This window comes from Wenjunlia tyrosinilytica, assembly GCF_014646055.1.
In the GTDB taxonomy this organism is placed as follows: domain Bacteria; phylum Actinomycetota; class Actinomycetes; order Streptomycetales; family Streptomycetaceae; genus Wenjunlia; species Wenjunlia tyrosinilytica.
In genome coordinates, this window is record NZ_BMMS01000020.1 from 115,343 (window position 1) to 166,024 (window position 50,682).

Annotated in this window: 49 protein-coding genes (1 of these 49 running past the window's edge); 28 read left to right on the top strand and 21 right to left on the bottom strand. The window is 69.0% G+C overall.

All coding sequences use genetic code 11. The features are described 5' to 3' along the window. On the top strand, positions 1–315 hold the 3' portion of the coding sequence (locus IEY86_RS22615; RefSeq protein WP_229698670.1) for a hypothetical protein. 1,359 nt of this gene lie to the left of the window's left edge; the window shows 315 of its 1,674 coding nt (coding positions 1,360–1,674); its start codon lies beyond the left edge, outside the window; it ends in the stop codon at positions 313–315. Between the two features lie 296 nt (positions 316–611). On the opposite strand, the gene IEY86_RS22620 is transcribed toward IEY86_RS22615, so the two are convergent. Beyond that, positions 612–998: a hypothetical protein gene (locus IEY86_RS22620; protein ID WP_189133639.1), complete on the bottom strand. Its 387-nt coding sequence runs from the start codon at positions 996–998 to the stop codon at positions 612–614. Positions 999–1,158: 160 nt separating this feature from the next. Next, positions 1,159–3,225: an ATP-binding protein gene (locus tag IEY86_RS22625; RefSeq protein WP_189133640.1), complete on the bottom strand. Its 2,067-nt coding sequence runs from the start codon at positions 3,223–3,225 to the stop codon at positions 1,159–1,161. 519 nt (positions 3,226–3,744) lie between these two features. On the opposite strand from IEY86_RS22625, the gene IEY86_RS22630 reads away from it, so the two are divergent. The 10 genes from IEY86_RS22630 to IEY86_RS22675 all read left to right on the top strand — a co-directional run bounded on the left by IEY86_RS22630 (position 3,745) and on the right by IEY86_RS22675 (position 14,507). Continuing rightward, positions 3,745–4,311 (top strand): hypothetical protein, encoded by a 567-nt coding sequence (locus IEY86_RS22630; protein ID WP_189133641.1) that lies wholly within the window; start codon positions 3,745–3,747, stop codon positions 4,309–4,311. Between the two features lie 129 nt (positions 4,312–4,440). Further along, complete coding sequence (locus tag IEY86_RS36640) at positions 4,441–5,055, top strand: hypothetical protein (protein ID WP_229698671.1); 615 nt, start codon at positions 4,441–4,443, stop codon at positions 5,053–5,055. 168 nt (positions 5,056–5,223) lie between these two features. After that, entirely contained in the window at positions 5,224–5,889 is a 666-nt protein-coding gene (locus tag IEY86_RS22640) for a hypothetical protein (protein WP_189133642.1), read from the top strand. A 1-nt stretch (position 5,890) separates the two neighbouring features. Beyond that, positions 5,891–7,597: a GH3 family acyl-acid amido synthetase gene (locus IEY86_RS22645; protein ID WP_189133689.1), complete on the top strand. Its 1,707-nt coding sequence runs from the start codon at positions 5,891–5,893 to the stop codon at positions 7,595–7,597. 18 nt (positions 7,598–7,615) lie between these two features. Then, complete coding sequence (locus IEY86_RS22650) at positions 7,616–8,488, top strand: SAM-dependent methyltransferase (protein ID WP_189133643.1); 873 nt, start codon at positions 7,616–7,618, stop codon at positions 8,486–8,488. Positions 8,489–8,567: 79 nt separating this feature from the next. Continuing rightward, the gene (locus IEY86_RS22655; RefSeq protein ID WP_189133644.1) at positions 8,568–9,698 is read left to right on the top strand and encodes a hypothetical protein; all 1,131 of its coding nucleotides are present in this window, start codon (positions 8,568–8,570) and stop codon (positions 9,696–9,698) included. Between the two features lie 18 nt (positions 9,699–9,716). Then, entirely contained in the window at positions 9,717–10,475 is a 759-nt protein-coding gene (locus tag IEY86_RS22660; RefSeq protein WP_189133645.1) for a DUF6182 family protein, read from the top strand. Between the two features lie 571 nt (positions 10,476–11,046). Further along, positions 11,047–12,414, top strand: coding sequence for a cytochrome P450 (locus tag IEY86_RS22665; protein WP_189133646.1), 1,368 nt, complete (start codon positions 11,047–11,049; stop codon positions 12,412–12,414). A gap of 9 nt (positions 12,415–12,423) precedes the next feature. Further along, complete coding sequence (locus IEY86_RS22670) at positions 12,424–13,551, top strand: hypothetical protein (protein ID WP_189133647.1); 1,128 nt, start codon at positions 12,424–12,426, stop codon at positions 13,549–13,551. Beyond that, positions 13,548–14,507 carry a terpene synthase family protein gene (locus IEY86_RS22675; protein WP_189133648.1) on the top strand — a complete coding sequence of 320 codons (960 nt, stop codon included), beginning with the start codon at positions 13,548–13,550 and terminating at the stop codon, positions 14,505–14,507. Before IEY86_RS22670 ends, IEY86_RS22675 begins: the two co-directional genes overlap by 4 nt. Positions 14,508–14,641: 134 nt before the next feature. Here IEY86_RS22675 and IEY86_RS22680 read toward each other — a convergent pair whose 3' ends face one another. Continuing rightward, positions 14,642–15,028: a hypothetical protein gene (locus tag IEY86_RS22680; RefSeq protein WP_189133649.1), complete on the bottom strand. Its 387-nt coding sequence runs from the start codon at positions 15,026–15,028 to the stop codon at positions 14,642–14,644. 489 nt (positions 15,029–15,517) lie between these two features. On the opposite strand from IEY86_RS22680, the gene IEY86_RS22685 reads away from it, so the two are divergent. Beyond that, entirely contained in the window at positions 15,518–15,907 is a 390-nt protein-coding gene (locus IEY86_RS22685) for a hypothetical protein (RefSeq protein WP_189133650.1), read from the top strand. Positions 15,908–16,265: 358 nt separating this feature from the next. On the opposite strand, the gene IEY86_RS22690 is transcribed toward IEY86_RS22685, so the two are convergent. Then, on the bottom strand, positions 16,266–18,929 hold the full coding sequence (locus IEY86_RS22690) for a helix-turn-helix transcriptional regulator (protein WP_189133651.1): 2,664 nt from the start codon (positions 18,927–18,929) through the stop codon (positions 16,266–16,268). A 135-nt stretch (positions 18,930–19,064) separates the two neighbouring features. On the opposite strand from IEY86_RS22690, the gene IEY86_RS22695 reads away from it, so the two are divergent. From IEY86_RS22695 to IEY86_RS22705, 3 genes are all read left to right on the top strand, one after another. After that, positions 19,065–20,357, top strand: a complete 1,293-nt coding sequence (locus tag IEY86_RS22695; protein ID WP_189133652.1) for an MFS transporter — start codon at positions 19,065–19,067, stop codon at positions 20,355–20,357. Beyond that, on the top strand, positions 20,354–21,697 hold the full coding sequence (locus IEY86_RS22700; protein WP_308425162.1) for a carotenoid oxygenase family protein: 1,344 nt from the start codon (positions 20,354–20,356) through the stop codon (positions 21,695–21,697). Before IEY86_RS22695 ends, IEY86_RS22700 begins: the two co-directional genes overlap by 4 nt. Positions 21,698–21,796: 99 nt before the next feature. Continuing rightward, complete coding sequence (locus IEY86_RS22705; protein WP_189133653.1) at positions 21,797–22,237, top strand: SRPBCC family protein; 441 nt, start codon at positions 21,797–21,799, stop codon at positions 22,235–22,237. Between the two features lie 343 nt (positions 22,238–22,580). Here IEY86_RS22705 and IEY86_RS22710 read toward each other — a convergent pair whose 3' ends face one another. From IEY86_RS22710 to IEY86_RS22730, 5 genes are all read right to left on the bottom strand, one after another. Beyond that, positions 22,581–23,933, bottom strand: coding sequence for an LLM class flavin-dependent oxidoreductase (locus tag IEY86_RS22710; protein WP_265805266.1), 1,353 nt, complete (start codon positions 23,931–23,933; stop codon positions 22,581–22,583). Positions 23,934–24,070: 137 nt separating this feature from the next. Continuing rightward, positions 24,071–25,129 (bottom strand): aliphatic sulfonate ABC transporter substrate-binding protein, encoded by a 1,059-nt coding sequence (locus tag IEY86_RS22715; RefSeq protein WP_189133654.1) that lies wholly within the window; start codon positions 25,127–25,129, stop codon positions 24,071–24,073. A gap of 55 nt (positions 25,130–25,184) precedes the next feature. Continuing rightward, positions 25,185–25,916 carry an ABC transporter ATP-binding protein gene (locus tag IEY86_RS22720; RefSeq protein WP_189133655.1) on the bottom strand — a complete coding sequence of 244 codons (732 nt, stop codon included), beginning with the start codon at positions 25,914–25,916 and terminating at the stop codon, positions 25,185–25,187. Further along, positions 25,913–26,803: an ABC transporter permease gene (locus IEY86_RS22725; RefSeq protein WP_189133656.1), complete on the bottom strand. Its 891-nt coding sequence runs from the start codon at positions 26,801–26,803 to the stop codon at positions 25,913–25,915. Before IEY86_RS22725 ends, IEY86_RS22720 begins: the two co-directional genes overlap by 4 nt. Continuing rightward, complete coding sequence (locus IEY86_RS22730) at positions 26,800–27,696, bottom strand: TauD/TfdA dioxygenase family protein (RefSeq protein ID WP_189133657.1); 897 nt, start codon at positions 27,694–27,696, stop codon at positions 26,800–26,802. Before IEY86_RS22730 ends, IEY86_RS22725 begins: the two co-directional genes overlap by 4 nt. Before the next feature lie 1,753 nt (positions 27,697–29,449). Here IEY86_RS22730 and IEY86_RS22735 point away from each other — a divergent pair. Beyond that, the gene (locus IEY86_RS22735; protein ID WP_229698672.1) at positions 29,450–30,067 is read left to right on the top strand and encodes a hypothetical protein; all 618 of its coding nucleotides are present in this window, start codon (positions 29,450–29,452) and stop codon (positions 30,065–30,067) included. Positions 30,068–30,143: 76 nt separating this feature from the next. Here the strand turns inward: IEY86_RS22735 and IEY86_RS22740 are convergent, their stop codons facing one another. Together IEY86_RS22740 and IEY86_RS22745 are read right to left on the bottom strand one after the other, a co-directional pair. Then, entirely contained in the window at positions 30,144–30,677 is a 534-nt protein-coding gene (locus tag IEY86_RS22740; RefSeq protein WP_229698673.1) for a glycine betaine ABC transporter substrate-binding protein, read from the bottom strand. A gap of 202 nt (positions 30,678–30,879) precedes the next feature. After that, complete coding sequence (locus IEY86_RS22745; protein WP_229698674.1) at positions 30,880–31,800, bottom strand: LysR family transcriptional regulator; 921 nt, start codon at positions 31,798–31,800, stop codon at positions 30,880–30,882. Positions 31,801–31,889: 89 nt separating this feature from the next. Between IEY86_RS22745 and IEY86_RS22750 the strand changes: the two genes are divergently transcribed. Then, on the top strand, positions 31,890–32,330 hold the full coding sequence (locus IEY86_RS22750; RefSeq protein WP_189133660.1) for a cupin domain-containing protein: 441 nt from the start codon (positions 31,890–31,892) through the stop codon (positions 32,328–32,330). Continuing rightward, the gene (locus IEY86_RS22755) at positions 32,327–33,223 is read left to right on the top strand and encodes a sugar phosphate isomerase/epimerase family protein (protein WP_189133661.1); all 897 of its coding nucleotides are present in this window, start codon (positions 32,327–32,329) and stop codon (positions 33,221–33,223) included. The genes IEY86_RS22750 and IEY86_RS22755 overlap by 4 nt, the downstream gene beginning before the upstream one ends. A gap of 207 nt (positions 33,224–33,430) precedes the next feature. Here the strand turns inward: IEY86_RS22755 and IEY86_RS22760 are convergent, their stop codons facing one another. Next, positions 33,431–33,712 (bottom strand): hypothetical protein, encoded by a 282-nt coding sequence (locus tag IEY86_RS22760; protein WP_189133662.1) that lies wholly within the window; start codon positions 33,710–33,712, stop codon positions 33,431–33,433. A gap of 221 nt (positions 33,713–33,933) precedes the next feature. Between IEY86_RS22760 and IEY86_RS22765 the strand changes: the two genes are divergently transcribed. Next, positions 33,934–34,320 (top strand): ATP-binding protein, encoded by a 387-nt coding sequence (locus IEY86_RS22765; RefSeq protein ID WP_265805272.1) that lies wholly within the window; start codon positions 33,934–33,936, stop codon positions 34,318–34,320. A 236-nt stretch (positions 34,321–34,556) separates the two neighbouring features. On the opposite strand, the gene IEY86_RS22770 is transcribed toward IEY86_RS22765, so the two are convergent. Beyond that, positions 34,557–35,459: an ABC transporter substrate-binding protein gene (locus tag IEY86_RS22770; protein ID WP_229698675.1), complete on the bottom strand. Its 903-nt coding sequence runs from the start codon at positions 35,457–35,459 to the stop codon at positions 34,557–34,559. Between the two features lie 32 nt (positions 35,460–35,491). Between IEY86_RS22770 and IEY86_RS22775 the strand changes: the two genes are divergently transcribed. Further along, positions 35,492–35,926, top strand: coding sequence for a PucR family transcriptional regulator (locus tag IEY86_RS22775; protein ID WP_229698676.1), 435 nt, complete (start codon positions 35,492–35,494; stop codon positions 35,924–35,926). Further along, complete coding sequence (locus tag IEY86_RS22780) at positions 35,923–36,588, top strand: TetR/AcrR family transcriptional regulator (RefSeq protein WP_229698677.1); 666 nt, start codon at positions 35,923–35,925, stop codon at positions 36,586–36,588. Before IEY86_RS22775 ends, IEY86_RS22780 begins: the two co-directional genes overlap by 4 nt. A gap of 320 nt (positions 36,589–36,908) precedes the next feature. On the opposite strand, the gene IEY86_RS22785 is transcribed toward IEY86_RS22780, so the two are convergent. Further along, on the bottom strand, positions 36,909–37,760 hold the full coding sequence (locus tag IEY86_RS22785; RefSeq protein ID WP_229698678.1) for a helix-turn-helix domain-containing protein: 852 nt from the start codon (positions 37,758–37,760) through the stop codon (positions 36,909–36,911). A 103-nt stretch (positions 37,761–37,863) separates the two neighbouring features. Between IEY86_RS22785 and IEY86_RS22790 the strand changes: the two genes are divergently transcribed. Both IEY86_RS22790 and IEY86_RS22795 read left to right on the top strand, forming a co-directional pair. Next, the gene (locus tag IEY86_RS22790; RefSeq protein ID WP_189133665.1) at positions 37,864–38,238 is read left to right on the top strand and encodes a hypothetical protein; all 375 of its coding nucleotides are present in this window, start codon (positions 37,864–37,866) and stop codon (positions 38,236–38,238) included. Positions 38,239–38,306: 68 nt separating this feature from the next. Next, positions 38,307–38,759 (top strand): nuclear transport factor 2 family protein, encoded by a 453-nt coding sequence (locus IEY86_RS22795; RefSeq protein ID WP_189133666.1) that lies wholly within the window; start codon positions 38,307–38,309, stop codon positions 38,757–38,759. A gap of 127 nt (positions 38,760–38,886) precedes the next feature. Here IEY86_RS22795 and IEY86_RS22800 read toward each other — a convergent pair whose 3' ends face one another. Further along, positions 38,887–39,348, bottom strand: a complete 462-nt coding sequence (locus IEY86_RS22800) for a MarR family winged helix-turn-helix transcriptional regulator (protein ID WP_189133667.1) — start codon at positions 39,346–39,348, stop codon at positions 38,887–38,889. Positions 39,349–39,442: 94 nt separating this feature from the next. On the opposite strand from IEY86_RS22800, the gene IEY86_RS22805 reads away from it, so the two are divergent. Together IEY86_RS22805 and IEY86_RS22810 are read left to right on the top strand one after the other, a co-directional pair. Continuing rightward, positions 39,443–39,814 carry a VOC family protein gene (locus IEY86_RS22805; protein WP_189133668.1) on the top strand — a complete coding sequence of 124 codons (372 nt, stop codon included), beginning with the start codon at positions 39,443–39,445 and terminating at the stop codon, positions 39,812–39,814. 2 nt (positions 39,815–39,816) lie between these two features. Then, positions 39,817–39,981, top strand: coding sequence for a hypothetical protein (locus IEY86_RS22810; RefSeq protein ID WP_189133669.1), 165 nt, complete (start codon positions 39,817–39,819; stop codon positions 39,979–39,981). A 74-nt stretch (positions 39,982–40,055) separates the two neighbouring features. Here IEY86_RS22810 and IEY86_RS22815 read toward each other — a convergent pair whose 3' ends face one another. From IEY86_RS22815 to IEY86_RS22835, 5 genes are all read right to left on the bottom strand, one after another. Beyond that, positions 40,056–40,781: a hypothetical protein gene (locus tag IEY86_RS22815; protein ID WP_189133670.1), complete on the bottom strand. Its 726-nt coding sequence runs from the start codon at positions 40,779–40,781 to the stop codon at positions 40,056–40,058. A 19-nt stretch (positions 40,782–40,800) separates the two neighbouring features. Beyond that, on the bottom strand, positions 40,801–41,445 hold the full coding sequence (locus IEY86_RS22820; RefSeq protein ID WP_189133671.1) for an ATP-binding protein: 645 nt from the start codon (positions 41,443–41,445) through the stop codon (positions 40,801–40,803). Positions 41,446–41,617: 172 nt separating this feature from the next. Continuing rightward, positions 41,618–42,715 carry an S-methyl thiohydantoin desulfurase family protein gene (locus tag IEY86_RS22825; RefSeq protein ID WP_189133672.1) on the bottom strand — a complete coding sequence of 366 codons (1,098 nt, stop codon included), beginning with the start codon at positions 42,713–42,715 and terminating at the stop codon, positions 41,618–41,620. Positions 42,716–42,740: 25 nt separating this feature from the next. Then, positions 42,741–44,294, bottom strand: a complete 1,554-nt coding sequence (locus IEY86_RS22830) for a hydantoinase/oxoprolinase N-terminal domain-containing protein (protein ID WP_189133673.1) — start codon at positions 44,292–44,294, stop codon at positions 42,741–42,743. 26 nt (positions 44,295–44,320) lie between these two features. Further along, on the bottom strand, positions 44,321–45,655 hold the full coding sequence (locus IEY86_RS22835; protein WP_189133674.1) for a purine-cytosine permease family protein: 1,335 nt from the start codon (positions 45,653–45,655) through the stop codon (positions 44,321–44,323). Between the two features lie 144 nt (positions 45,656–45,799). On the opposite strand from IEY86_RS22835, the gene IEY86_RS22840 reads away from it, so the two are divergent. Both IEY86_RS22840 and IEY86_RS22845 read left to right on the top strand, forming a co-directional pair. Beyond that, positions 45,800–46,816, top strand: a complete 1,017-nt coding sequence (locus IEY86_RS22840) for an S-methyl thiohydantoin desulfurase family protein (RefSeq protein ID WP_189133675.1) — start codon at positions 45,800–45,802, stop codon at positions 46,814–46,816. Beyond that, the gene (locus IEY86_RS22845; protein WP_189133676.1) at positions 46,813–48,336 is read left to right on the top strand and encodes a helix-turn-helix domain-containing protein; all 1,524 of its coding nucleotides are present in this window, start codon (positions 46,813–46,815) and stop codon (positions 48,334–48,336) included. The genes IEY86_RS22840 and IEY86_RS22845 overlap by 4 nt, the downstream gene beginning before the upstream one ends. A gap of 155 nt (positions 48,337–48,491) precedes the next feature. Here IEY86_RS22845 and IEY86_RS22850 read toward each other — a convergent pair whose 3' ends face one another. After that, positions 48,492–49,961, bottom strand: a complete 1,470-nt coding sequence (locus IEY86_RS22850; RefSeq protein ID WP_189133677.1) for an alpha/beta fold hydrolase — start codon at positions 49,959–49,961, stop codon at positions 48,492–48,494. A gap of 533 nt (positions 49,962–50,494) precedes the next feature. Here IEY86_RS22850 and IEY86_RS22855 point away from each other — a divergent pair. Beyond that, positions 50,495–50,682 (top strand): glycosyltransferase (locus IEY86_RS22855; protein ID WP_189133678.1); only part of this gene is annotated, 188 nt, incomplete at its 3' end.

Below are 50,682 nucleotides of genomic sequence, written 5' to 3' on the forward strand. Positions count from 1 at the left end.
CTTCTCGAGCTGAGTCCGCTCACCAAGTGCCGGATCGTGGCCGAGCACGACACCGATCTCCACAGCGTTCTCACCACCGCTATAGAGGCACTCCTCCTGGAGCGCGGAGGCACCAGAGGGCACCGCGCCCTGACGGCCCTGTACGTCCGGGGAGCTCCCACTCAGCAGGCGGCCGCCCTACGGCTCGGACTGCCTTTCAGCACGTACCGAAGGCACCTCACCGCGGCTGTCAGACATGTGCGCGCCTCGCTGTGGCAGCACGAACTCCACGGCACGCCCGTCACAGGACGGCTCCCTCCCACCCTGCGGCCATGACGGCGGGACTCCATCTTGCCCAGGTCCGCCTCGGGCAAGATGGAGTCCACATTGCGACGATCCAAGAGAGCGTCCGGTCACCGTGGGAGAACCGACTGTCCCCCTTGGCCCAAGCGGGTGCTGGTCGAGGACGGCACGCCGCCCCCCAGGGGTGTGCGGAGCACCCGTCCGCCCTCAGCAGGGCTGCCTCATGTGCCGAACAGGTCGAAGCGGCCGGGTGAGGGCACCCTTTCGTCCACGGACTTCCTGATGCCACGCCGCGCCGAGGGATGAGCCCCTCGGCGCCGGCAGGTGGTTCACCACTTAAGGCTCGGTGAGTTCCACGACTTGTTGACGGTAATGTCGGTGAGGCGGACGTGGCAACTGCCTTGATCGCCCACCGCGAAGACGTAGGTGTACTTGCGGTACGCCCCGACACTGAAGGCACCCAAGTCACCGGCCCATCGGCCGTTGTCGCATACGAGGTTGAAGTCCACTGTGTGCCCTCTGAGGTCCTCGTCCGCGAACAGATAGGCCTGGTAGCCGGTTGGATCGCGGTAGATGCACAGGTCAGACGCACTGGCAGGACCCGCGAAGTAGCAGTGGCTGCTACCGGCGTGGGCAGAGGATGCGAAGGTCAGCGACGCCGCCAGGAGGCCGATGCTTCCAGCTAGCACGGCGAACGTCCGCTTGATATTTGCCATGGGGACTCCGTCTTCGCTCATGGGTGGAGGGTGTGACGGGGATCAAGCTATGCACCGCGGCTACCCGGTCACCAGACCTGATCCATGCTCAAAACTGCTCAACTTGGGCACCGGACCAGATGCTGGGGTGAGTCTCCGCGCCCTGTGCACTCATGGCTGTTCACTCGTGCTCAGTGAGCCGGGGTGAGTCAACCCTGGTCGCGTCGGCGTCGAGGGGGTTGGGTGAGGTCTGTCGCCACCACATCAGTTCGCAGACACGCTCGGTTCCTTGCCTCAGGTGTCGTCGGTAGGTGCTGTAGGGCAGGCCGAGCCGTTTGGCCGCGGCCTCCTGGGTCCGTACGCGTGCGACGTAGGTGGTCGTTACGGCGGCGTGCATTTTCGTCTGGCGGGGGTTGTCGAGCAGCGAATTGAGCGTTTCGCAGATCAGATTCCGCAGGGCGGTCACGCAGTCGCCGTCCTGGGGGTGGGTGGGCTTGGGGAGCAGGCGGCTGGCCAGCAGCGGGTTCTTCTCGAGTGCGACCGGGTCGTGCAGGTGGCGCAGGGCTTCACGCACCGCGCTGTCGAACTCCGCACGGTTCAACGGGGTTTCGCCGTCGCTGGTCTCGTGCGTCACGGCTGGTTCGTGCAGCGGGCCCGGCTGGGTGCGGTCGAACCAGGTCTGCGCGGGTGTGGTGCGCCAGTCGCGCCCGAACAGGGTGAGCGTGCGCCCGCCGTCCCAGGGTGTCTGCGCCAGCGGCGGATGCCCGTGGTGGCGCAGGAGCGGACCCCACAGCTGAGCGTGCGGGGTGGCGACGAAGGACCAGGCCAGTCCCTGGGACCGTATCCAGTCCTTGCAGATCCGCAGACGCATCTGCAGTCCGACGGGCGAGACCTTTCCGTATGCCTGCGGGTGGACCATGAACCGTGCCATGCACATGTGCCGGCCCGCTCGCAGCCGTCCTCGGTGTTCGATGTGTTCCCAGGCGGCCGCCGCCATGGGGTCGGTGTCCGCTTCGTCGCCGGGTGCGGTCAGCCGGAGCAAGGCCATGAAGGCCACCAGCCGGCCCGACCCCGCACTGCGGTACGCCCAGAATGCCGTCGGCTGCCGACGGAGCCAGTACCGCACGATGTGCGCGGAGCGGGGGCCTTCTGTCTGCTCGGTCATCCGCAGCACGGCGTCGTGGTCGCGCGGGTGCAGCGCCTGCTCGGTTGTCTCTGCCTCGTGGGCGACGTCCTTGAAGTAGGGCTCCATGGGGCCGTACCGCTTGAGGTAGGCGAGCGCGCGCACGGCATGGATCGCATCGGGCTCGGCCACGGTGCGGGCCTGGTGCAGCAGGTGAAGGCCCGCCCGGTGGTGCATCTGCTCGTAGCCTTGCGGGTCTCGCCAGCGCAAATCACGGTCGAGCGCCTCGGCGACCAGTTGGTCCAGCACCAGCCCGTGGCCGCCGGAGTCGCAGAAGGGCAGTTGGCGCAGCCAGTCGAAGGTCTCGGCGGCGTGTTCCTCACCCACCACGGCACCGAGCAGACTCTCGGTCGTGGTCATCGTGTGCGCGGCGGTCTGCAGGGCCAGGCGGTGATGCCGTGAGGGGAGTTCACCGATCAAGGTGTCCAGCAGTTCGGCGATGACATCCGGGGTGGGAGTCCAGGCGGACCGCATCGCAGGGGTGCAAGCGCCGGCGGAGGCGGCCAGACTGAGTGCCAGGGGGTGCCCGCCCGCGAAGGCCAGCACGCCGTCACGCAGCTCGGGAGGCACGCCCCGCTCGGCGAGAAAGGCCGCCGCCGTCCCGCAGTCCAGCGGCCCCAGCTTGAGGACCTCGAGAGAGTCGCTCCATGCCAGGTCGCACGACCAGGCCATGCTGGCAGGCACACGTGCGGCCACCACGGTCAGGGTGCGCTCGTGCAAGGAGGGCAGGAAGCGCTCCCGCAGCCAGCCCTCCAATCCGTCGCAGTGCTCGAAGGAGTCGATCAGCAGCACGGCTTCCCGGCACGAGGCAGCCTTCGCCGCCTCGGTTTCGAGACCGGTCGGGGAGGGATCGATCTGCCGTCCGTCGACAGGCACGACCAACCGTCCGGCCTGCGCGGCCTCGTCGGCGAACCGGCGCAGCAACGTGGTCTTCCCCACGCCTCCAGGACCGTGCACATAGAACACCACGGGCGCTCCGGGCTCATGCCTGAGCGCGGCCCGGAACTTCTCCAACTCCTCCGACCGGCCCACGAAGGACCGATCCCGCGCCGATCTCAGACGCACAGCCAAACAGTCATCGACGGCATCCATGCTTGAACCCTTGTCTCAATGAGGCTGTTTCCCTGTCCGGCCGCAGCCGTCCACAAGCGCCGCAGCCGTTGGCCCGGCCCCCGCGGTGCGGCAGTCTGCATGCCGCCCATGCCGTGGGCCATCATCGTATGACTTGGGTTAGGCGCCGGTGAGCTCGAGGATGCGCCGCTCATCGCCTGGCCCTATGAGCGGGCACCCCAGCAGGCTCCAGCTCACGCCGGCTGTCTCGACGGGCTCGTCGTGCGGCTGGTTGTAAGCGGAAGCGAGCAGAGGTTGAGCACTTATTGGACTGGAAGGTGAACACGCGGTACTGGGAAGGTGCTGCTGGCAAAAGCACTGGGTTGCCAGACCAGCAACGGCCGATGTCGCGTGCTTCCAAGCATCCGGTAGGCGACGTCCTTGGCCGGCAGCGGGTAACTGGCTCGCAGCGGCCGCCCTTCGGGGACGGCGGCAACGCGTTCTTTGCACAACCTCCAGAGCCGAGGCTCAGTGATGAAACGTCACCAGACTCTCACAGCAATCGCTGCAACGCTCGCCGCAACGCTCCTTTCAGTCACGCACGCCAGTGCCGGCGGTGCCAACGCCGACTCGGGTACCGCGACTGCACCGCACTGCGTGGCCACCCCGGAAGCGGTCCAGGTCACCTGCTTCGACACGTTCCGGAAGGCGATTTCCTTCGCCAGTGGCGGGCGGATCAACAACGCTCCCACCAGCGCGCGGGCCGCAGCCGACGACCAGGGGCTCCAGCAGCGTTTGGCATCCACCAAGTCGGCCTCCGGATACGTCATCGCGGCAACGCTCTACGACTACGCCAACTACACCGGGCCTTCGCTCACCGTGTGGACGCCACGCCCCTGCAAGGACGGCAACGGCCTCGATTTCAGCCAAGACCTCAAAGGCATCGGCTGGGCGAACAGAGTCTCGTCTCTACAGCCCTGGGCGAACTGCTGGATCAAGCTGTTCAAGGAGTCGGGTGCGGTCGAAGGACCGTACAAGACGAACACCCCCGATGTCGGGAACTACATCAACAACCGCGCCGTCAGGATAGAGCTGGAGTAGGCATACAGAGGTCACGGGGACCTCATCCGAAGCCAATCTCCCACAGGCCAATCCGAAAGGTCGTACCCGATCATGAATCCGCATCCAAGGCTGCTGGCTCTGGCCGGCATGGTTCTCCTCGCAGGTCTAGTGGCTGCACCCAGCGCCAACGCCTCCGATTCCGCAGCCCGCAGCGCCGCGCGCGACGCCGGAGTGGTGTACGCGAACGGCGGACAGCACCAAAAGCAGGCACTCGCCGCTGAGTCCAGCCCCGGTGTACGGGCACTCCTGGAGGCGTGCGGCCACAAGACCGACGTGTGCGACTTCCATCCCGAAGGATCGCCAACCGTCTACACGGGTGCCAGGGAACTGGCCGGCAGCGCGACAAACTGCACCGACGACAAGATGACCCGCTGGATAGAGTGGTCCACCCTTCAGACCACCAAGAACAGTGTCGGCCTGGAGATGAGCGCCGAGGCCGGATTCGGGGAAGTCTTCAAGGTCGGCTTCAAGGTGGCGTACAACCGCGAGTGGGGTTGGGAGAAGGGCAAGACCGACAGGATGTTGCAGGAGCTCAGCCCGAAGCGCGCGGTCAACATTTTCGTTGCCCCGGTACGGCAGTCGGTCCGCGGCACCTACGAGCTGCACTTCGGCTACCGCTACTACGGCCACTACTACTGGTACGTCAGGAACGTCGAGGTCAACGGGCCGGCGGACAGCGGCGCCATCAACTTGATAACGGAGAAAACACCGGCCAACTGCTGAGAGCGGATCAGGGGTGCCCGTCCCTGGCGGGCACCCCTGGCTTGTCTGCGCACCCGCCCGAGCAGACGTGAGGATGAGCCCGAGAACGGCGGTAGACTTGGCGGGCGACTTCTCGAACTGTCGTGCGCGTCGGCTGCCCGGCCCCTTCCATTTCATGGAGAAATTTGCGTGTACATGAGCAACACAATCCTGTCTTGGCCCACACTCGCGCGCGCGGCGCCCTTCACGGTGCTGCTCGGCCCCGACTACTCGGGCAAGTCATCCGCGCTACGCATCCTGGCGGGCCGTCAGGATTTCACCGTTGTCTCCTACGACAAGGCGTTCACCGAACCGAACCATCGCCTAGTGGCAAAAGTTCAGCGAGAGTTCATGGCGGAGGGACTCTGTGCGCCGGCCGGAAGATACTCGTCCGACCTGTTGCTCACCCTGCTCCAGGTCGCCGTAGTGCATCTGCGTGACCAGCTGCTCGCCGCTCCGCGAGGTATGCCCTTGATCATGGACTCCTACTACTTCAAGATCCTCTCGAAGTGCGCTCTGCTGGGTCATGCCAATGAGGCGCTCTTCTCCTGGTGGCGCTCGTTTCCCCGCCCCGACAGGGTTGTCTACCTGGACGTCCCACCCGATGTGGCCTGGCAGCGCAGTGGCCACGGGGCCTCGGTGAACGCCATGGAGCACTACGGCGAGCGGCCGACCAAATCCGGATTCATGGATCTGCAGGAGGATCTGCGCCGCGCCATGCTCATGGAAGTGGCCGGTCTCGACCTACACATCCTCGACACATGCGAGGACGTCGAGTCGACGACCCGCCTGATAGAGAAGTCGGCGGTGAACTGAAATCGTCTCCGAATCAACCAAGGGCCCCGCGGCGCCTTCTGCGTTATCCCTTTACCGCGAGCGGGTCCACCAGGAGCGGGAACGGCTGTGGAACGCGCTCGATGACGCCCCCGCCCGTCAGCACGAGACCCTGCTGGGATTCCTGACGGAGAACGCGGACACCGCGTTCGGGCGGGCGCACGGCTTCTCCCGGATGAAGAACGTCGACCAGTACCGCGCCACCGTCCCCATCGCCGACTACGACGCCCTGGCCTCCTGGATCGAAGCCGCGGCCGCCGGAACACCGCGCGTGCTGTCGGCAGACGCGCCCGTCGTCTTCTTCAAGAGCAGCGGAAGCACCGGCGAGAGCAAGCGGATCCCCATCACCCGCCGGTTCATGGAGCGGTCGTTCTTCCCGTTCTACTACGCGGCCTGGGCGAACGTCGTCGACCACTTCCCGGACGCCGTCGCCCGCCCCGACGCCACGCTCAACCTCAAGCACGATCCGGCGCCGATCGCCGGGACCACTCGTTCCGGACAGCCCCACCTGGGGGCCAGTCAGGTCGACTTCGCCACCGCGTTCGGCGAGCCGCTGTCGGCCGAGCCGGGCAGCCGGGCCCCCTGGAGCGTCCTGCCCGCCGGAGTGGACGCCGGCGACCACCTCGAACGCTGCTACGTCCGGCTCCGGCACGCGATCGCACACGATGTCCGCTGTGTCATCGGCATCAACCCGGCCATGGTCGCCGCCCTGCCGTTCCAGTTGGAGCAGTGGTGGCCGCGGCTGATGAAGGACCTGCACAAAGGAACCGTCGACGGCCGTCGCGGCTCCACTCCAGACCCGGTGCGCTCCGCCGAGCTCGATCGCCTCGCCGAGCGCGCCGGTGGTCCCCTCCCCGCGCATGTGTGGCCCCGCATGCAGCTGCTGTTCTGCTGGACCACAGGGCTGGCCTCGCTGTATCTGCCCAGGCTCAGGGAATCCTTCGGGCCGCAGGTGAGCGCCCTGCCCGCCCCTGTCGCCGCCTCGGAAGGGTTCGTCGCCGTCCCTCTGGACCGGCATGCCACGGCCGGGCCGCTGGCGGTCACGGCGTGCCTGTACGAGTTCATCGACGCCGACGAGGAGATCCGTCCCAACAGCGCCACGCTGCTCCTGCCGGAGCTCGAGCCGGGACGCGAGTACCATGTGATCATCAGCCATGTGGGCGGCCTGTACCGCTATGCCCTGGGCGACGTGGTGCGCGTGGTCGACCGGGTCAGGGGCGTGCCGCGGGTCGAGTACGCCGGGCGGCGCACCGTCAGCGACGCCGCCGGGGAGCGGCTGCGCGAGTCCCATGTGGTGCGGGCACTGCGCTCGGCACTGGCCTCGACGGGACTCGAAGCGCGCAACGCCACCTGCCGAACCGTCACCCCCGACGCCCCCGGCGCCCCGGGCGCGGCCCCCGCGATCCCTGGATACGTCTTCGCCGTCGAGCCGTTCACACCCTGGTCGGACCGCGAGGCGCGCATGTTCGCCGATGCCCTGGACGTCTCCCTCGGCACGGTGTCCGCCCTCTACCGTGCGGCCCGGGCGGAGCAGCGGCTGCGTCCGCTCGTCGTCCACCGCACGGCCTCGGGCGCGTTCGCCCGGGAATGGCAGGACAGGGTCGCCTCCGGCATCCGCCCCGCCCAGGTCAAGGACCGCGTCTTCCAACACGACGATGCGGCATGGCAGCGCCTGCTCGGCAACCGCTGAGGGCCTGAGAGGAACACGATGGAAGCCTTTGACGCCGTGGCGAAGACGTCCCTGCTCACCTCGGCACTGCGTGCCCAGGAGAACCTGCGCGAGGACCGGCTCTACGAGGACCCGTACGCCGCGCACCTCGCCACCGCACTCGGCTGGGACCTGTTCGGCCAGGTCGCCGATGCCACCCGGCCCAGCAGCACCCAACCCGGTAGCCAGGTAACGAGCACCTTCGATTACAACGCCATCAGGACCCGGTTCTTCGACGAGTACCTGGTGAAGGCCACCGTCGATCAGGGAGGCGGCCCGGCCCAGGTCGTCCTCGCCGCCGCCGGTATGGACACACGGGCCTATCGGCTGGCGTGGCCGGGGCCGGTGAATCTGTACGAACTCGACCGCCCGGCCGTGCTCGCCGCCAAGGAGTCCGCCCTCGAGGTCGTTTCGGTGTCCCCCGGAGTCACCCGGCGGACCCTGGGCGTCGACCTGCTGGACGACGACTGGTCCGCCCGGTTGCGGGAGAGGGGCTACCGGCCCGACGAGCCGTCGGTGTGGCTGCTCGAAGGTCTGCTCTACTACATCACCGAACAGCAGGCCAGACGGGTACTGGACCAGGTGCGGAAGGCGTCCGCGCCCGGCAGCCTGGTGGCCGCCGACATCGTGAGCGCCACCGCCTTCACCTCCCCCGCGATGCAGCCGCTGCTCGATGCCTTCGACCGGTGGGGCTGCCCCTGGCTGTTCGGCCATGACGAGCCCGAGGCCTTCTTCGCCGAGCACGGGATCAAGGCTCAGGCCGTGCAGCCGGGAGAGGAGCACGCCGACTACGGGCGCTGGCGTGACGCCGTACACCCGCGCGACGTGCCGGACGTGGAGCGGGTGTTCCTCGTTCACGGGCGGCGCACATGACGGCTGCGACAGTGCCGGGCGGAAGCGGCGCCGGGTGCGCTCCCGCGCTTGTTGGCCACGGACCGGAGGACCTCTGTCGATGAAGGTGCTCATCGCCCCGGTCACCGTGACACCCACCAAGGCGCTCGGGCTCAGCCACGTCAAGGGGCTGCTGTGGGTGGACACGATGTACCGGGCGACCCGGCTGCTGACCGATGCGGACTACCTGTACAGCCACACCACGTACAACACCACCCGGCAGACCGCCGGATTCTGGGAGTACCTGGACCGGGCCTGCCCCGACGTCGACGCGTCCACCTGCACGGAGGACGACGTGGGCCGCCTCTACGTGGGCTACCAGGCAGAGGCCAGGGAACGGCCGACGCCGGAGCAGGCGCTTCGCCCGTACATCCAGGCTGTCGAAGACTCCGGCTGGGTACACCCGGTCAGCCGAAGGGTGCTCGACCTGTGGGTCGGCCACTACGCCTGGCTGGGCCTGCACGACCCGGGAATCACTCAGGTACGCCCCCCTGGCCTGCGGTTCGAAGAAGCCGTCGACCTGCTGGCCCGCCACGGGCTGTGCCTCGACATGCGCCGGGACGGCGGCCCGGTCTTCCTCGACGCCACCGCCCAGGGCCTGCCACTTCGCACCATCGCCACCCCGACGGGCCACCCCAACTACCTCGCCTGCGCGCTGCGCGAGCTGATCCCGCTGCTCCCCCGGTACGAGAGGGTCGTGCTCGTTCACGACAGGGAGCTGACCGAGGACTACATCCTGCTGGACAAGATCTGCACCACACTCGGCGCCACCGTGCACCGGGTCGCCCTCGATCGCGTGCCCGTCGACAACGTCGTACGCTCCAGCCGCCACGGCGTCGAGCGTCGGCACACGCTGGCCGGGCTGGCGGATGAGCTGGGCGACCACGCACCGGCCGAGGCGTTGAGGCTCGGCATGCGGCTGTATTTCATCGCCGGGCTCGGCAAGAGCGGACACCAGTCGTTCCGCATGGATCGGCTGCGCTGCACCGTGGACCGGGCGGCCAAGCTCCTCGCCGGAGCCGGAGCCGGCGACACCCAAGCCGACACGGACGCGGCAGAGGACGTCGCCGCGTTCCTGCGGCGGCACACCGGCGGCCGCGCCCATGTCGACCCCTACCGGCTCACGTCCGCGCTGCTCGCCCGCCACCGCCGGGTCCCCCTGCACCCGCTCGCCCACGCCGTCTACAGCTGACCCCGGACAAGGTTCTCGATGCTCACCCAGCAATACCTGCGCACCAAGGCCATCAGCAGGATCAAGAACGCCCACGCCGGACTCGGCCCAGGCGCCGACATCCCGGAGAAGGCCGGATGGCATGCCACGCTCCAGCAGGCACCGACGACAACCGTGACCGTCGTGATGCGCGAATTCGATCCGGCCGCGTTCGCACAATCAGCCCTCGACTATGCGACGAGCCTGCCGGGGAATCTGCGCGAGACATGGCTCCAGGCCTGCACCAGGACCGTGTTCCTGGCGGGAAGGCCCGCCAATCTCGTTTCCCGCTTCCGGTTCCACCACATCAGCGACAACAGCTCCATGGCCTGGACGGCACCGGCCCCGGCGAGCGAGCAGACCGCGCTGCGCCGCCTGCTCAAACTGTTCCCCGCCGCCGATCTGCCCGCCCTCCCACCGACCATGACCGCCCGCGTGCCCGGAACACCCTTGACCGCAGAAGCACAGCTCGACGTGGCCACGGCCCGCGTGTCCGGCGCCGACTATCTCGTCCATGTGCACCACCTGCTCGCGGAAGCGGTACTGACCGGCCGCATCAGGCCCGGCACCCGGCTGACGGCCCGCCACATCCCCACGCTCGACGGCGCCGCCCACCACTACGCGATGCTGCGGATCGCCCCGGATCCCACCGCCCGCGAGCGGTTGCGCGCGTACGCCGGGCTGGTCGTCCCGGGTTCACCGGCCGGGAGCACGCACCGTGGGCCTTGGGCCCAAAAGAGTCCATGCGCGACCGGTTGACCGCTTCTGCCCCCACTGCCCACTTCACAGGACCAATTCGCGCACCTGCCGGCACTCCACACGTACCGCGAGACCATCGACGATGGCGAGCCCCCGCCAGTGCTCACCCACGGCCTCACCGCATGCGGACGGGGGACGCTGTCCCGCTGTCCCGCTGTCCCGACGTCGGTGACCTCAATGCTCGGCTCCCGCTCGACCGGACTCAACAGAGAGTCATCTCGGCCCGCCCGTGCAGGGCCGCGTTGTTGATCGGCTCACCGATGATGAGGACTGCCGAGTCCCAGCCGTCGCCGACAATCCCCCGTGCTTCAGCAGACTGGAGGCGAACCAGATCGCGGACGGAGCCAGGTGCCGAAGTGAGCACATTCGAGCACCGTTCATACCTGTTGACTGAGCAACCACACCGCCTAGCCTCAGCGCCGTCACCCTCCATGCATCGGTCAGGATGAGGGCGGAGCCCTCATCTCTCGCCCAGGGCACACGACACGGCACCGGTCTGAACACCTGCCGCTGTGTCATCGAGCGCGCCCTCTCGCCCGGCAACACGGCACTCCACACCAAAGGACGCGTCATGATCGATCCGCCCTCGATTCCGACCGCCCCGGGTTCACGGCCTCTGCTCGGCCACGGTGGCGCGCTGTTGCGAGATCCGCTCCGCTTTCTGTCCTCCTTGCCCGAAATCGGTGACCTGGTCAGAGTGAATGTCGGCCCCTTCGAATGGATCGCAGTCTGCGACCCCGACCTCATGCTGCACGTCTTCCGGGACGACCGCACTTTCGACAAAGGAGGGCTGCTCTTTGACCGCATCAAGGAAGTGACCGGCCCCCGAGCGCTTGCTGTCATGGAGCACGCCGACCACCGGACGCGTCGGCGAATTGTCCAACCAGCCTTTCATCCGTCCCAGTTCACTGCCTATTCCCAGGTGATTACCCAGCAGGTGTCGGCGGTGATGGACTCGTGGCGTGATGGACAGTATCTCGACCTATTTTCCGAGATGAAACTGATCACTGCCCGCGCAGGACTCCTGACGATGTTTTCCTATATGCAGCCGGACCTTGTATTGAGCCAAGCGCTGGACGACACAATAGTGGTCATGGACAGTCTGTTCAGGCGTACGGTTGCTCCTACCCTTCTCAATAATATGCCCCTGCCTGCCAATATTCGCTACAATCGCGCCAACCAGCGAATCCGAGACCTGGTCGATCGAATTATTCATGAATACCGCTCGCACGGGGTGAATTGCGGTGACCTGATGTCCGTTCTGTTGAACCTGGGCGACGCGGATTCGTCGGCGCCTGGTGCCGACGAAGGAATTTCCAATGCGGACATCTACGACGAGGTCACCGTCTTCTTTCTGGCTGTCATGGAGACCACCGCGGCCCTTCTGTCCTGGACATTGACAGAAGTAGCCCAACGACGACACATCCACGAACGTTTGCGCCAGGAAGTGGACGACGTGCTGGCTGGAAAGCCGCCGGAACTCAAAGATCTCCCCGACCTGAAATTCACTGTGCAGACTCTGCAGGAGAGCCTGCGGCTGCATCCACCGGTCTGGATGCTCACCCGCAACGTGACTGCGGATACCGAGCTGCTCGGCAGGAAGATCGCAGCCGGCAGCACCATCATGCTGAGTCCCTACATCCTGCATCAACGGGCCGACATCTTTCCCGATCCAGGACGCTTCAACCCCGACCGGTGGCTGAAGGAAAGCGTGACGAAGCGACCACGCAATGCCCTGCTTCCGTTCGGACATGGCGCCCGCAAATGCATCGGGGACGTCTTCGGCATGACCGAGGCGGCACTCGTGCTGGCCTCCATCATCTCGGGCTGGGACCTGGTACCCCATCCCACGCACAGAGGGCGGGCATCGATCTCATTCGTGCTGAGTCCGCGCAGGTCACTTGTCCGCATCACGGCCCGTCGAACCCATGGGCGGTGACAGCGCGTCATGTCGGTCAACTCAAAGATTGCCGAGCGGTCGCTCCATCGAGCCCGCGGCTTCCTAGAATATTCCACGGACCGCGACAGCGAGTCATTGTTGACACAATTGTCATTCGATCGCCGCTTCAAGGATACTTTCGCTCGGGCGGACGCACGGACAGCCATCCGGCAGCGCACGGCCACTGAAGTTGGATTCGACTTCGGCGTTGAGGCTTTTTCGTCGATGATCGGGCTCATGCTTTCAGCCTGCCCCGACACAGTCGTGCCGCCGCCACTGATAAAACGTTTCGTCCAGCAGGTCGAGAGCTGTCGACGAAAGGGGAGGTACAGCTTCTTCGTGGACGTGCCGGAGTTCGCAGCCGACACAGACTGCACCGCCATGGCGGCCGGGGCCCTTTACGAACACGGCCTGATATCGGTTGCGGAACTCGCAAGCAGCTCGGAAGCCCTCCTTCGAGCGAGCGCCTCGGACCCTTGCTCGCTGAGGAACACGCGTCCGAGCAAGGGAGAAGTCCATCCTCATGTTCTCCTGGTTTATTGGGAGGACACCGACCGGAGAGTTCTCCCCCGGGCCAGGAGGCATGACGCGGTGGCGTGCGCCAACGCACTGTACACCCTCTCTCTCCTGGAGGCCCCGTCCACCCCCGTAGAATCCGAGGTGATGGACGCAACGATTCGATATGTCAGCCATCACCTCAATTCGCGCAGATACCTTTCCGGAACCAGGTACTATCCCTCACCCGAGGCATTTCTGTATGCCGCCTCCAGGCTCTGCGCAAGATTTGGTAGATTTTCCGAACTGTTTACCTCAGCCCTTCGACGGGAAATCTCCGCAGCACCGGGAAGGCTGACGGAAGACCCGTTGAACCTGGCATTGTCAATCATTTCTGCGAGTAACGTGGGCATGATGGCCGGGCAAGCGCAGCGCAGGGAGCGTCTTGCCCGCCTTCAGCGGAACGACGGCTCGTGGCCTGCTGCCCCGTATTACCGGATGGGTCGTTTCCAGGTCTACTTCGGCTCTCCGCTGATTACCACTCTGTTTGCTGCCCGAGCAATGCAGGCGGACTGCGCGGGCCATCTCGCCACCGACCCATTGCGGAAGAAGGGCGATACGGAGTCTTGTCCCGCCATATGAATGACCACCTCGCTGCCTACGAGCCGCGGCTGGTCGATGAACTCCACGCCGAGGTGTTTCACAACTTGGCGCGGTGGTCGCTGGCATCCTGCACATGTGGTACTTCTCCCGAACGCCATGTCGAGCAGTCGTACATTGCCGCCACTTTCTGTGCCTTCTGTTTGCCGCCGCACGCGTCACTTCGCGAAGCCCTGATAGCCGCCAAATGCTGCCTGTTGTTCTTCCTCGTCGATGACGGCAGCACCCGCCTCCTGTCCGGGTTCGTGGATTTCCTTGAAGCGGACACCAAGCAGGCGAACAGCGAGCCGGCGCAGTGTCTCGTCGCTCTGCTGGACGAGATGACCGCACATGACTGTGGCACCGAGGACCTCAAGTCGAACATCCATGAATGGGCAGTCAGCATGGCTGCCGAGCAGGATCTGGTCCACGACTCGGTGGCATACGAAGACCACTACACCTTGCGGAAGCACACGATCTTTGTGTCGTGCCTCGTCTCCTGCTGGATCTCGCTGCTTGGAATTGACCTTTCGAGTCGGCACTCATCCGTATGTGATGGACTGGTCGACCTCGCAATTCGCATGGTCATTCTGGCGAACGATCTGGGCTCGATCAACACCGACTCGACCAACATCCACTCGGCCAACACCGGCCGGGCAACTCCTGGTCACAACGGGACCCTGGTCGACATCAATTCCGTTCTGTTGCGAAGCAGCTCTTCGAGGTCGTACGACCAGGCAGTTCTCGAAGCAATTTCCCAATACAATTCCTACGTGATCGAATTCCGCAAAAGAGCGCGCCTCCTCTTGAACCCCTCAGCGCCGCCCGATTCGCAGATGGAAAAGTTCTTGCCAGTGGTGCGAAATATCGTCAATGGAAACCTCGCGGGTACTCGCCATCTTGTCGCGGAGCGCTACGAGGGTTCTTCGAGACAGTTGAGTAGGCTGCATTTGATCTGAACTTCTCTGATTTCAAAACGATGATCGCGTCCGTCGTGGGGTGCGCCGTGTGCGAGATCGTCAACGGACTGCGTCCTGCCCGCAATTTCTTGCAGGCAGGACGGAATCCAAAATGAGGAGCCGACCGGACCCGATCATCCGACCGCCGGCGTCTCCATGGTCTGGCCCGTCTCGATGTTGATCAGCACACCCCAGCAGCTCCCCTGGTTGCCGACAGCAAATGTGAAGCTCCGCCACGTCTTGCTCCACTGTGTGAACGCACCATCGTCACCGAACCACCGGCCGTTCGCGCAGTCGAGGTTGAAGTCGAGCCTGTTGACTTGATGGATCGGATTCGCGGCTTTGTAGTAAGAGATGTCGTACCCGCGGGGATCCAGTTTGATGCAGAGTTCGCCCCAGCCCTGCTTGCTGACGCAGATACCTCTGTCGTCCGGCGTTGCGGCCGCTGCAGGAAGCGCGGTAGGCGTTGCTATCAACAGCGCACCTCCCAGGGCGATTCCTGCACGGGACAATGCCTGCATACTTGATCACTCCTCACTGCTCGACGCCCGGCCGAAGGTTTGGTCTCCGTGGGCCGAGTGTGGATGAATGCGTTGCCCACTCGACAGTGCGGGCGAGTATCCACAAGTGTTCATGACAGAAGGAGGTGCAATTCCGGTCCCCACCGGCGACCGTTGAACAGGCTTCCGCGAGGAACGACGCCCGGCGCACCTCGGTGGCGCTGCAGCCGTTGACGTCGACACACCTGCCGGAGCTGACTCCTTGACTGCCCCGCGTGTGAGGACGGCAGAACACCCTCGGAGGCGGGTTCCCCGCCCGAGAACGGACGAAGGCGCGTTCCGTCGGGGTCTCAGCCAGGGACCTTCAACATCCATTGGCTGGTGTCCGCCCCCAAGGGATCAGCCTCATTGATCAGTTGCGGGCATGGATCGTGCCGGTGATCCGAGCAGCCACACCACATAGCTTCATCCGGGTCGGACCATCAATCCACAAGTGAAGTGGGAGCCTCAATGGCAAGCCTCAAGCGGGTACTCGCCACCCTGACCGCAAGCCTCGGCCTGGCCGCGGCGTCGTTGTCCCTCGCGTCCCCCGCCCACGCCGACACCTGGCACTGCAACAAGAACGCGGGCCCCGGGGGACGTTCGCACGTGTGCATCCGGTCCGTTCCGGACGGCTATGACGCCCAGGTGTGGGTGACCTCGGAAATGAGTGGGCACACGGTGGACTTCACCCTGACCTGCGCGAACGGCCATTGGTTTGGCGATGCCGGATCCTTCCCCGTTATTGCATTCAAGGAATACTCCTACGTCTTCCAGGTGGGGAGCCAAGGGGCGTGCCAGGTCCTGCTCTACGACTCCACCCTTGGTCAGACATGGGCCTCACCGTGGATCTCCCGCTGACACCGTCGGTCGTGTATCGACGGATGCCCCACGTCGCTCACCGGGGGCACCGCGGGGGTGCACTGCGGTTGCAGGTGCAGTGGCGGGGTTCATGTCGGTGTTCGTCATGGCACTCCGCCTCGTCACGAGAGCACCGCCCTCGCGCCGGCGAAGCCCGCCCACGCCGGGTGCTGCGGCACGCGGACACGGAGGTGGAGGTGGCCGGGGTCCGGCTGTCCGTCACCCTCCGGCCGGTGGACGACCGCGAGATCGTCCAGCGCGTCTCCGGTGCCTACCGAACCGGGCCAAGCACGGGCTGAGCCGGCCCGGCCCCGTGGAGTCGATGAACGGGCACGATGCCGCGGCCACCACCATGCGGCTAGCGAATGTCGGGCAGGTCTCGCAGTTGCCTGCGTGAGGTGAGCCCGAGCTTGCGGAAGATGTTGCGCAGGTGCGCGTCGACCGTCCGCGGGCTGAGGAACAGCTTCGCCGCCACCTCCTTGGAGGTGGCGGCGTCGGCGACCAGGCGTGCGATGTGCACCTCCTGCATCGTCAGCTGGTCCGATGCCTTCGACGTGCGGCTGCGGGCCTGCTCACCCGTGGCGCGCAACTCGCCGGCGGCGCGCTCGGCGAACGCCTCCACACCGAGGTCGGACAGCGACTCGTGCGCCGACCGCAGCGCGGACCGGGCGTCACGCCGTCGGCCCTGGCGGCGCAGCCACTCCCCGTACAGCAGTTGCGCCCGGGCGCGGTAGACGACCAGTGCGCTGTCGTCGAGCAGGCCGATCGCCTCCTGGTAGGCGGACTCGTCCTCGGTCACCAGGGCCCGCGCACAGGCCTCGACGCCGAGCCCCCACGCCTGCCGGCCCGCACGCGTGCGCTCTTGGAGGGACGCGAGGGCCGCGGCGGCGACCTCGGTCTCGCCGCACCGCATGGCCGCCTCGACCAGCTCGGGCAGGGCAAGGCCCGCTGTGCCGACGGCGCCGTACTCGACCGCCTGCTTCGCCGCCTTCAGCGCGGCCGGGTAGTCGGCCAGGCCGTTGCTGAGCACGGCCGTCGCCCACTGCACGCTGAGGCTCATCCGGTGGTCCACCGACGCGAACAGTTCGACGGCATCCTTGCGCCGCCCGCGCATCGCGGCCAGGTGGAGGCGCGGGTAGACCAGCGGTGCCGCGCCGGTGGCGTCGGCGATCGCCTCCTCCTCGGAGATCAGCTCCATCGCGGCACCGAAGTCGCCCGTGTGCACGGTCGCGGTGGCCTGCATGGCCAGTCCGATGGGCAGCGCGTGGAAGGAGCCCGACTCGCGGCCTGCCGCGACGGCACGGGTGGCGATGCCGTACAGGGCGTCGAAGTTCCACAGCTCGGTGGCCACCATGAAGCCCAGTGACGGCCGCCTGGCCCACACCTCGTCGTCGGCGTCGCCGACGACCGGCCCGAGGATCTCCCCCGCCGCCGGATGCCCGTCGGCGACCAGGCTGATCAGGCCGGTCAGGACCGCCGCCGCGCCGGATCCCGGCTCGCCCGACGGCGGGGCCTTCCTGACGGCCTCCACCACGTGGTCGAGGCCGCCGAGCAGAAGGCCCATCTCGATGGCGTCCAGAAAGCACTCCCGTGACCAGGCGGGGTCGGTGGCCGCCAACCGGGCGGCGGCACGCAGGAGGTACGCCGTGGGGCCTTCGTCGCCCCGGCGGCGGGCGAACGACAGCCTGCCGCGGAGCAGGTCGGCCCTGGCGGCCTGGCTCGGATCGTCGGTCCGGACGGTGGTGAGCAGGTCGGCCGCCGTGTCGAAGTCGCCCACCGAGAGCTTGGCCTGGACCGCGGCGAGGACCCGCTCGGCGCGTCGGACCGGGCTGACCGTGAGCGCGGCCGAGCGTTCGAGGAAGGCCGCCGCCGCCGCGACTCCGCCGCGTTCCCGGGCGCGGGCGGCGGAGGCTTCGAGCTCTGCGGCGACCTGCTCGTCCGGGCCGGCACTGGCCTGGGCGCGATGCCAGGCCCGCCGGTCGGGGTCGGCGACCGGGTCGGTCACGGCGGCCAGCGCCTCGTGCGCCCTGCGCCGCTCCTCCGGCGCCGCGGCGCGGTAGGCGGCCGAGCGGGCGAGGGGGTGGCTGAATCGGATCCGGGTGCCGAACTCGACCAGCGGGACGGACTGCGCGGCGGCAGCCGCGTCGATGCCCAGGAGTTCGGCCGCACGCCACAGCAGACCGGGGTCGCCGATCGGGTCGGCGGCGGCGACGGTCACCAGCAGCCGGGCCGCCGTCGGCAGGAGCTCCAGCCGGGACCGGAAGCTCTGCTCGATCACGCCGGGTACCGAGTCGGGCTGGGCGAATCCGCCCGCCATCCCGGCGAGTCCGGCGGTCCTGGGAAGCTCCACCAGCGCGAGGGGGTTGCCGCGCGCCTCGGCCAGGATGCGGTCGCGCACCCGCTCGTCCAACGGGGCGCCGATCGCCGCGGCCAGCAGAGCGCGGGCATCCGGTTCGCCAAGGCCCTGAAGCGAATGGCCGGGCAGCTCGTCGAGCTCGGGCAGGCGGCTCGGCTCGCGCGCCGCGAACACGAGGGCGATCGACTCGGCCGAGACCCGGCGGGCCAGGAAGGCCAGCGCCTTGGCCGACGCCTGGTCCAGCCACTGTGCGTCGTCGACGACGCACAGGAGCGGGCGTTCCCGCACGCTCTCCACCAGGAGGCCCAGCGACGCGACGCCGACCAGGAACGGATCGGGTGTGCCGGTGTCGAGGCCGAAAGCGATCTCCAGCGCCTTGCGGTGCGGCGCGGGCAACGCCATCAGCCGACCGGTGGCGGGCGCGAGCAACTGGTGCAGCGCGGCGAACGGCAGCTCCATCTCGAACTCCGCGCCGGACGCCCGCATGACGAGGAATCCGGTCGCGGCCTCGTCCAGATGCCGCAGCAGCGCGCTCTTGCCGATGCCCGGCTCACCGCGCAGGACCAGGGCGCCTCCCCGGCCCTCCCGTGCGCCTCGGAGCACGGCGTCGAGCCGGCGTATCTCGTCCTGACGACCGATCAGCACATCCGTGTGTGTCTCGGGCATGTCCGACAACCTATGCCGTCGTGCGCCGCAGAGGAATCCGGGAACGGCCCCGGTCGCCCAAGGGTCTCCCGCAGGCAGTCGTATAGGCGATGACTACCGACGCGAGCGGCGGACGCCCGCTGCGAGTGTCGAGCCATGACCCGCACCGCACCGCAACGGACCACCACCGGCTGGATACCGCTGGCGGTTTTGGCCACGGCCCAGTTCCTGGTCGTGCTGAGCACTTCGATCGTGAACGTCGCCCTGCCCCGGATCCGGGCCGGGCTCGATCTGTCGGACACGGGCCAGGCGTGGACGGTCAACGCCTACGTACTGGTCTTCGGCGCGCTGCTGCTGCCGGGCGGGCGCGCAGGCGACGTATACGGCCTTCGCCGCGTTTTTATGCTCGGCATCGGCCTGTTCGCCCTCTCCACTCTGGGCGCGGCTCTGGCGCCCACGGCGATCGTGCTGATCGCCTGCAGGGCAGCGCAGGGAATCGGCGCCGCGCTGCTGGCGCCCACGGCGCTGGCCCTCGTGCTGACGCTCTATCCCGACAGGGAGCGGCGTGGTACCGCGCTCGGAGTGTGGGGCGCGGTCTCCGGTGCCGGCGGGGCGGCGGGCGTGCTGTTGAGCGGGTTGCTCACCAGCCTGTACGGCTGGCGCGCGGTGTTCGTCGTGATGGCGCCCCTCGCCCTGGCCGTCCTGGTGGCCACCCGGCTGCTGGTCGGGGCCGACCGGCCACGCGGCGGAAGCCTGGACGCGCCGAGCGCGGTGACGGTGACGGCGGGGCTGGTCGCGCTCACCTACGGCCTGTCAGGCGGCCTGTCAGGCCCGTGGCCGCTCGCCGTGATCGGTCTGGCGCTGCTCGGCCTGTTCGCGGTGCTCCAGCGCCGCACCGCCGACCCGCTGCTGCCGGCGCGCATGAGCGTGGTGGCGGTGCCCAACGTGCTGATGTCCCTGCTGGGCGCGGTCTGGCTCGGCCTGTTCTACTTCCTGCCCCTCTACCAGCAGCGCACCCTCGGCTACACGCCCTTGGAGGCCGGGCTGACCCAGCTTCCCCTCGCCCTCGTGATCACCCTCTCGTCGTGGGTCACCGGCAGGGTCTCCGGCCGCCATGTGCTCCCCGTGGGCCTGCTGGTCCTCGCGGCCGGACTGGCCTGGCTGTCCCGAACCCCGGCCGACGGCACCTTCCCCGTGGACCTGCTCGGCCCGACGCTCCTCATCGGCCTCGGGCTGGGGGTGGCCTTCGTCCGGCTCACCGCGATGTCCTCCACGGGCGTCCCGGCCGCCGACAGCGGCCTGGCCGGCGGGCTGGTCAACGCCACCCGGCAGATCGGCGGAGCCATCGGCCTGTCCTTCCTGACCCTGCTCCCCTCCTCCGGCGCGGCCTTCCTGGCCTGCTCCGCCGTGACCCTGCTCATCTCGGCTCTCTCGACGCGAAAGGCATGACCATGACCCTGGACAAGCCGTACATCAGCGACCATTTCACCCCCGTCACCGACGAGATCACCGGCCGCGAGCTGAAGGTGCGCGGCACCCTCCCGCCCGAGCTGAACGGCCGCTACTTCCGCAACGGCCACAACCCCAAGCCGGGCATCACCCCCACCCACTGGTTCCGCGGCGAGGGCATGATCCACGGCGTCCGCCTCACGGGCGGCCGGGCCGAGTGGTACCGCAACCGCTGGGTGCGCACCCCCTTCCTGGAGGGCGTGCCGTTCACCGGAACCGAGCTCGAAGTCAGCGCCGCCGCCACCAACATCATCTTCCACGGGGGCCGCTACCTGGCCCTGCAGGAGGCCAACCTGCCCTGGGAGGTCAGCGCCGACCTCGACACGATCGGCGTCCACGACTTCGGCGGCAAACTCACCAGCGCGATGACCGCCCACCCCAAAGAGGACCCGCAGACCGGCGAGCTGCACTTCTTCGGCTACAGCCCTTTCCCGCCGTACCTGACCTACTACGTGGCCGACGCCTCCGGCGGCATCGTCGAGTCGGAGGTCGTCGACGGCTGCGGCCCGTCGCTCATGCACGACTTCGCCATCACCCGCGAGCACGTCGTCTTCATCAACTCGCCGGTGGTCTTCGACCACGCCGAGCACTCCGGCATCCCCTACCGCTGGCACGACGACGTCCCGCTGCGCATCGGCGTGATGCCGCGCGCCGGGGGCAGGACCACCTGGTTCGAGGTGGCCGACCAGGCGGCGCTGTTGCACGTCGCCAACGCCTTCACCGACGCGCAGGGCCGGATCGTCCTCGAAGCACCGCGCTTCGACCGTTCCGCCTGGGAGAACTCGTGGAAGTGGTGGGTCGGCGCTCCCGGCTACGGCACCAGCCCCGACGCCGGCTCGACCTTCCACCGGTGGATCATGGACCCGGCCACGGGCAAGGTCACCACTGAGTCCCTCAACGACCTGGCCACCGAGTTCCCGTCGATCAACGACGCCCACACAGGTTCGGCCCACCGCTACAGCTATGCCATCGCCTTCCCCGGCGCGGGCCTGTCGGGCTACCACACCGTCAAGTTCGACACGGGGACCGGCCAGGAGAAGCTGCTCGCGCACGGCGAGGGCCGGATGCCCGGCGAGGCCGTCTTCGCGCCCGCCGAGGGCGGGACCGCCGAGGACGACGGCTACCTGCTCACCATCGTCAGCGACCTCAAGGCCGACGCCTCGGAGCTGCTCGTCCTGGACGCGAACGACCTGAGCACCGTGGCCGCCGTGGAACTCCCCCGCAGGGTGCCCGCCGGAATCCACGGCCACTGGATCCCCGACTCCGAACTGCCCGGCTGAACCGACCCAGCCAGAACTGCCCGCCTGAACCCACCCCAGCCGCCCGGGCCGCCGTTGACTGCCCCACGGCGGCCCGGGCCCCGACCCCGAGGAACCACCATGGCCCACCCCACGACCATCGACGAGAACGCCCCCGTCGCCGCCGACCGCACCATCCGGATCGCCGCCCCTCTCGAGCGGGTCTGGCGACTGCACACCGGGATCGGCTCCTGGCCCGGCTGGCAGCCCGCCATCACGCAGGCCCGGCTCGACGGCCCCATTGCCCCAGGCACCACCTTCCACTGGGTGACCGCGGGCCTGTCCATCGACTCCACCATCTACGCGGTCGACGCCCCGCACCGCATCCTGTGGGGCGGTCCCGCGCACGGCATCACCGGCGTGCACGAATGGACCTTCACCGAGGACGGCGACGGCGTCGTGGTCCGCACCCGGGAGTCCTGGGCGGGCGCGCCGGTCGACGCCGACCGGGACAACCTCGCCGCCGCACTGGACGACTCGCTCAGCAGCTGGCTCGACGCCCTGAAGAAGGCGGCGCAGTAGTGGCCGAGCCTCTCTTCCTCACCGTTCTGGTACTGGCCTTCGTGCCGGCGATCACCGGCGGCCTGCTGGGCCGCCGGTCCGGCCGCCGCCAGGCACAGCCCGCACCACGGCAGGGGCGAGGCACGGCGAAGTCCGCTCGTCCGGTACGTCCACCGCCGCAGTGGTCGCCGCCCGGCCGGCGGTCGCGGACCTGCCGCCGGCGACCAGCCGGTGGCAGCTGGTCACCCCCCGCTTCCTGCTCGGCCTGCCAGTCGCGGTGCTGCCGCTGGTGTGGGCGCCGGCGCGGCCCGGCGAGCGTCGGCGGTCTCCCGCCGCCCGGCAGGGGGCGGGAGCGCCGAACGCGTCAAACGCCGGACACCTGGGGCCGTGCCGGGTGGAACTGGTTGGGCGGTACCGGCAGCCCGTAGTGTTCACGGAGGGTCGTGCCTTCATACTCCTCGCGGAACAAGCCCTTCCCGCGCAGGATCGGCAGCACGTGCTCGATGAAGGTCTCCAGGCCCGACGGCAGGGCCGGCGCCATGATGTTGAATCCGTCCGCGGCACCGCCCTCGAACCACGCGGTGATCGTGTCCGCCACTTGGTCCGGCGTACCGATGAACTCGAAGTGACCGCGGCCGCCCCCCAGCCGCGAGATGATCTGCCGGACCGTCAGCTTCTCGCGGACCGCGAGCTCGATGATCAGGTCGGAACGGCTCTGCGACCCCTCCAGCTTCGGCTGCGCAAGGATGAAGTCCGGCAGCGGCTCGTCGAGTTCGAAGGCCGACGGCTCCGTTTCGAACACCGCGGCGAGCTGGCGCAGCCCGTACTCCGGCACGCGCAGGTCGTCGAACTCCTTCGCCAGCGCTTGGGCCTCCTGCTCGGTCGACGCGATGTACGGGACGATGCCCGGTAGGACGATCACGCCGTCCGGGTCGCGGCCCGCGGCCTTGGTCCGTGCCTTGATGTCGCCGTAGAAGTCGGCCGCGCGCTCGTACGTCCGGTGAGCGGTGAAGATCGCCTCGGCGTGCAGCGCCGCGAAGTCCTTGCCGTCCTCGGAGGAGCCGGCCTGGACCAGCAGCGGGTGCCCCTGGGGCGGACGCTCGACGTTGAGCGGGCCGGCCACCTTGAAGTACCGGCCCTGGTGGCCCAGTCTGTGGAGCCGCGCGGGGTCGGCGTAGCGCCCCGTGGTCCTGTCCGCGACGACGGCTTCGGCCTCCCAGCTGTCCCACAGCGCCTTGGCGACCCGCAGGAACTCGTCGGCGCGGGCATAGCGCTGGGCGTGGTCGGGACGGTTGTCGAGGCCGAAGTTGGCCGCCTCGTCGGCCCCTGCGGAGGTGACGATGTTCCAGCCGGCGCGGCCGCCGCTGACGTGGTCCACCGACGCCAGCCGACGGGCGAGGTTGTACGGCTCGTTGTACGTGGACGACACGGTCGCGATCAGTCCGATCCTGCTGGTCGCCTGGGACAGGGCGGTCAGCAGTGTCAGGGGCTCCAGTTGGCCCGGCGGCCGGAACTCGCCGGTGCCGGTGATCGCCGGGCCGTCCGCGAGGAACAGCGAGTCGAACTTTGCGCTCTCGGCCAGCTGAGCCAGCCCGATCCAGTGGTTCAGGTCGAAGTCCGCCCGTGGATTGCTGTGCGGGAGCCGCCACGATGCCTCGTGGTGGCCGGCCTCCATGAGGAAGGCGTTGAGGTGGAGCCGGCGCCGTCTCGCGCTCACGAGGCTCTCCTTTCCGTTCCGAGGGGTCCGTGCTGAGAGATCTGTGCTGAGGGGTCCGTGCTGAGGGGTCCGTGCTGAGGGGTCCGTGCTGAGGGGTACGAGGAGTCCATTCCGCGGGGTGAGGGGGACGGCTTGGCTCAGTCGACCTTCAGCTTCGAGCTGTCGTAGCCCGCCGGGAGGATGTTGTCGGTGATCGACGAGACGTCGACCTTCTTGGTGATCTGGCCCGCCTCCAAGAAGGCGTCGGCGAGCTTCTGCTCCGCCTCGATGTCCGCCTTTTCCACCGGAGTGACCCGGGTCTCGAAGGCGGCCAGGGACGTCTTGGCGTCGGACAGGGAGATGCCCTCCTCCTGGGAGAGGGCCAGCGCGTATTTGTCAGGGTGCTTGACCCCCCAGGCGAACTCGTACGACAGCCTCTTCAGGACATCCGTGAGAGCCGCCCGTTTCGTCGGGTCCTTGAGCGACTTGTCGCTGGCGACGTAGTAGCTGCTCGTCTGGTCGATCGGCGGCAGACCCTTCGCCAGGATCCGCGCGCCGTTCTTGACCGCGATCGCCGACTGCGGGTTCCAGATCGCCCAGGCGTCCACCTTGCCGGTGTTGAACGCCGTGGCGCCGGCCGCCGGGTCGAGGAAGACCAGGTGCACGTCCTTCGGGGACAGGCCCACGCTCTTGAGGGCGTTCAGGGCGAGACCGTGGGCGGAACTGCCCTGCGGAACGGCGATCTTCCTACCCTTGAGATCCGCGAGCTTCCGGAGCTTCGAGCCCTTCGGAACGATGATGTTCTCCACCGCCTGGGTGGGCCTGAGCGAGCGGTTCACGGCGACGACCTTGAAGCCGTACTCCTTCGCGGCACCGGTGATGGGCGGTACGTCGCCGACACTTCCCAGGTCTATGTCGCCCGACGCGGCGGCCTGCACGAGCGGCGGCCCGTAGGTGAACCTGGCGAACTTCACCTTGTAGGGCGCGTTGTCGAACACGCCGGTGATCTTGGCCAGGGCCTGGCTGCCGTCACCGCCGTTGTCACCGATGGTGAAGGTGTACTTGCTCCACTCGGGATGCTTGGCGGCGCTCGATCCGCTGGGGTTGCTCAGGGGCGCGGCCTGCGACGTCGATCCGCACGCGACGAGGGTGCTCGCCACGGCGAGCAGGCCGACGGCGCCGACGAGCCCGGAGGTTCTGGAGGTGGTGTTGCGCATGGTTGTCGTACTTTCTGTGCTGTGGTGGGAGCAGGTGGTGGGCAGATGTGGGAAATCAGTGCTGGTGGGCGAGACCGAGGTCTTCCAGGAGCGTGGAGCGCAGTTCCTCACGCGCGACGCTCGCCTCGCGCTCCGCGGCCGACAGGCGGAGATGGTGCGATGCGCCGATGCGCCCGTCTCTCATGACGACGACGCGATCCGCCAACGCGATCGCTTCGTCCACGTCGTGTGTCACGAGGAGCATGGCCGCGTGGTGCTTGCTCCTCAGTGCGCGCACGAGGTCGTGCATGCGCAGCCGCGTGATCGCGTCGAGCGCCGCGAAGGGCTCGTCGAGCAGGACGAGTTCGGGCTCCGAGACCAATGCCCGTGCCAGCGACACCCGCTGGGCCTCTCCACCGGAGAGTTCCTTGGGCCATGCCCCCTCGCGGCCCGAGAGCCCGACCTCGGCGAGAACCTCACGGCCCCGCTTCTGCGCGTCCGGTCCGCGCAGGCCGAGCGTGACGTTGCGCAGGACCCTCTGCCACGGCAGCAGACGGTCGGCCTGGAACACGATCGCCCGCTTCGCCGGGACCTCCACCAGCCCCCCGTCGGGCCGGTCCAGTCCGGCGAGGAGCCTGAGGAGGGTGCTCTTGCCGCAGCCGGAGGGGCCCAGCAGGACCACCAGTTCCTCGTCGGCGATGGTCAGGTCCAGATGGTCGAGGACCACCCGGTCACCGAACCGGCGGACGACCTTGTCGACGACGGCCCCCGCCTGCCGGCGGTGCCGCGTCGCGACCGGCGCGCTCATGCCGCCTCGAAACTGGGGCGCCACCGCAGCAGCACCCGCTCGAGAACCCTGACGAACTGGTCGGCCAGCAGACCGAGGAGCGAGTAGATCACCAGCCCCACGAAGACCTGGTTGGTCTGGAGATAGGTCTGACCCTGAGTGATGAGGAAGCCGAGTCCCTTGTCGGCGTTGACCGTCTCGGCGGCCACGAGGCCCAGAATGCTGTACGCGAGAGAGAACCGGAGGCCGACCAGGAAGCCCGGCAGCGCTCCGGGCACCAGCACCCAGGTCACAAGGCGCCACGTGCCCGCCCCCGTCGTCCGCGTCATCTCGATGAGACGTTGGTCGACCCCCCGGATCGCGGCGAACAGATTGAGGTACATGGGCACGCCGGCACCGAACGAGATCAGGAGCACCTTCGTGAGCTCGTCGATGCCGAACCACACGATCATCAGCGGCAGCACCGCCAGGAGCGGGATGGTGTTGAGGACCTGCACGACGCCGTTGAACAGGTACTCACCGCTGCGCAGCAGCCCACCGAGCACCCCGGTGACGATGCCCGCTGTCAGGCCGATGGCCAGACCGATGGCGGCCCGTTGCAGCGAGATGGCCAGGTCCGGTCCGAGCACGCCCTGCTGCCACAGGTCCACGGTGGACTTGACGATGGAGGTCGGCGCCGGAGCGTAGGTCTTCGCGAGTACCCCGGCCACGGAAAGGATCTCCCAGGCGATGAGGACCGCGACTGGAGTCGTGTAGATCCCCAGCGGCCAGCGCAGGCGTTCGCGAAGCGTGCTGAACGGCGTCCTTGGGCGGGCATCGCGCGGCACGAAGACATGGCGTTCCCGCGTGCTCGTCCTGTCGGTACCCGGCCCGACGAGCGCCGGGGCCTCGAGGCGGACCTCGGTCATGTCGCCGGCTCCAGGACTTTGGTGTAGTGCGAGGCGTCACCGACCAGTTGTGCGCTGGGACGGCCGTCGACGCCGACGGGCACCTCTCCCGCGACCGTCACGCGGTTCAGGCGACGCGGGTGGGCGTCGTAGTTGTCCACCGCGTAGTGCTGGGTGATCCGGTTGTCGAAGATCAGCAGTTGGCCGGGCGACCAGGTCCAGCGAAGGATGTTCTCCGGACGGGTCACATACGACTGGAGGATGCGCAGCAGTTCGGCCGACTCGCTGCTCGAGAGACCGACGATCCGCCTGGCGAAACCACCGATGAACAGTCCGCGCTCGCCCGTCAGCGGGTGCACCCGCACGACGGGGTGCTCTGCCTCATAAGGCGTCGAGACGAAGACCCGGTCGTACTCCTTCTGCAGCGTCGTCGTGGAGGAAGGGCGTGCGTAGTCGTACTGGTTGGTGTGGACGACGCGCAGCGAGTCCGCGAGCGCGCGGAGCGGCTCGGGCAGGTCGCGGTACGCCGCGGCCGCGTTCGCGATGAGCGTCTCGCCGCCGTACGGCGTGGTCACGATGGACCGGAGCGTCGTGAGCTGCGGCGGGTTGACCACGAAGGTGACGTCTGTGTGCCACTCGTTGGCCTTGGACGTCTCGCTGTCGACGGCGAGAACGTTTGTCGTCCCGTCAGTAGCGGGCACGTTCGGGTGGGCGGTGGTGAGCTCGCCGAACCACCCGGCCACGCGCTCCTGACCGTCGTTGTCGAGGTTCACGCCGTCGAACACGATCGCCTTGTGCTTGTTGAGGGCATCGCGCAACGTCGTGATCGTCGATGGATCTGGCGGCGCCGTGAAGTCGACGCCTTCGACGACCGCGCCGATGCGGCCGGTGAGCTTGCGGATGGACGCAGGCATGAGGAAGTCCCCCTCGAGGAAGTGGGCGCACTGCCGGATGCTGAGAGTTGGAGAGTCGGAATGAAGGGTGGCCGGGGAGCCGAACGGCCGCGGAGCCAGTAGCCGGTCCGTCCCGATACGGAAGGCGGCCGACAACTACGCGAGAGGTGCCCGGACGCAGGTCAAGCCGAAGGGGACGGTCGGGCGACCGCACCGAGCCAAGATGTGCTGTCCCGTCAGACCAGACGGTACGTCACTTCGACCTGAAGCCGATCGACGGCGCCACGTCTTCGAGGACCGCCTCGGCCTTCTCCGACAGCCTCGTCGCCCTTGCGATCTCCGGGGCACCGCATATGCGTCTCCCCGCAGCCGGAGCGGAGAGACGAACAAGTGGGGCCAGGAAGGAAGCGGTCAGAAGGAGGGCAAGAGGGTCCCACGAGGAGGAACCGAATCATGGGCGGCTTCGCGCCGCCTCTGCCCGGTGGGCGCCTTCGATGCCCGCCGGCCGCTGCCGGGGACCACTTGTGGAATCAGCGACAACAAAACGCGCTGGAGACGTGCGCCAGATCGATGTGGCGCCGCCGGGTCAGGTCCACGCGCGGGTTCATGGAACGGGAGTTCAGCAGACTTCGGCCAGTTCGGTCAAGAAGTTCCGGACAGGTCTTGCATCGCGGACACCAGGAGCTTCTCCGCCTCTTCAGGACAGTGACCTCGGCGCGGCGAGGACAACGCCGGGAGAACGCCGGGAGAAAGCCGCAATGGCGGCGCAGCCGACAAGGCTCCTCAAGCGGCTGAAATCCGTCCGATTCACCCACCGAATCCACTCGTCGACCGCGGACCCGACTCCCGGCACGTCGGACCACCCGCCGCCCGGCGCGGTCCGGCGGTGACAAGGCGCCCCGTTGTCCAGGAGGACACGCGGTTCGCCCGGATCGCGTACGAATCCCCGCACCCCTGAGTTTCGAACCGGCCGAACTCGCCAGGTAGCACCGCCGCCGCTCCGGCGTCGTGAGTGTTCCGGGCGGTTCGAACCGCCCGGAACACTTCGACGTCTTCTCTGCAGCGGCGGTCACCCTCGCGGGTGACGACGAGCGTGGTGACCCACCCATTCGGCCCGGGCAGGCGGCAGGTCGAGTGCGGCAGCGCAGGGGTTGCCGTTGGGGCGAGAGGTCGACCACCCTCCTCCACGGCGCAGGAGCTGGCCGCAGACCAGATGCCCGGATCTCTCGGGGCCGCGGCTTTCCGCCTGCCGCGGCGCTCTTCACCCGACCATGCCACTGAGGAAGCCACCCATCCGATCGTTGCCACTCCCCCAGACGCGTGAACGCTACCCATGGTGCACCGGATAGGCCGCGTCTCGGCTTGCTCGTCGGCTTCGTGACTTCGCACGCCGACTGGAGACCCGCGGTGTGCGCGGTGCGGACCCCTTCGACTCAGCGGCGGGGGCCCATGCCCTCCCTCCACGGCCGGCGGACGGCCAGGGAGCACCTCCGTTCCCGGGAGCGCAGTCCTGTCAAGACGACGAAGGCCATGCGCGGGATTGCCCCGGCCACCCGGAGTAATCGCACACCTCACCCGTTAACCGTCGCGAGCGCCATGGGAACGGAAACCAGAGCCCGCTGTGCCCGCTCCCCCTGTTCCCTCGCGAACGGAGTAGTCCGCCGTGCCCCTCGACCTCGAAACACATCGCCGATCGGTCCCAGGGACGCCTTCTCCGGCCGTGTGACATCAGCTTCGACCACTAGCGGCCTCGGGACGAGAGGGAGGAGAGACCGTGGACGACCTTGACGCTCAGGAATCCCGGAAAAGCGCATCGACCGGCACAGGCGGCCATGGCGCCCCCGCCCAGGCGGGGGTCATCGGCATCGGGCTCGCCGCCGTGTTGACGATCGCACTCGCTCAGGGCTCCTGGCAGTGGTTCGCCGCATACATCGGGGTGACGCTTCTCGCGGTGATCTTCGCCGCCTATCGCCTGCCGCCGTGGACGCCCGGCCTGCGCTCCGCGTACACGCAGAATCTGGTCGCATACTCGCTGGTGGTGGGCCTGTGCGTCGCGGTCGCTCTGGCCCCGATGCTCCAGCGCTCGGCGTGGCTCCTTCCAATGCCACGGACCCGCAGCGACTGCCGGGAGATGGGCAAGTACGAGAGCCTGCGCGCAGAGGCCGCGCTGGCCAGCCTCGCCGGTCGCGACGGCGCCGCCCTGGCTTTCGCGCAGGACAGCCAGAGCCATGACGCCACTGCCGACTGCCTGGCATCCACCACGACCCGGTGGCTGCCACTGTATGGACTCGGGGCGGCCATGCTGGCGGGTCTGGGAACGTGGTCCTTCGGCCGCACCCGGGTGCGCGGCGAAGCGGACCTGGCCACCCGAACACCTCGTCGTACGGGCTGAGCAGCTGCACGTCGTCAAGCAGGGCATCGGCAATAACAGGACAACTGGCAGGGCACGAACCCGCGCGGGACTCCGCTCAACCACCGCACCGCACGCGGGTTCCAGTCCCATCACGTCCTGAATTCCGCGAACCCGCGCGCTTCAGACGGACTTCACCGGGTATGAACGCGTATCCGAGCCGGTCGAGTCCGTATTCACCGATCACGCGGACGGAGAACCGGCTGATGCCGGCACCGGGTTTGATGCCCTGGATGTTCCTGGCCATGCGTGAGGCGATCTCGGGCCGGGCCAGGTCGGCGATCTCGGCAACAGCGGCCCGCGGAACAAGGGGCGGGACGCTCCAGGTGCAGTAGGGCCGGTAGGTGGCGTCCAGCACGACCACCTCGTCCCGGTAGGGGTCCAGGTAAGCGCCGTGGCTGCTGGGCAGCCACGCGGAGACCAGGACATCGACCGACCCGCGGGCCTGGAGAGCGAAGATCTCCTGGTGAGGAGCTTCGACCGCGGTCACGCGGTGGCCGTGCGCCTCCAACAGGCGGCGCACGACGCCGGCGACGGCGCGATGGAAGGAGAGTGCGATGTTGCCGACGACGAGCGGCGACGGTGTGCTCACGGTCGTGTCCTTCGGCGCGGACTCGGACGACGGCCTGCTGGTCCGCAGATGAGGGGCCCGAAGCCATCCGCTCCCCCTGGCAACCATCAAGGGCCGTTGCCATCCCCTGGAAAGCGCGCGGTTGAGAGTCCACGTCCGGACTGCGCAAGCCCCCACCGTGGTTCCCCGGACCCGCCCCGGCCCTTGGGCGGGGTCCCGGCGTTCAGCTGCCGTCCGGGCGGTCCGGGTGCTGCGCCAGCCCCAGGGATGCGTCCTGCAGCACCGTGACGAGTTGACGCACGAGCCCGTGGGGTTCGCTGCGCAGGTAGCAGGTGAGTTCGCGAAAGCGCCTGGGCCGGCACGGCACTACGACGGCGTCGAGTCCTGCGGGCAGCGCGTTGTCCGGAAGGAGCGCCGGCCCGACCCCGGCGGCGGCCAGTCGCGCCGCCGCGTCCACCTGCCAGGTGCGGACCGCCGCCGGCGGCTGGAACCCTTCGGTCGAACAGTATCCGGAGATCAGGTCGTTGAGGCCATGTCCCTGGCCGAACAGGACCCACTCCTGGTCCGCAAGGTCGCTCAGGGCGATTCCGGTGGCGGGCGTCGCCCGGCCGTCGCCGAGGGACGGGTGGCTGCGGGGAAGCACCACGACGAACTCCTCGTGTCCGAGCGGTACGACCGGGCCGTCCCACACGCGGGGCCGCGGACCCACCGCGAGGTCGCCCAGACCGTTGCGGACCTGCTGCTCCATCAGGTCACGATGGCTGAATTCGTCGAGCCGGATCGGGCATCCGGCATGCCGCTCGTGCCAGGTGCGGATGACATCCGGCAGGATGCCGGCCGCGATCGACGACACGGTGGCGATCTCGAGCTCCGCGGATTCGCCGGTGGTCGCCGCCCGCGCGGAGCGATAGGCCCGCTCGGCATCCCGCAACGTGGCGAGCGCCTGCGGGAGGAAGGCGCGGCCGGCCGGTGTCAGCTGCATGCCGCGCGGCAACCTCTCGAACAGAGGGCCGCCGACCCGGCGCTCGAGTGTCCTGAGCTGCTGGGACAAGGACGGCTGCGCGACGGACAACCGCGCGGCGGCGCGGCTCAGGGAACCTTCCTCGGCCACCGCCACGAAGTACTCGAACTGTCTGAGGCTCACACGGCTCAGACTACGCATAGAGAAATACAATGTAAATCGATAGAAAAGAAGTCTTAGACTTATAGCGTGAGGCGGCCCATCCTCAGTACATGGGCATCCAACAGACCTCCGAAGCCACGACCCCCACGGTTGCACACGTCGGGCCGCCCGCCGGGGAAGTCGAGAAGGCACCCCTCAACCGGGAGGTGGGCACGCGCCTCCTCTTCGAGAACAGCGCTGTCCGCGTCTGGGAGGTCCACCTCGAACCCGGCGACCGGGCACCGCTTCACTGCCACGCCGTCGACTACTTCTGGACGTGCACCGAGGCGGGGACGGCTCTGCAGTGGCAGCTCACCGGAGGCGTGTGGGAGCAGCACAGCCATTCGTACGCCGTGGGCGACACCCAGTACTTCGACCGCGGCAAGGGCTCGCCAGTGCTCCACGACCTGCACAACGACGGCGACACCACGCTCCGCTTCGTGACCGTCGAGCTGCTCGGCCGTGCCCCGCAGCGCACTCCATCCTCCACCGCTCCAGGAGCCACGCCATGACCATGCGCCTGTCCATGCACAACTGGATGCGTCCGGAGCCGCTGGAGGTCACCATCCCCCGGCTGGCCCGATGCGGATACGACGCCATCGAGATCTCCGCCGACCCGCACGGCAACGACCTTGCGGCGGTCGGGCGACTGCTCGCCGAACACAAGATCTCCTGTGCGGGCGGCCTCGCGCTCTTCATGGGCAGCCGCGATCTCGTCCATGAGTACTCCTTCATCCGGCAGGCCGGCCTCGCCTACCTCATGGAGACCATCGACCTCACCGCCGAGCTGGGCGGCACCTTCGTCACCGTGCCGTGCACGGTCGGCAAGCTGGTGCCGATGGCAGGCGCGGAGCTGGAGTGGGACTGGTACGTCAAGGCCCTCCGCGAGGCGCAGAAGCACGCCGGCGACCGGGGCGTCCGGCTCGCCATCGAGCCCCTGACGCGCTACGAGACCTACCTCATCAACCGGGCCGACCAGGCGCTGCGCCTGGCTGAGGAGGTGGGTGAGGACTGCGGCGTCTGCCTTGACATCTTCCACATGAACATCGAGGAAGCCGACTGGAGATCCGCCATTCGCAGCTGTGCCGGTCGGCTGGTGAACGTCCACGTCGCCGAGAACAACGGGCTTCCGCCGGGATCGGGAGCGATCGACTGGGCGGCAGTGCTGGGCGAACTCGTCGCCGTGGGTTATGACGGCCACCTGTCCGTGGAGTTCATGCCCGCCATCGACCGCACACCCGTTTCCGACCGGCACATCGCCGACGAACCCCTCAGCCAAGGCATGATCAAGTGGATGCGCGACCACGCCTCCGGAGTACTTCCCGCAGACCTCTACGAGGACTACACCGCACAGTCCGCCCGGGTCCTGCGCGATCACCTCACCCAGGTGAGCGCCGGCAACTGAGCCCGGCCACCTCCGTCCGCCGGGCGGACCCTCCCCCACGCCGCCCGGTGGATCCCGTTCCTTCCCCACCCTCCCCGAAACCGGAGTCCCCCATGACCGCGCTCAATCCCTCCGGATCCGAGGCCACCACGGCCGCCCCGTTCAATGTGCGGCGCAAGGCATGGACGGGCAAGCGAAACTCGGCATGATCCTCCTGGTGGTGGTCGCCTACGGAGTGGTCCTGTTCCCCCTGCGCTTGCCCCGCACCGAGCGGGTCGCCGCCGCGGTGGCCGGCAAGGAGTTGTTCCGGACCGCTGCCCGGCCCATCTTCCTGGTCTTCCTGGGCTGCATGATGCTCACCGCATCCACCGAACTCGGACCCAGCCAGTGGATCCCCGACACCCTCAACCAGCTGGCGGGAGCCTCCGGGATCCTGGTCCTGACCTTCATCACCGGCATGGTCTTCACCACCGTGTGGCTGCGTGACCGCAGAGCCGGTGGACACAGCATCGAGGCCTCTCCCCGGAAGCAGCCCGGGCCCAGCGGCACAGCCGCGTCGGCGTCATGCCCCACGGTGGCCGGGCAGGGCGCCGACCGGCGGGTCCTCTTCCTCCTCTTCGGCCCGATGCACAGGGCCCGGCCCCGGAACGGTGAATCACATGCCTCGAACGCAGACCCCTTGGCCGCCCCCTTGGTGCACCGAGGGCCCGCGGGTCACCTGCCGTGTCCGGATGGTGGGCGACGCCGCCCCCACTCGCCGGGCTCGTGCCGCGGTGCGGCGTGTGACGGCCGAGCTCGGCGTATCCACCGCTGCGGACCCCGCTCTCCGCGACCGCGCGGAAGCCGCGGTGCTGATCGCGTCGGAGCTGGTGGCCAACGCCTGGCGGCACGCCCACGGCGCCGTAGAGATGCGCCTGTGCTGGCACGACGGGGTGCTGACCCTGGAGGTCGACGACCGCAGCGCGACGCCGCCGGCCGTGGTCCCCGACTCCGAGCGGGGTGCACACGGCGGATACGGCCTCACCCTGGTCGACCACCTGGCCGACGCGTGGGGGGTGCAACGGCGCCCGAGCGGAAAGACGGTCTGGGCGAGGTGTGCCCTCCCCCTTGTCGGTTGACGGGACCGCCGGTTGGGCGCCGATTCGCACGCCACCCGGCCCCCGGACCCGGACTCTGGACCCGGACGCCGCCGGACGCCAGGGGGCCACCACGTCCGAAGGGCCCCCGGTCGTGCGGCGCGTGGGAGGACCTGTGCACCGTACGACGGGAGCAGCTGCTCGCACGGTGCCGACCGGGCGAAGGCGGTCCCAGGAGTCGAGGCATCGACCGGGACCGCCCCCGCGGGCCCGCTTCGTCAGCGGCCGAACTCCTCGCGGGTGTCCACCGGCTCGCCGAACAGCTGCCACCGCTCGCCCTTGAACCGCATCAGCTGCATCGTCTCGAGCGGGAAGGCGTCGCCGCGGCCCGTGGACATGGTGACCCCGGGCAGCAGCATGCCCACCTTCACGTCCTTCAGGTTGCGCACCGCGTCCCGCAGCCCTTCCCTGGTCGGGCACTTCATCACGTCCAGGGCCTTGTGCAGGCTGGAGGCGACGGCCCAGCCATAGGCGTTGAACTGGTTGGCCGGGTCGGCGTCCGGGGCGTACTCGTGCATGGCGTTCGTGTACGTCTTCATATCGGGGTCGTTCGCCCACTGCGGGTCGGCGGGATCCTTGAAGTAGGTCGCCGAGACCACGCCCTGCACGTGCTGGAACCCGACGGGCTCGAGCACTGCGGCGGACGAGGCCACGTTGTTCACGATGTGCAGCGGACTCCACTTGGTGTTCCTGGCGTCGGCGGCGAGGGCCTGGCTGCCGAACTTGGGAGTGGTGACGTCCAGCAGCACGTCCGCCTTGGAGCGGGACAGGCCCGCCATCTGTGCCGACACGGAAGGGTCGGTGACCTCGTAGCTCTCCTCGGCGACCACCTTGATGCCGCTGCCGGCGACGGCCTTCTTGAATCCGCCGAGCAGGTCCTTGCCGAAGTCGTCGTTCTGGTAGAGGACCGCGACCTTGGCCTTGTGCCGCTCGTCCTTGAGGTACTTGGCGTACACCCGGGCCTCGGCCACGTAGTTGGGCTGCCACCCGATGGTCCAGGGATGCTTGTCGTCCGTACCCCAGACGGAGGCACCCGTGGCGACGAAGGGCTGCGGCACCTTCTGCTTGTCGAGGTAGTCCCACACGGCTGCCGTGGACGGGGTGCCCAGGGTCTGGAACACGGCGGCTCGCGCCGGGCGGAACCATGCTCTCCATGGGGATCAGTACGGTCGCGAAGGGCGCATGTGAACTGCCGCGCGCCTACCAGGAGGCGCGGGCCGCCCTCGACCTGGTGCCGAGCGGGGGCGGGGTGGCGGCGCTGCCGCGGCTGTCCCCGTTCGACTACTTGGCGCTGCACGCCGACGACCTCGCCCGCCAACTGGTCGATCCCCGCGTACGCAAGCTGCTGGAGGAGGACCGCAGACGCGGCGACACGCTGGCCGCCACCATACGGGCCTTCGTGGAGGCAGACCTCAATCTGCGGCTGGCCGCCGACCGGCTGCGGGTGCACCACAACACGGCGCACTACCGGTTGCGCCGGATCGAGGAACGCAGCGGCCGCAATCCGCGCCGGATCGCCGACCTCCTGGAACTACTGGTCGCCCTCGCCATCCGCGACGGGGCCGGGGAAGGCGGGGCCGGCCAGTGAGCGGCATCGTGGAGTCTGCCGGGACCGGGGCGGCACATCAGCTGCCGGACGGGCAGGGGGGCATGGGCCTGCCGGAGGGGCACGCCGGGCAGAACCGAACGGTCCGCAGTGCGCTGCTGGACGCCGCGCTGGAGGTGTTCACCGAGCGCGGTTACACCGACGCCGGTCTCAGCGAGATCGCGGCGCGCTCCGGCATCGCGGTGGGCAGCCTCTTCCAGCACTACGGCGGAAAGCGTGGGCTTTACCTGGCCCTTTGGGAGGAGTTCCGGGAGGAGCAGGAGCGCCGGACCGCGGCCACGCTGGCCTCCGAGCGCAGCCGTGGTGTGGACGACCCCATCGCCCTGTTCGTGGCGGGAGCCGGGGCGTACCTGGAGGGTGCCTGGGACAACCGCAGGCTCGGCAGACTCCTCGTGGAGGACGATGGACCCGCGGGCTTCGACGCGCTGCGCCGCCAGTGGGACCGCGCCTGGGTGCGGCGCAACGCCCGGCTGCTGGAGGTGGACGAGCGGCGACGCGCCGGCCGGGTCCGGGTGAGCGTGCTGACCACCGTGATCGGAGGGGCGGCGCGCGAGCTGGGCGACTGCCGGGACGAGACGGAGGCCCGGGAGATCATGGACGAGGTGTGCGGCATCCTGATCCATCTGTCGGCACCGCCCGGCTGAAACGCCCGGTGCACGGCGGGGTTGGCAGGACCGGCCGCAGCCCGACGACGCCTCACTGCCCGGATCCGGCACCCCGGCACAGCCCTGCGGTGGGCGCCGCGGGACCCGCCCGCGGCCCGCGTCGTCCCGTACCGGGCAGGTGGGATCCGACTGGCCGAGGCTGATCCGGTCGAGACAAGCCGGCCCGGTGACGTCGAAGCCGCGGTTTCGAGCCGGCGGCTCATCGCCCCGGCGTCGATTCCGACGATGTCCCTTCGACCGCAGGGCGTGCCGGCTCAGCACTTGAGTCCCGTCAGTACTTGAGTCTCAGTAGTTGAGTCTCAGTACTTGAGTCTCAGTACTTGAGTCCCGATGGTGCTGAGCAGGGCGAACTGGTCGGCTGTGGCAGTGCCTGCTGGTGGGGAGCAGACGGCGATGCGCAGGTCGTTGCCGGGGATGGTGAGGGTGTCGCAGTCGACGGTGACAGGTCCGAGTTCGGGGTGGTGGACGGTCTTGCTGTCCGTGGTGTGGAACCCGACGGTGTGGGAGTCCCACAGGTCCTCGAAGCGGTCGCCGGCCCGGCGGAGGCTGGTGATCAGCGCCGTGAGGTGACTGTCCTTCGGGTAGCGGGCGGCGGAGGAGCGCAGGTCGGAGACGAGGGCGGTCTCGAACCGGTCCTGCTGGTCGGGGGTGTGGGTGACGCGGGTGGGCTGGTGGGTGAAGTGCCGCCAGGCGATGTTGCGGTCCTTGCCGCGCCAGGGCGAGGGATCGCCCATGAGGGCGGCCCACAGGGGATTCCAGGAGATGAGGTTCCAGGCGGCGTCGTGGACGCTGAGCGGGCTGCCGTTCAGCTGGTCGAGCAGGCGCTGGACGCTGGGCGGGACGTGCGGGGAGACCTGCCCCGTGGTGGGCGGGGCCTGGCCGGCGAGGAGGTAGAGGTGGTCGCGTTCGGTCTCGGTCAGGCGCAGGGCGCGGGCGAGGGAGGCCAGGACCTGCGGGGAAGGTGAGGTGGCGCGGCCTCGCTCCAGGCGGACGACGTAGTCGACGCAGAGTCCGGCGAGCTGGGCGAGTTCTTCGCGCCGCAGCCCGGGAGCGCGGCGGACCCCGCCGAGGGGGAGGCCCAGGTCCTTGGGGCTGGTGCGGTCGCGCCAGTGCCGCAGGGCCTGGCCGAGGGCTACGGGATCGTCGTTCACCCTTCCATTGTCCGCCGGTCCCCAGCGAACAGCCTGGTACTGGCCGACCCCCCGCCGAGGAGAGCCCTCCCTGTCTCTTTCGGCGGCGCGCAGGCTGAGTGACATGCCAACAGTCACCGTGATCACCGGGACCGACAAGGGCCTCGGTTTCGAAACGGCCCGCCGGCTCGCCGAGGCGGGCCGGGTGGATGTGCCGGTCAACAACGCGGGTGTCGCCGGTCCGGCCGCACCGGCCGGTGAGCTGACCGCGGTCCACGCGCAGGCGTTCCCCAAGTTCAGCATGTTCAGCAAGTTCAGCAAGTTCAGCAAGTTCAGTGTCGTCCCGGTCGATCCCGGGTTCACCGCGACCGGCCTCAACGGCCACCGGGGCACCCAGAGCGCCGAGGACCGCGCCGCGGCGACCGTCGCAGCCGCCACCGCCGGCCCCGGGGCGCCGAGCGCCGCCTTCGTCGGCGCCACCGACCCCGTGCCGTGGTGACCGCCTCGACGTTTGCTCCCCAGCGGCCGCGGTCTGCGGCCGTACCGCACGACCACTAAGGAATGATCATGAACAGCGTTCACCAGAGGTCCCTCGAGACCGCCCGGGCGTTCATCGCCGCGTTCGAGAACCGCGACCCGGCGACCGTGGCGGGCCTGCTGTCGGACGACGCGACCTTTGTCATCCCGCTCTCGATCGCGGGCACCCCCGAGCCCTGGTACGTCTTCGACAGCCCCGCCGCCGTCCTCGCCTACATCGAGTCGGTCGCGGCGAAGTTCGACCATGTCGCCTTCCTGGACAAGGCCTGGACCGTCAGCGAGGACGCCCGTTCGGTGTTCCTGCAGGCCAACGGGGACATCCTGTCCAGCGCGGAGAAGCTCGTCTACAACAACGTCTACATCTTCCGCATCGACGTCGCCGAAGGCCGCATCGTGAAGGTGTGGGAGTACGCCAACCCGGTCGCCTACGCCAACCTCGGCATCGCCGACTCCGAGGCCGAAGCCGCCGCCCAGGCCGGCTGACCTGCTGGTCTGCGGATCTGCGGCGGGTGTGCGGTTCTGCGAGCAGCTGCCCGGTGGACCGCCTCGGTCCACCGGGGGCTCGCCGTCGCCCGGCCGCCCGCCCCTTCCGGTCGGAAGGGGCGGGCGGTCATTCGTCGAGGGCGTCGGTCATGGTGTCGAGATCGGCCAGGAGGACCGTCAGCCGTCGTGCGGGAATGCTTCTGATCATGCGTTCTTCGATGGCGTAGACGGCGCTGCGGGCGGCGTGCAGGCGCTGCTGTCCGGCCGCGGTGAGGTGGATGGGCAGGGCTCGGCCGTGGTCGGTGCTGGTTGCCTGGGTGATCAGACCGGCGTCCTTGAGGCCGCGCAGGACGACGTTGGCCGACTGCCGGGTGACGAAGGTGCCGCGGGCCAGGTCGGCGTTGGACAGGCCGGGCTGTTCGTCGAGCAGTTCCAGGCAGGAGTACTGCGGGACGGTGAGGTCGTGCTCGCGCAGGGCCTTGTCCATGGCTCCGCGCAGAGCTGCCGAGGCTCGTTTGAGGCGGTATCCCACGTGCTCGGTGACGTCCTCGGCTGGATGGGGCAGGGGAACAGGCGCACGGTCTTTCATGTCAGCATTTTGACATGCCTGAGAGCCTGCGCCTATAGTCCACATGTCAAAGTCCTGACATTGAATCTCTGGCAGACCACCCCTTGGAGTCACCATGACCGCCACTGTCGAAGGCCCCGATTTCATCGCTCTGCAGGTGAGGGACGTGCCTGCTGCGGCCGCTTTCCTCGAGGAGCGGCTCGGTCTGCGCCGGGCCCCCGCCGCGCCGCCCCACGCGGTCGTCTTCGCCACCACCCCGATCCCATTGGCCGTCCGCGAGCCGCTGCCCGGCGTCGACCTGGACGGCGTCGCGCGCCCCGGCCTCGGTGTGGCGCTGTGGCTGCGCACCACCGACGCCCCGGCGCTGCGCGAGCAGCTCGTGGCGGCGGGCACGCGGGACGTCACCCCGCTGCAGGACGGCCCGTTCGGTCCGACGTTTTCCTTCACCGGCCCCGAGGGCTACCGGCTCACCGTGCACGGAGGCTGACCGTGAAGGCCGTCGTCCTGACTCCTCGAGGCCCGTTCTCCCTCGCGGCGAGCCTGCGCTTCCTGGAAGGCTTCACCCCCACCCCGTACCGGGGAGGCCGCGACGGGGTGCTCCGCCTGGCGTTCCCCTCGGACGACGGTCACTGCACCGTCACCGCCGCCGTGTGACACCCGGGCCGCCGAGGGCGGCGTTCAGCTCGCGTCGGACGCCACCCCCCACCCGTTTGCCTTCTGCGGGGAGCTCAGGGGCTCCAGTCGATGCGTCCGCTCGCGGCACCGAGCAGGCGGGCCAGGTTCTGCTTCGCCGGTGGTGGTGGTGGGGTCGGGGTGGCGTGAGCGCTGCTGTCGGCTGCGTCGTCCTGCGGGTGGGGCGGGGACGGTGGGTCCGAGGTGTGGACGAGCCGGACGTCCGGGTGTTTGGGGTAGAGCTGATTGGCGAGGGCGCGGGCGAAGGAGGCGAGGTCGTCTTCGGCTTCGGTGAGAGCGTGGGCCGCCAGTGGGCGTGCCAGTTGGGGCCATCCGGTCAGCATGACGGCTCGCAGGGCTGCGGCGCGTACCGGTGGCGGTGGGGCGAAGAGCGCCGATATCACTGCGTCCGCCACGTCGGAGCAGTAGTGATCGGGGGCTGAGGCCGCGACGGCGGTAAGGGGGAGAGCCTGTTCCTCCGTCTTCGTCGCGCGCAGGAGTTTGAGGGCTTCGGCGACGGTGAAGCACCGGAACGCGCGGTACACGATGGCTTCCGCGTCGGCCATGGCGCGCTGGTGCGTCTGCGGTTCGTTCGCGCTCACTTCGGCAAAGGACACGCAGACGGCGTCTCCTGGGTAGAAGCGGACGATCGCGCCGTCGAGGCTGCGCCAGGTGGGTGTGGGGCCGAGGTACTGGTGCTCTTCAGGGCCGGTGTACCACCAGCCTGTCCCTGCCGCGAGGTTGCCGAACGCCCCTTCGTCCAGCGGGTCCTTGAAGGCCATCCTGCGCCACCGCCACCAGCTACCCACTGCGGCTGCCTCGGGTCGGTGTGATGGCGGGGGTACTTGACGGGGCAGGCGGTGAAGCGTGGGCGACTCGGTTTCTGGCAGTGGTCGGGGCCGGGGTCGCGGGCGTGACGGCGGGGCGGGTACGGCGGTGCAGGGCGGGGCGACGGCGGGTGGGCCCGCCGGATGTCGCGCCGGCCGGGTGGGGCATCGGGGTCCGGACGGTGGTGGTGGAGGGGGGTGGCGTCACCTCGCACCAGATCTGTTTGCCTCGGGCATGGGGGGCTTGTCCCCAGTGGTCCGACAGGGCCTCCACCAAGCCCAGCCCTCGTCCGTGCTCGTCGCGGTCAGTGGTCTTTGCCCGGCGTGCGGGCTTGGCGCAGGTGTCGGTGACCTCGACCCGCAGGACCGGGAGGGCTGCGGGCAGCTGGGTGAGCAGGAGCGAGAACGTGAGGGGACCTTGTCCGTGTGTCACGGCGTTGGTGACCAGTTCGCTGACGAGGAGCCGTACGGTCTCGACCGAGTCGGCGGGTACCCGCCACTGGGCCAGTGTCGTTTGTGTGAGTCGGCGGGCGGTGCGCGGGGCTTCGGCGGCTGTGGGCAGCGAGAAGCAGGCCTTGCGCTGCCTTGCGGTCGTGGTGGGAGCGGGCAGTGAGTACATGGTCGCAACCGAATCGGCGGTTAGGGGTGGTCTGGCGGATGACTTCTACCTGGCCGCGGGGCCGGGAGGTGGGGAGTGCCTCCCGGCGCCGTCGGGAAGGGGCAGCGGTTGCCGTGCGTTGGTCGCAGAGTCGCGCGGCTTCGGGGTTGGCTCCTGGCTGCCTTGGGTGGTCTCAGTTCGCGATCTCCTCCAGGGGTTGCCAGGGCTGGGTGAGGCCGAAGGCGGCCGGGCCGAAGACGTCCAGTGCGGCCGCGGTGCGCATGATCGGCGGGGTGGAGATACCGAAGACACGGACGCGCATGCCGTAGCGGAGGGTCTCGGTGGTCACTGGCGTGGCTGTGTCGGCGTCCAGCAGGGTGATCAGGTCGGGCACGATGGCCACGACCCGGTCGTCCACGGTGGCCAGCAGGTTTTCGTTGCGGAATTCGATGCGCATGGTGCCGGTGCTGTCGAGTCCGTGGATCAGGGCGTGTCCTTGGGTGAATCCGTCGCTGACGTGTCGTGAGACATCGGTGACCTTGCCGCTGAAGAGCACTTGTCCGTGCTCGTAGGGGGTCTGTTTGAGCGCGTCGATGAGTGCGTCGAAGGGGTCGCGGTGTTCTTGTTTGGCCTCCCGCAGCGTCCGGCCCAGGGTCAGCGCCAGCCGGAGTGTGCGGGGGATGGCGGTACGTTTGACCTGGGCGCCGGTCATCGGATACTCCGCGATGTACGCCGATCCGCCCATGCGGATGGTCAGCGCCCGGGCGAACCACTCGGTGCGGTGGTTGTCCGCGCCGGTTGCCACGATCGCTGTGTGGCCGCGTTCGTCGGCGATGGCCAGCGGTGACGCCGGTACCCCGTAGACCCCGAAGGTCTCCATCTGCAGTTCGGGGAAGGCGCGTCCCATTCCGTCGCCGTCGACTACGGGCAGGTCGGCGCGGGCTGCGACGAGGAGGGGGATCATCGAGTTCAGGCCGCCGCATTCCATCGGGATGACTGCGTCCGCCTGCCGGCCGAGGTGGTCCTCGAGGCGGCGCAGCGCGGCTACGGCCTCGCGTCCGCTCGGGACCTTCTCCAGCACGACCGTTGGTGCGCCCATCATCGCTGAGGCGATCACCAGCATGTCGTCGTCGAGCTCGTCGGGGTCGAGGACTCGGACCTTGCAGCCGTCGGCCAGTGCCTGCTCGACCAGTAGTCGCCCGATGAGCGGGTCGCCTCCGCCGCCGGTGCCCAGCAGCGCGGCGCCGGTGGCCAGGTCGAGGAGGTCTTTGTCGGTGAGTTCGTAAGCCATGACGGCTCCTGTTTTCGGTGGCTGGTCAGGAGGTGACGGCGAGGTCGCCGGCGGCCTTGACCCGGATCCGGGTGGCATTGCCGGGCAGGTAGGCCAGGGGCACCTCGTCGATGTCGACGATCTGCACGGTGGAGGGGTCGGCTCCGGCTGCCACGGCCTTGGCCACGGCTTCCTGGCGTGCCTGGTCCAGGACCGCGTCACGGGTTCCGGGAGCGACGGGGAAGACGCGGTCGACCTCGCCGCCGATCTGGGCCATGGCCGCGCCGATGGCGTTGGCCACGGCGAAGTGGTCGGGCCGCAGCACCTTGCTGGCTCCTTCGAGTTCGTCGGGCACCAGGATGCTGCCGCCGCCCACGGCGACCACGGGCACCGGCGCCGCGCTGGTGCGCATCCGGTCGACCACGTCCTGGATTCCGTCGGCGATGCGGTCCAGAGCCGTGCGTACCAGGGTGCGGTCCAGGTGCGCGACGAGTGAGGGGTCCCCTATGTCGGCGCGGCCGGCGGCGACCGCGATGTCGGTGGCGGTGAGGGTCTCTCCCCCGAAGACGAGCGCTTGCTCGGTCACCAGGTAGCCGACGCTGTCCGGGCCGACCCTCATCCCGCCGACGCCGTCCGGGCGTACCCGGCTGCCGCCGCCGATGCCGACCGAGAGCACGTCGGGCATGCGGAAGTTCGTGCGCACACCGGCGACTTCCACCTCGGTGGCGGCCTCTCGTGGGAAGCCGGACTGCAGCATGCCCACGTCGGTGGTGGTGCCTCCGATGTCGACCACGACGCACTGGTCGACCCCCGACAGGTATGCCGCGCCCCGCATGGAGTTGGTCGGCCCGGAGGCGAAGGTCGCCACGGGGTAGCGGCGGGTGTATTCGATGTCCATCAAGGTGCCGTCGTTCTGGCTCAGGAACAGCGGCGCGGCGATCCCGGCGAGGTCGAGGGCATCGACGAGCGCGGTGCACACATGCTCGGCGACCTCGCGGAGGCAGCCGTTGATCACGGTGGCGTTCTCCCGTTCGAGCAGGCCCATCCGGCCGATCTCGTGCGACAGGCTCACGTAGAGGCCGGGGAACCGGCTGGTGATCAGTTCTGCCGCCTGCCGTTCGAACTCCGCGTTCACGGGTGAGAACACCGACGAGATCGCGATGCTGCGGATGCCGTGCTCGACCGCGTCCTCGATGGCGGCGACCACTTCTGCCTCGTCCCACGCGGAGATGGTGCGTCCGTCGAACTCATGACCTCCGTGGCACAGGTAGGACCTGCCGGCGATGGCTTGGACCAGGCGGTCCGGCCAGGCGACCAGCGGCGGCAGGCCGGATGTCGCCGGCAGTCCGAACCGGATGGCAGCCGTCGGTGCGAGCCCCTTCGCTTCGATGAGTGCGTTGACGAAGTGTGTGGTGCCGATCATGACCGCCTGGATGTCGGCCGGATTGAACTGCGCCTGCCGTCGCAGCAGGTCGATCGCCTGCGAGATGCCGGTGGTGACGTCTGCCGTGGTGGAGGTCTTGGCGGTGGACAGCACCTGCCCGCCCGCGGTGAGTACGGCGTCGGTGTTCGTGCCGCCGACATCGATCCCGATGCGCATCCGAGTCCCTTTCTCGTCGCGGGTGTTCACGTCGTCAGCAGCTTTTCAGCAGGCTTCGGCGTCTCCACGGCGGTCGGCCTGGTGGAGACCGGCCGGACCAGTCCGGCCCAGCCCACGAGGGTGTAGAGCACGACCGAGAGCACCAGCGAGTTGAGTGCCGCGATGCCGACGGGGACGAGCCAGCCGGTCAGGGACGAGGCCAGCCAGACGGCCAGGGTGGCAGGCACCCAGGTCGGCTCGGTTGCGGGCAGCGAGTCTGCGGCGGCTTCGAGCTCGCCGCGGAAGCGCTTGACGATGAAGTACTCGGCGACCATGATCCCGGCGATCGGCGGGAAGGCGACCCCGAGCAGGATGAGGAACTCGATGAAGTGGTCGAGGATCCCAGCGGCTGCCAGGGCGGTGCCGACCAGTCCGACGCACACGGTCACCAGCTTGCGGTTGAGGGAGCGTCCGAACACGGTCGACACGAAGTTGATCACCCCGAGGGAGCCGGAGTACAGGTTCCAGTCGTTGATCTTCAGCGTGCCCGCGATCAGGATCAGTGTGCCGACCCAGCCGCTGGTGGAGGTGATGATGCTGACGATGTCGCTGGTCTTGAGGGCGTGGGCGAGCAGCACACCGACCAGTGCGACCATGTACTCGCCCAGGGTGACACCGAGCAGGGTCTGCTTGATGACGTCGCTGGGCCGGCGGTTGAACCGGGTCATGTCCGGCGTTATCACCATGCCGACCATGAACCCGCCGGCGACCAGGGTGGTCCCGGCGGCCAGGCTGAGCACCTCACCGGGCGGGCGGCCGGTCACGAGCGTGCCGACGTCGTGCCGCGACAGCTCGGTGACCACAGACCAGCCGGCGAGCGCCAGGAAGGCGGGGACGGTCAGATACGCGGTCCAGGCCATCGAATGGAAGCCGAAGATGACCACGCCGGTGACTACCAGGCCGAAGAGAAGCGAGCATCCCCACACGGGCAGCTGGGGAAGGAACCGGTGCAGCCCCTGGGCGGAGACGGCACTTTGCACACCGAACCAGCCGATCAGGCTCAGTGCGATGACCAGGCCGATCAGGCTCGAGCCGTAGCGTCCGAAGCCGGTCCACCGGGCGAGCACCGAAGTGCTCAGGCCTTCTCGCTGCCCGATCAGGCCGGTGCAGATCGCGACGGCCTCCAGGATCGCCGAGCCCAGCGTGATGGCCAGCACCGCGTGCCAGAACGTCATACCGAAGCCGAGCGCCGCCCCCAGCAGGAACTGTGAGAGCGCGGATATCTGGCCGAACCTCTGGACGGCGACCGTCCACCACGAGTAGCGGGCACCCTGCGGTACACGTTCGAGCACGTAATCGTCGGTGACTGGTCTTCGTTCCATGGAACACCTCTACACAAACCGGGAGGAAAGGGGCCGCTGCAGCTGATTCCGACGCTAGGGGTTGAGCGAGCTGATGTCAGTGGGCAGACTGTCTACAAATCCCGGTTCTGGTGGGCAGTGTGCCCCCGCACGGGAAGGACGATCATGAGTTGGATCCTCGGCACGGACGACCTGGGCCCACTGGCGACAGGGGCAGCCGTCCTGGGCTCGGGCGGTGCCGGGGACCCGGCGCTGTTCGAGCTGCTGGCCCGGCAGGTACTCGCCACGCACGGTCCGGTCACCGTCTACGAACACGCCGAGCTGCCGGAGGACGCCATCCTGGTCAGTACCGGTCTGGTCGGCTCCATCACTGCCTTCACCGAGAAGCCGGGCAACGGCTACGAGTTCACCCGCGCGGTCATCCGCTTGCGCCAGGCGCTCGCCACGTCCCGGCCGGTGTACGTGTGCGGCTATGAGACGGCAGGCGTGAACGCCTTCCTGCCCCTGATCGTCGCCGCGCAGACCCAGACCCCCCTGGTCGACCTCGACGGCATGGGGCGCGGACTGTCCTGGCTGGACCAGACCACCTACGACGCGGCGGGCATCCCGATCGCGCCGTTCACGCTCACCGACTCACACGGCCACACCGTGGTGGCCGAGGCCATCACCGGGCACGAGGCCGAGCGCTACATCCGCACCCTCACAGTGTCGATGGGCGGCTGGTCGGCCTTCGCCGGATACCCCGCCGACGCCACCGCGGTCGGCAGCGCCGGGGTGCACGGAGCACTCGCCCGGGCGCTGCGGCTCGGCCGCAACCTCGACGCCGAGCCCCACCGCCGCCTCGGGTCGGGGCGCGTCAGCGAAGTGAGCTGGCAGCCGGGCACCGAAGCCGCGCACGGCAGCATCGTGGTGTGGCTGGGCCCCCCAGACGATCGGCCCCTGCGCATCGAGACGCGCAACGAGTTCCTGCTGGCCCTGGACAGCGGCCGCATCGTGGCCACGGCACCCGACATCATCTGCCTGCTCGACCAGCGGACCATGACCCCGCTGCTGACCGAGCGGGTCCTGCCCGGCTACCAGGTCGACGTGCGTGTCTACCCCGCCCCCAGCCGCTGGACCGAGCCGGGATTCGCCCACCTGGCCTCACCCGCGGCCTTCGGCTACAGCTGGGCCGGACCGTGAACGCCCGCCCCACGGTCAGCCAGCTGCTGGCCGGCCAGGTCCTCGAAGGAGCATCCCTGCTCGGCGGCGCGCAGGGCCTGCACCGCACCGTGACCGACGTGCACGCCTGCACCCCGGCCGAGGCAGACCTGTCCCGGTTCGGTACCCATGCCGCACTCGTACTGCAGTCCCCCGTCGGCTACCAGCTCGAGATGCTCCTGCCACGGGCCCGCGAGGCGCAGGCGAGTGTGCTGGCGGTGTGCGCCGAACCGGCAGCGGTGCTCGGCTCCACCCGGTGGCTGGCCGACCGGCTCGCGCTTCCGCTGGTCGCCGTGCCGTCCGCCCCGCTCCTGGACCTCGCACAGCGCCTGCACGCCCTCGTGCACGGCGACGACACCAACCGCGGCCTGACCTGCGCCCGGCTCGCGCGGCAGCTCGGCCGGCGGCCCGCCAGCCCAGCCGAGACCGTGCACGCGCTGAACGCGCTGCTGCCCGCGCAGTGCGCGATCCTCAGCGCCGAGGGAACACCCCTGGCCGGGGAGCCTCCCGCCAGGCAGCTGGACCACCTGCTGCGGGCCGCAGCGCCCGCGACAATCCGGGACGAGGCCGGAGCCGTCATCGCGCTGCCGGCCGGATCCGCGAGCGGACGGCTGGTACCGCTGTGGCTGATCGCCGAAACCGCCGACATCACCGACAGCGAGCTCAACACCATCACCGCCGCCCTCCAGATCGCCGCCTGGGCGGTCACCGCCTGGTCCGCCACGCACCAACTCGAGGCCGCCCGCAACTCCGCCTTCCAGGCCTCGGTGCTCACCGAGCTCCTCACCGCCGGCGACCAGGTCACCGCGCACACCGTCGGACACGCCCTGGAAGCAGGCTGGACCCTGGACGGCTGGCACATCGGCGTACGCATCCTGCCCACGGACACTGCCTCCCGCCGAAGCCAGGCAACCACCACCCGCCTGCGCCAGGTGCTGGCAGCCCAGCGGATCTCCGCCCCCCTGGTGGAACTCGGCGACAGCTGGGCAGCATGGCTGAGCGAACCCGACGAGCCCGCACCCGACCGGTTCTCGGCCGTCGTAGCCGGCGTCCGCCGGTCCCTGGCCGCGATGCCCGGCGCAGCGCTGGTGGCCGGAATCGGAAAGGCCCAGCCCGGCCCCGCAGGACTGGCCAGGACACTGACCGAAGCCTGGGAGCTGGCCCAAATCGCCGGCATCTCCCCCGGTCGGCGCCGGGTCGAACACGCCGGCGCCACCGACCCCCGGCGCCTGGTCCTGGCCGTGGTCTCCGGCAATGAAACCGTACGCCGCAGCCACCTCCTGCTCGGCGCCCTGCTGGAACCGTCGAACAATGTGCTGCTCGAGACCCTGGACACCTACCTGACACTGGAATCCTCGGCCTCGGCCACCGCCAAGAGCCTGCATGTCCACCGCAACACCGTGCTCAAGCGACTGGACCGGATCGAGCAACTGCTCCAGATGCGCCTGGACGACCCTGCGATCCGATTCGCCCTGCGCATCGCCTGCCGCGCCGCCCGTTGACTCTGTCCGGGCCAGGGCGGTGCGCGCAAAGACGCCTTCGCGCGCACCGCCCTGCCCGTCGCTACGCCAACGCCGCGACCGACGGGCCCACCGCGGTCACCACGCCACCCTCGAGCCACCGAGCGGCGCGCAAGCACGGGCACCGTGCGAGGGACTCAGCCCGGGATGCCGGGGGGACGGCTGCCGGGGATGACCGTGCCGGACCTGGGGACCCGCAGGTCGGTGAGGTACCGCAGAACGGTGCGCTGTTCGGCGCCCGGGTTGAAGATCTTCATGCCGTGGCCCCAGCCGTCCACTTCGACCAGGCTGGCGGCCCGGCCCAGCCGGCTCTGGACCGAGCGGGCCCAGTCGATGGGAGTCGCGTTGTCGTAGCGGCTGTTGATCAGCAGCAGGGGTGTCCGGGTGTGGACGTGGGACGAGGTTGGAGGATGGGCAGGGCGCAGGGGGAAGCCCGTGCAGAGGTTGACGTAGGAGAGACTGTTGGGCGAGTAACCGAAGTGGGGCGCCGCTCGGAGGGAGGCGCGCTGGTCGGCCGCGTATGCCGGGAAGCCCGGCGCTGACAGGCGGTAGTCGGCGCACACCGCGGGGTCCGCGTAGTCGACGGTCTTCTCCTTGGGCGTGTCGTCCTCGTCTTCCCCCCAGGGTTCGCCGGTGTCCAGGGCGCTCAGGTAGCTGTCGATCACGGGCCAGGAGGGGGTCAGCAGCATGCCGTCGAGCTCGCCATTGAACTCGGCGAGGGTGACAGGGCGATCGGGGTGGGCCGCGTTGTGCAGCGTGCCCGCGCGTGCCTTGACGGCGAGCCGGTCGTACACCTGCCACGTGTCCTGCTTGTGCAGGAGGCAGGAGGAGCTCGTGCGGCACCAGTCGGCGAACTGCCCGAAGGACTGCTCCAGCGACCTCGCCGCGGTCGCCGTGAACTCACGTCGGCGGATGGAGGGATCCATCACTCCGTCAAGCACGGCGGCCCGCACATGGGAACCGAACAGCTCGGCGTACTTCAGGGCATACAGCGTGCCGTAGGAGTGGCCGTACAACGTGACTCGGCGTTCGCCGAGTGCGGCCCGCACAGCTTCGACGTCCTTCGCCGCGCTCACCGCGTCCAGGTGCCGCAGGACGGGTCCGGAGTGGCGTGCGCAGTCCTTGCCCAGCAGGGCGGAGTGCTTCTTCATCCGCGCGAACTGAGCGGAGGTGCGCACCGGCTCGCGCACCGCCTGCAGGACGAGCTTGGTGGAGCACTTCACCGCGCTGCTCCTGCCGACTCCCCGGGGATCGAGGCTCACCAGGTCGAAACGGCGTTCGCTTCCTCCGAGCTTGTCGGTGCTGGCAACGGCGTCCACACCCGACTGGCCCGGTCCTCCGGGCAGGAAGATCAGGGTGCCGAGGCGGTGGCCCGTATCGGTGGCCCTGCGCCGGACGATGGCGATGTCCAGCTTCTCGCCGTCGGGCCGCGACCAGTTCACAGGGACACGGACCACGCCGCACTGTGCCCCGGGCGGCGCGTCCTGCTGTTCTGGGCAGGTGTGCCAGGTGACGGTGCGCGGTTCGGCCGAGGTGGCCTCGGGGCCGAGGGCCAGGGCGGCGCCGACGGCCAGGGCGGCCAGCGCCGCGCCCAGGACGAGCTTCATGGTGAACCTCTTGCGGTGTCGATTCCGGTCGGTGACAGGGACAGCCTTCCGATGGGCGCGAGGCCCCGTATCGGCCGAACGGTCTACCGCAGGCCGCCGGCCCCGGCCGAACAGCCGAATTGCGTGCCCCGAACCCGTTGCCGCGATCCGCCATGCAAGGTCGAGCCCGGCGCGGTGCGCTCCTCGGCGCCGAGTGCCTCCGCCGGCTGCCCGGCCCGCGGCTGCGCCTCGCCTGCGGGGTGGTCTGCTCGGCCTGGTCGAGGGCAAAGACGGGCACCCCGGCTGTGCGGATGGCGGGCCCGTTGGCTGGCGGTCCAAGTGGACGGCCAAAAGGCAAGGACAAAGGCAGGCAAGGACAAACGCAGGGAAGGACAAAGGCAGGCGAAGACAAAGGCAGGCAAGGACAAAGGCAAGGAGATCGCACTCCTTGCCACTCTCAACTTATAGCGCTCCGGGGGGCTTGCGGCAAGACCCGGGTCGTACCGCAGAATCGGCGGCCGAAAGCCAGAATCTGCGGAAACGGGAGTTGCGACGTGCGAGTGTTGTTGACGACGTGGGGATCGCGCGGAGATGTCGAACCGCTGGCGGGGCTGGCGGTGGGGTTGCGGGAACTCGGCGCGCAGGTGCGGGTGTGCGCCCCGCCGGACGAGGAGTTCGCGGCGCTGCTGGCGCGTATCGGCGTGCCTTTGGTGCCGCTCGGCCCGACGGTGCGCTCGGTGGT

Bases quoted from the DNA above. Each gene is read 5' to 3' on its own strand.
- IEY86_RS22620 (WP_189133639.1), bottom strand. From the start codon at position 998: ATGGCAAATATCAAGCGGACGTTCGCCGTGCTAGCTGGAAGCATCGGC.
- IEY86_RS22750 (WP_189133660.1), top strand. From the start codon at position 31,890: ATGGGCATCCAACAGACCTCCGAAGCCACGACCCCCACGGTTGCACAC.
- IEY86_RS22675 (WP_189133648.1), top strand. From the start codon at position 13,548: ATGAATGACCACCTCGCTGCCTACGAGCCGCGGCTGGTCGATGAACTC.
- IEY86_RS22695 (WP_189133652.1), top strand. From the start codon at position 19,065: ATGACCCGCACCGCACCGCAACGGACCACCACCGGCTGGATACCGCTG.
- IEY86_RS22730 (WP_189133657.1), bottom strand. From the start codon at position 27,696: ATGCCTGCGTCCATCCGCAAGCTCACCGGCCGCATCGGCGCGGTCGTC.
- IEY86_RS22805 (WP_189133668.1), top strand. From the start codon at position 39,443: ATGACCGCCACTGTCGAAGGCCCCGATTTCATCGCTCTGCAGGTGAGG.
- IEY86_RS22630 (WP_189133641.1), top strand. From the start codon at position 3,745: ATGAAACGTCACCAGACTCTCACAGCAATCGCTGCAACGCTCGCCGCA.
- IEY86_RS22650 (WP_189133643.1), top strand. From the start codon at position 7,616: ATGGAAGCCTTTGACGCCGTGGCGAAGACGTCCCTGCTCACCTCGGCA.
- IEY86_RS22825 (WP_189133672.1), bottom strand. From the start codon at position 42,715: ATGGCTTACGAACTCACCGACAAAGACCTCCTCGACCTGGCCACCGGC.
- IEY86_RS22795 (WP_189133666.1), top strand. From the start codon at position 38,307: ATGAACAGCGTTCACCAGAGGTCCCTCGAGACCGCCCGGGCGTTCATC.
- IEY86_RS22705 (WP_189133653.1), top strand. From the start codon at position 21,797: ATGGCCCACCCCACGACCATCGACGAGAACGCCCCCGTCGCCGCCGAC.
- IEY86_RS22715 (WP_189133654.1), bottom strand. From the start codon at position 25,129: ATGCGCAACACCACCTCCAGAACCTCCGGGCTCGTCGGCGCCGTCGGC.
- IEY86_RS22670 (WP_189133647.1), top strand. From the start codon at position 12,424: ATGTCGGTCAACTCAAAGATTGCCGAGCGGTCGCTCCATCGAGCCCGC.
- IEY86_RS22840 (WP_189133675.1), top strand. From the start codon at position 45,800: ATGAGTTGGATCCTCGGCACGGACGACCTGGGCCCACTGGCGACAGGG.
- IEY86_RS22835 (WP_189133674.1), bottom strand. From the start codon at position 45,655: ATGGAACGAAGACCAGTCACCGACGATTACGTGCTCGAACGTGTACCG.
- IEY86_RS22850 (WP_189133677.1), bottom strand. From the start codon at position 49,961: ATGAAGCTCGTCCTGGGCGCGGCGCTGGCCGCCCTGGCCGTCGGCGCC.
- IEY86_RS22660 (WP_189133645.1), top strand. From the start codon at position 9,717: ATGCTCACCCAGCAATACCTGCGCACCAAGGCCATCAGCAGGATCAAG.
- IEY86_RS22685 (WP_189133650.1), top strand. From the start codon at position 15,518: ATGGCAAGCCTCAAGCGGGTACTCGCCACCCTGACCGCAAGCCTCGGC.
- IEY86_RS22655 (WP_189133644.1), top strand. From the start codon at position 8,568: ATGAAGGTGCTCATCGCCCCGGTCACCGTGACACCCACCAAGGCGCTC.
- IEY86_RS22700 (WP_308425162.1), top strand. From the start codon at position 20,354: ATGACCATGACCCTGGACAAGCCGTACATCAGCGACCATTTCACCCCC.
- IEY86_RS22690 (WP_189133651.1), bottom strand. From the start codon at position 18,929: ATGCCCGAGACACACACGGATGTGCTGATCGGTCGTCAGGACGAGATA.
- IEY86_RS22775 (WP_229698676.1), top strand. From the start codon at position 35,492: ATGGGGATCAGTACGGTCGCGAAGGGCGCATGTGAACTGCCGCGCGCC.
- IEY86_RS22680 (WP_189133649.1), bottom strand. From the start codon at position 15,028: ATGCAGGCATTGTCCCGTGCAGGAATCGCCCTGGGAGGTGCGCTGTTG.
- IEY86_RS22765 (WP_265805272.1), top strand. From the start codon at position 33,934: ATGGTGGGCGACGCCGCCCCCACTCGCCGGGCTCGTGCCGCGGTGCGG.
- IEY86_RS22790 (WP_189133665.1), top strand. From the start codon at position 37,864: ATGCCAACAGTCACCGTGATCACCGGGACCGACAAGGGCCTCGGTTTC.
- IEY86_RS22665 (WP_189133646.1), top strand. From the start codon at position 11,047: ATGATCGATCCGCCCTCGATTCCGACCGCCCCGGGTTCACGGCCTCTG.
- IEY86_RS22815 (WP_189133670.1), bottom strand. From the start codon at position 40,781: ATGGCCTTCAAGGACCCGCTGGACGAAGGGGCGTTCGGCAACCTCGCG.
- IEY86_RS22760 (WP_189133662.1), bottom strand. From the start codon at position 33,712: ATGCTGTGTCCACCGGCTCTGCGGTCACGCAGCCACACGGTGGTGAAG.
- IEY86_RS22725 (WP_189133656.1), bottom strand. From the start codon at position 26,803: ATGACCGAGGTCCGCCTCGAGGCCCCGGCGCTCGTCGGGCCGGGTACC.
- IEY86_RS22830 (WP_189133673.1), bottom strand. From the start codon at position 44,294: ATGCGCATCGGGATCGATGTCGGCGGCACGAACACCGACGCCGTACTC.
- IEY86_RS22755 (WP_189133661.1), top strand. From the start codon at position 32,327: ATGACCATGCGCCTGTCCATGCACAACTGGATGCGTCCGGAGCCGCTG.
- IEY86_RS22800 (WP_189133667.1), bottom strand. From the start codon at position 39,348: ATGAAAGACCGTGCGCCTGTTCCCCTGCCCCATCCAGCCGAGGACGTC.
- IEY86_RS22820 (WP_189133671.1), bottom strand. From the start codon at position 41,445: ATGTACTCACTGCCCGCTCCCACCACGACCGCAAGGCAGCGCAAGGCC.
- IEY86_RS22720 (WP_189133655.1), bottom strand. From the start codon at position 25,916: ATGAGCGCGCCGGTCGCGACGCGGCACCGCCGGCAGGCGGGGGCCGTC.